Source organism: Streptomyces sp. NPDC001410 (assembly GCF_042895235.1).
Lineage (GTDB): Bacteria > Actinomycetota > Actinomycetes > Streptomycetales > Streptomycetaceae > Streptomyces.
The window spans coordinates 56062-113732 of record NZ_JBIAWE010000025.1; the positions used below are offsets into that span (position 1 = coordinate 56062).

The following is a 57671-nucleotide window of genomic DNA, read 5'->3' on the forward strand; positions in this document are numbered from 1 at the left end:
CCCCGTCACCCGGATGTGTCAGCGTCCGCAGGTAGATTCGTCAGAGGCCGGTGTGCCGCCCGCACGCGGCACCGCCCGGCCGTTCCCGACGATTGCAGGAGTGATTCGCGTGGATCGTGTCGCGCTGCGCGGCCTGAAGGCCCGCGGGCACCACGGTGTGTTCCCCAAGGAGCGCGAGGAGGGCCAGACCTTCATCGTGGACCTCGTCCTTGGCCTGGACACCCGGCCGGCTGCGGCCGACGACGACCTGGCGAAGACCGTCCACTACGGCATCGTGGCCGAAGAGGTCGTGGCCGTGGTCGAGGGCGAACCGGTGAACCTCATCGAGACCCTCGCCGAGCGGATCGCCCAGACCTGCCTGAAGCACGAGGGAGTCCAGGAGGTAGAGGTCTGCGTCCACAAGCCGGACGCCCCGATCACCGTCCCCTTCGACGATGTGACCGTCACCATCACCCGGAGCCGAGTATGACCCGACCTTTCGCCCAGGGTCACAGCGACCCGACCGTCCAGCCGGTGCCCGCCTCGGTCGTCGAGCAGGTGGACGCCGCCGACACGACACTGAGCAACCCGAAATGGGCCGTGATCTCCATCGGCTCCAACCTCGGCAACCGCCTGGAGACCCTCCAGGGAGCCGTCGACGCCCTGGAGGACACCCCCGGCGTCCGCGTGAAGGCCGTGTCGCCGGTCTACGAGACGGAGCCGTGGGGCGTCGAGCCCGGCAGCCAGCCCTCCTACTACAACGCCGTCGTCGCCCTGAAGACCACCCTGCCGCCGTCCTCCCTGCTGGAGCGGGCCCATGCCGTCGAGGAGGCCTTCAACCGGGTCCGCGACGAGCGCTGGGGACCGCGCACCCTGGACGTCGACATCGTCGCCTACGCGAACGTCACCTCCGACGACCCGCAGCTCACCCTTCCGCACCCGCGCGCCCACGAGCGCGCCTTCGTGCTCGCCCCGTGGCACGACATCGACCCGCAGGCGCTGCTGCCCGGCCGGGGTACGGTGGCCGAACTGCTGTCGGCCGTCACCCGCAACGGCGTCGAGGCCCGCAGGGACCTGGAACTCCGACTGCCCGAGTAGTCGTTAAGGTCAAGACGACCACAGTCCGGGACCGGTCCGGGGGAGCTGAAGGGACACCGTGAGAGAGCTGCGCATCAGGTTGCTGGCCGGCGTCTTCGTCGTGGCCGGCGTCCTGTCCTGGGCGGGCGCCCGCCTCTGGAACTCGATCGGGACACTCCCCAGCGTCCCCCTGGCCGCCCCCGTCGTCCTCGCGCTGATCGCGGTGGTCCTGCTGGCCACGGCGCTCTCGCTGCGCGCCCGGCTCAGGGCCCAGCGCGAGCGCCGCCCCGGCGCCAAGGGCGTCGACCCCCTGATGGCCGCCCGAGCGGTCGTCTTCGGCCAGGCCAGCGCCCTGGTGGCCGCCCTGGTCGCCGGCATGTACGGCGGCACGGGTGTCTTCCTGCTGGAGCTCCTCGACATCCCCGCCCGCCGCGACCAGGCCCTCTACGCCGGCCTCTCGGTCCTGGCCGGCATCGGCGTGATAGCGGCGGCCATGTTCCTGGAGCGGGTCTGCAAGCTCCCCGAGGACGAGGACCGCAACCACGCGGGCGCGGAGCCGGCGGCCTGACCACCGGCTCCGGTCGTTCGGCGCAGGCCGGTCAGCGCGCCATGATGAGGCTCATGGCCTCGTTCCGCGTCGTCGCGTCGCGCAGCTGACCGCGCACCGCCGAGGTGATCGTCTTCGCGCCCGGCTTGCGGATGCCGCGCATCGACATGCACATGTGCTCGCACTCGACGACCACGATCACGCCCCGCGGCTCCAGGATCTCCATCAGGGAGTCCGCTATCTGCGTGGTGAGCCGCTCCTGCACCTGCGGGCGCCGGGCGTAGACGTCCACGAGCCGGGCCAGCTTGGACAGACCGGTGATCTTCCCGGTCACGGACGGGATGTAGCCGACGTGGGCGACGCCCCGGAACGGCACCAGATGATGCTCACAGGTGCTGTAGACCTCTATGTCCTTCACGAGCACCATCTCGTCGTGCCCCAGGTCGAACGTCGTCGTCAGGACGTCCTCGGGCTTCTGCCACAAGCCCGCGAAGATCTCCTTGTACGCCCGCGCCACCCGCGCCGGCGTCTCCCTGAGGCCCTCACGATCCGGATCCTCACCGACCGCGATCAGCAGTTCCCGTACGGCGTTCTCGGCGCGCTTCTCGTCGAACTCGCCGATGGTGCCCTCACCGTCCAGGGTCACGGGGTCGGTCATCTGGTTCCTCGTTCCTGTGCTGTCACGCGTGCGTCCACGCGCTCTGTCTGCGGACATGCGAAATGCCGCGCCCCCCAGGCTAGAACCTGGGGGCCGCGGCATTCATTCCGGCCTGGTGGCTGAAAGTGTTCAGCTCTCGGGGCGGTCTTCCGGGGTCTTGTCCGTCACCGGGGCGGACTCCGACGCCGTCGACTTGACCGTGCTGATCGCCGCCGTCGAGCCGTTCGCCCCGTTGGTCAGTGCCAGCTCCTTCGGGGAGAGCACCGGCGGGCGGGTGGACGGGGTGCGGCGGGAGGAGCCGGTCCACGCGGGCCGCGGCGGGCGCTTGTGGATCGGGGCGAAGATCTCGGCGATCTCCTCCTTGCCCAGGGTCTCCTTCTCCAGCAGGTGAAGGACGAGCTGGTCGAGCACGTCGCGGTTCTCGACCAGGATCTCCCAGGCCTCGTTGTGCGCGTTCTCGATGAGCTTCTTGACCTCTTCGTCGACCAGCGCGGCGACCTCTTCCGAGTAGTCGCGCTGGTGAGCCATCTCACGTCCGAGGAAGGGCTCGCTGTTGTCGCCGCCGAACTTGATCGCACCGAGCCGCTCGGTCATGCCGTACTGCGTGACCATCGCGCGGGCCACGTTGGTGGCCTTCTCGATGTCGTTGGCGGCGCCGGTGGTCGGGTCGTGGAAGACCAGTTCCTCGGCCGCGCGGCCGCCCAGCATGTACGCCAGCTGGTCGAGCATCTCGTTGCGGGTGGTCGAGTACTTGTCCTCGTCCGGGAGCACCATCGTGTAGCCGAGGGCGCGGCCGCGGGAGAGGATCGTGATCTTGTGGACCGGGTCGGAGTTCGGCGAGGCCGCCGCGACCAGGGCGTGACCGCCCTCGTGGTACGCGGTGATCTTCTTCTCCTTGTCCGACATGATCCGGGTCCGCTTCTGCGGGCCCGCGACCACGCGGTCGATCGCCTCGTCCAGCGCCTTGTTGTCGATCAGCTTCTGGTCGCTGCGGGCGGTGAGCAGCGCGGCCTCGTTCAGCACGTTGGCGAGGTCGGCGCCGGTCATGCCGGGGGTGCGGCGGGCGACGGCGGCCAGGTCGACGTCGGGCGCGACCGGCTTGCCCTTCTGGTGAACCTTGAGGATCTCCATGCGGCCCTGCAGGTCCGGCGGGTCGACCGCGATCTGGCGGTCGAAGCGGCCGGGGCGCAGCAGCGCCGGGTCGAGGATGTCGGGCCGGTTCGTCGCGGCGATGAGGATCACGCCGCCCTTGACGTCGAAGCCGTCCATCTCGACGAGCAGCTGGTTCAGCGTCTGCTCGCGCTCGTCGTGACCGCCGCCGAGGCCGGCGCCGCGGTGGCGGCCGACCGCGTCGATCTCGTCGACGAAGACGATCGCCGGGGCGTTCGCCTTGGCCTGCTCGAAGAGGTCACGGACTCGGGAGGCACCGACACCGACGAACATCTCGACGAAGTCGGAACCGGAGATCGAGTAGAAGGGCACTCCGGCCTCGCCGGCCACGGCGCGCGCGAGGAGCGTCTTGCCGGTACCGGGACGGCCGTAGAGGAGCACGCCCTTGGGGATCTTGGCGCCGACGGCCTGGAACTTGGCCGGCTCCTGGAGGAACTCCTTGATCTCGTGGAGCTCCTCGACGGCCTCGTCGCAGCCCGCGACGTCGGAGAAGGTCGTCTTCGGGGTGTCCTTGGTGATGAGCTTGGCCTTGGACTTGCCGAAGTTCATGACCCGGGAGCCGCCGCCCTGCATCTGATTCATCAGGAACAGGAAGACGACCACGATCAGGACGAAGGGCAGCAGGGAGAGCAGGACGCCGACGAACGGGTTCTGCTTGGACGGCGAGACCGTGTAGCCGTCCGGGATCTGCTTGTCCTGGTACTTGTTCTGCAGTGTGGCGGCGATGGCCACGCCCTGGTCGCCGATGTAGCTCGCCTGGATCTTCGAGCTGTCCTCGACCTTCTGGCCGTCCTTGAGGGTGACCTTGATGGTCTGTTCGTCACCGGTGGTGAGCTTGGCCGACTCGACCTTGTTCTCGTTGATCGCCGCCACGACCTGGCCGGTGTCCACCGTCTTGTAGCCGCCGGACGAGCCGACGACCTGCATCAACACGACCACGGCAAGGACGGCCAGCACGATCCACATGACCGGCCCACGGAAGTATCGCTTCACGTCCATCCATACGGAGCGGTGCCGCCCCGTCCCTCCTGCCATAGTGAGTTTGATAAGACAGTTCTTCTGACGGTACCCCAGCATTGTTGTCCGAAGCCGCACGGAGTGGCATGGACGGCTGGCATTCCCGTCTCTGCTTCCTCCAACGGCGCGAAACCCGCTGGGGTTCCCGATCGTCTTACAGGGGCTGGCCCGATTGGCTCAGCCGCCGTAGACGTGAGGCGCGAGCGTACCGACGAACGGCAGGTTGCGGTACTTCTCGGCGTAGTCGAGGCCGTAGCCGACGACGAACTCGTTGGGGATGTCGAAGCCGACCCATTCCACGTCGATGGCGACCTTGGCGGCGTCCGGCTTGCGCAGCAGCGTGCACACCTTGAGGGACTCGGGCTCACGGGAGCCGAGGTTGGACAGCAGCCAGGACAGGGTCAGTCCGGAGTCGATGATGTCCTCGACGATCAGGACGTGCTTGCCCTTGATGTCGGTGTCCAGGTCCTTGAGGATCCGCACGACGCCGGAGGACTGGGTGCCCGCGCCGTAGGACGACACGGCCATCCAGTCCATGGTGACGGGGGTGGACAGCGCCCGGGCCAGGTCGGCCATGACCATGACGGCGCCCTTGAGCACGCCGACGATGAGCAGGTCCTTGCCCGCGTACTCCGCGTCGATCTTCGCGGCCAGCTCGGCCAGCTTCGCGTCGATCTCTTCCTTGGTGATGAGTACCTGCTTGAGGTCGGCACCCATGTCTTTCGCGTCCACCCGCATCACTTTCGGTCGTCCCGCACTTACGGCCGCTCTTACGGCCACCGGCTGTCCGGCCCGTCGGAGGGTCGCTCCGGGGGTCGGGAATCAGCCTTGCCGAATCACCAGTCTGCCACCCTGACGCTGGGCGACGACTTTGCCGGGGAGATTGATGGCTTTCTGGCCGCGCCAGCCGGTGATCAGCCGGTCGACTTCCTCGATGTGGCGGGCGAAGAGCGAGCCGGCCGGGGCACCGGCCTCGATGGCGGCGCGGCGCAGGATCCGGCGGCGTACGGCGGGCGGGAGGGCGTAGAGCTTGGCGCACTCCAGGAGGCCCATGGCGTCGCGTACGGAGGCCTCGGCCTGGGAGGCCCAGGTGTCGAGGGCGTCGGCGTCGTCGCGGGAGAGCTGGGCGGTGCGGGCGAGGGCCTCGACGACGCCTTTGCCGAGGGCCTTCTCCAGGGCGGGCAGACCTTCGTGCCGGAGCCGGGAGCGGGTGTAGGCGGGGTCGGCGTTGTGCGGGTCGTCCCAGACGGGCAGGGACTGGACCATGCAGGCCTTGCGGGCGGTCTGCCGGTCGATGTGCAGGAAGGGGCGCCGGTAACGGCCGTCGGCCCCCGAGACCGCGGCCATTCCGGACAGGGAGCGGATGCCGGAGCCGCGGGCGAGGCCGAGCAGGACGGTTTCGGCCTGGTCGTCGCGGGTGTGGCCGAGCAGGACCGCGGCGGCGCCGTGTCGCTGGGCCGCGGCGTCGAGGGCGGCGTAGCGGGCGTCTCGGGCAGCGGCCTCGGGGCCGCCCTCGCGGCCGACGGACACGGCGATGGACTCGGCGGGGTCGAGGCCGAGTTCACGCAGCCTGAGGACGACCTCCGCGGCCCGGAGGTCGGAGCCGTGCTGGAGGCCGTGGTCCACGGTGATGCCGCCGGCGCGGATGCCGAGCTTGGGGGCCTCGAAGGCGAGGGCCGAGGCGAGCGCCATGGAGTCGGCGCCGCCGGAGCACGCGACCAGCACGAGCGGGGAGGGGGTGCGCTCGTTCCGGCCCGGTTCGCGGGCTTCCACGGTGGCAGCCGTCGCGGCTGTCATCGCTGCTTCGGTGGTGCGGCTGTGGTCGGTGAGGAGGTCGTGAAGGACGCGGCGGACCGCCAGGCGTATCGCCGCGACCGCAGGATGGGGACCCATGTCCGGTTCCCTTCATGAAGTTTTCGGGGGGTGAGCCCGAGGTCGGTCACTCAGAGTGTGTAGATGGTGACAGAAGCGGGCCGTTCCCCGAGCATTGCACGCCTACCCATCGCTCACGGTCCCTCGGACGGGTGATTGGAGGGGCATTCGCCTGCCGTAGGCCGGATTCGGTTCACGACTGCCTCACGCGGTTCACGACTCGGCCTTGCGGTGCACCCGTGCGACCCAGTCCGCCGGTTTGGCGATCTCCGCCTTGGTGGGCAGGGTGTTGGGGGATGTCCACACGCGGTTGAAGCCGTCCATGCCGACCTGTTCGACGACCGCGCGCACGAAGCGTTCGCCGTCCCGGTACTGCCTGAGCTTGGCGTCCAGACCGAGCAGCTTGCGCAGGGCGAGGTCGAGGCGGGAGGCGCCCCTGGCGCGGCGCTGCTGGAACTTCTCACGGATCTCGGAGACGGTCGGCACGACGCTCGGGCCCACCCCGTCCATGACGAAGTCGGCGTGGCCCTCCAGCAGGGACATGACCGCGGTGAGGCGGCCGAGGATCTCGCGCTGGACCGGGGTCTGCACCAGCTCCACGAAGGAGCGTCCGCCGTCGTCCTCCTCGCCCTCGGGGCGGCCGCCGGCGAGGGACTGGGCGGCTTCCCGGATGCGCTCCAGGACGGTCATCGGATCGACGTCGGTCTCCGCCAAGAACGACTGGATTTCACCCTCGAGGTGGTCACGGAGCCAGGGCACGGCGGTGAACTGCGTGCGGTGGGTCTCCTCGTGCAGGCACACCCAGAGCCTGAAGTCGTGCGGCTCGACGTCGAGTTCGCGCTCCACGTGGACGATGTTGGGGGCGACGAGGAGGAGGCGGCCGCCACTCGGTGCATCAGGGGGGCCGCCGGCCGGGAGGTCGCGGGAGGCGGGGGCGAAGGTCTCGTACTGGCCGAGGACGCGGGAGGAGAGGAAGGACAGCAGCATGCCGAGTTCGACGCCGGTGACCTTGCCGCCGACGGCGCCGAGGACCACGTTGCCGGGGCTGCTGCCGCGGCGTTCCTGCATCTTCTCCAGGAGGGGCTTGAGGATCTCCCGGAAGCCGGCGACGTTCGCCCGGACCCAGCCCGGGCGGTCGACGACCAGGACGGGGGTGTCGTGGGTTTCCCCGGTGCCCATCCGAGTGAAGCCCCGGACGTGTTCCTCCGAGGCCTTCGCGTGCCGGCGCAGCTCCGCCACGACGGCCCTGGCCTCGTCGCGGCTGACTTCGGGGCCCGGTCGTACGAGCCGTGTCGCGGTCGCCACCGCGAGGTTCCAGTCGACCATCCCGGGAGATGCGGTGCCACCGAAGCTCGTCATGCGTCAACGGTACGTGAGCGCTCCCGCTTGGGGCAGGCCGTGGGCGTCGGGTGAGGTGCGGTTTCTCGTGTGGTGACGGGTGTTGGCGTCCTACCGGCAGCCGCAGTCCGCCAGTGCCGTCGCCGTCTTGTCCAGGGCAGTCTGGGCCTCCTGGGGGTCGGTCGTGTCGGAGGCCAGGAAGGCGAAGGCCAGGAAATGGCCGTCCTGGTCGACGACCGTGCCCGCCAGGGTGTTCACGCCGGTCAGGGTGCCTGTCTTCGCGCGTACGACGCCTGCCGCGCCGTCGGTGTAGCGGTCGGTCAGGGTGCCGGTGAAGCCGGCCACCGGGAGGCCGGTGAGGACCGGGCGGAGGCCGGGGCGGGCCGGGTCGGCGGCCTTGACCAGCAGGGCGGTGAGGAGGTTCGCCGTGAGCCGGTCGTCGCGGTTGAGGCCGCTGCCGTCGTGGAAGGCGGCGCCGGACATGGGCAGGCCGAGCTTGGTCAGCTGGGTGGCGATGGCCTTCGCACCGCCGTCGAAGCTCCCCGCCCGGCCACTGGCCAGGGCGGTCTGGCGGGCCAGGGCCTCGGCGATGTCGTTGTCGCTGTTCGTCAGCATGCGCTCGACCAGGGCGGACAGCGGGGGCGAGGAGACGGTGGCGAGGGTCTGGGCGCGGTTGGTGGCCTTGGAGGGCCCGGGGGGCGTGGCCTTGATGCCGGCCTGATTGAGGTAGTCCGCGAACTTGCGGGCCACGTCGGCCGCCGGGTCGCTCACGCGGGTCGCCGGGCCGCTGGTGGAGGCGTCGGTGCGGCCCTCGTCGGCGGTCAGGGCGCTGACCGGGGCGAGGTTGTCGTTGACGCCGATGGGATGCAGCGCGGGGCCGGAGAAGAGCGTGGTGTCGTAGGAGAGCGTGATCTTGTCGATGCCGCGCTTCTTGAGGGCGGCCGCGGTGTCGGCGGCGAGCGTGCGCAGGCTCGCCCAGCTTTCGGCCTTCGGGTGGGCGGTGAGGGTGGGGTCGCCACCGCCGACCAGCACCAGTTCCTTGGTGTCGGGTTCGAGCGCGGCGCGGGTGGTGAGGCGGTGGTCGGGGCCGAGGGCGGACAGCGCGGCGACGGCGGTGGCGATCTTGGTGGTGGAGGCGGGGGTGAAGGCCTGGTCGGCGGCGGTGCCGTACAACTGCTTGCCGGTGCTGACGTCGACGACGGCCGCCGCATGGCCGCCGCCGAGCGCGGAGGCGTCCAGGAGCGGCCCCAGGACGTCCGCGAGGGCCTTCCGGCCCGGCGGGGCCTTCTTGGTGCTGACGGTGCCCGTGGTGCCGCCCAGGCCCGTCAGGACGGCCGGGGCGCTCGGTGCGGGCCGGGGGCCCCGCGCGCTCGTGCCCAAGGCGCCGTGATCTGCGCCACCTGACCGCTCCAGGGCGGCGGCCCGGTCCCGCTCGGCCGTACGCTGACCATTGGCGTCCCAGGGACCGGCGACGGTCACCACACCGGCGGCCAGCGCCAGCCCGGCGGTGGCGGCGCCCGCGGTGTACTGCCAGGTCCTGAGGGCTCGCGGCCCAGGGAGGTGTGCAAGCCCGGGGCGCACTGCCTTCGTCAGCCGCGCGACCCCTGGTTTCGCGGCCGTCACGGCGCGCGCCAGTCGCGGTCGTACGGCGTTCGCGATCCGCAGCACCTGCGGTCTCGCGGCTCGCCAAGGCCTCAGCTCTGGCACGACCACCAGCCCCTTTCGCGATCACACACCTGCGTGAGGGACACTTAACCACCAGAACTATGTGCTGATCATGGAGGAGCCACCGGTGGAGTTCGACGTCACGATCGAGATCCCGAAGGGTTCGCGGAACAAGTACGAGGTGGACCACGAGACCGGTCGGATCCGCCTGGACCGTCGCCTCTTCACCTCGACCGCCTACCCGACCGACTACGGCTTCGTCGAGAACACCCTCGGCGAGGACGGCGACCCGCTGGACGCGCTGGTCATCCTGGACGAGCCGACCTTCCCGGGCTGCCTGATCAAGTGCCGTGCGATCGGCATGTTCCGGATGACGGACGAGGCGGGCGGCGACGACAAGCTGCTGTGCGTTCCGGCCACCGACCCGCGTGTGGAGCACCTGCGCGACATCCACCACGTGTCGGAGTTCGACCGCCTGGAGATCCAGCACTTCTTCGAGGTGTACAAGGACCTGGAGCCCGGCAAGTCGGTCGAGGGTGCCAACTGGGTGGGCCGCACGGACGCCGAGATCGAGATCGAGCGGTCCTACAAGCGCTTCAAGGAGCAGGGCGGCCACTGAGGCTCTCTGTTGCCACGGGCCGCACGCGCACGCGTGCGGCCCGTTCGCGTACCCATGCGCATACTGAGCCCTACGGAATGTTGCGTTCAGGGAGCGGTGCGAGGTGACGGAGGCGGAGGACCGCAAGCCCCGGTCCGACGAGGCGCGGTACGACCCGGAAATCACGTCCGAGTTCGCCGTTCCCGAGGGCATCGAGGTCCCCGAGGGCGCCGGTGAGCCGGAGACCACCTCCGAGTTCGCCGTGCCGGAGGGGCTGGCGGCGCCGCAGCCGCCCAGTGCCGAGCCGGAGGGGTCGGCGTTCAGCCTGCCGCGCACCTACAGCGCCAAGGACGCCCCGCCCGCGTTCACCCCGGCGACCGGGATGCCGGCGGTCAGCCTGATCAAGGACGCGCCCTGGCAGGACCGGATGCGCACGATGCTGCGCATGCCGGTGGCCGAGCGGCCGGCGCCGGAGCCGGTGCAGAAGGCCGAGGAGGGCGGGCCCGCCGTCCCGCGCGTGCTCGACCTGACGCTGCGTATCGGGGAACTGCTGCTGGCGGGCGGCGAGGGCGCGGAGGACGTGGAGGCCGCGATGTTCGCGGTGTGCCGGTCCTACGGCCTGGACCGCTGCGAGCCGACCGTCACCTTCACGCTGCTGTCGATCTCCCACCAGCCGTCCCTGGTGGAGGACCCGGTCACCGCGTCCCGGACCGTACGCCGGCGGGGCACGGACTACACGCGGCTCGCGGCCGTGTTCCGGCTGGTGGACGACCTGACCGACCCGGAGACCCATGTCTCGCTGGAGGAGGCCTACCGGCGTCTGGCGGAGATCCGCCGCAACCGGCACCCCTACCCCGGCTGGGCCCTGACCCTGGCGAGCGGGCTGCTCGCGGGTGCGGCCTCCGTGCTGGTCGGCGGTGACCTGATCGTCTTCGTCGCGGCGGCGATCGGCGCGATGCTCGGCGACCGGCTGGCGTGGCTGTGCGCGGGGCGGGGACTGCCGGAGTTCTACCAGTTCACGATCGCCGCGATGCCCCCGGCGGCGATCGGTGTGGCGTTCGCGCTGGCGCACGTCGACGTGGCGGCGTCCGCGGTCGTCACCGGTGGGCTGTTCGCGCTGTTGCCCGGGCGGGCGCTGGTGGCGGGCGTGCAGGACGGGCTGACGGGCTTCTACATCACCGCGGCCGCCCGCCTGCTGGAGGTCATGTACTTCTTCGTCGGCATCGTCATCGGTGTGCTGACCGTCCTGTACTTCGGCGTGAAGGTGGGCGGCGAGCTGAATCCGGACGCGGCGATGAACATCTCCGAACGGCCGCTGATCCAGATCGCCGCGTCCATGCTGCTGTCGCTGACGTTCGCCGTACTGCTGCAGCAGGAACGATCCACCGTGCTGGCGGTGACCCTCAACGGCGGTGTGGCGTGGTCGGTGTACGGCGCCATGCACTACGTGGGCGGCATCTCCCCCGTCGCCTCCACGGCGGTGGCCGCGGGGCTGGTGGGGCTGTTCGGGCAGCTGCTGTCGCGGTACCGGTTCGCGTCCGCGCTGCCCTACACGACGGCGGCGATCGGGCCGCTGCTGCCCGGTTCGGCCACGTACTTCGGGCTGCTGTCCATGGCGCAGAACGAGATCGACAAGGGGCTGGTGTCCCTGGCGAAGGCCGCCTCGCTGGCGATGGCGATCGCCATCGGGGTCAACCTGGGCTCGGAGATCTCCAGGCTGACCCTGCGGGTCGGCTCCGCGGGCAAGCGGAGGGCGGCCAAGCGGACCAGGGGGTTCTGAGCCGCCTAGTAGTTCCGGGGGTACCCGTTCTGGTCGTACTGCTGCTGGTCGTACTGCTGCTGCGGGTACTGCTGCTGGTCGTAGTACTGGTTGTCGTACCCCTGGTGGCCCTGGTTGTCATAACCCTGGTGGCCCTGGGGGTCGTAGCCCTGCTGCCCCTGCCCCTGGTTGTCGTAGCCCTGGTTCCAGTACTGCTGGTCCTGCTGCTGCGGCTGGTACGGCTGCTGCTGGTACTGCGGCTGGTAGGGCTCCTCCGGCTCGATGCGGCGGAGCTGGGTGGTGGCGGCGTCCATGGCCGGGGGGCGCTGGTACTGGGGCTGCTGAGGAGGCTGAGGCGTCTCCTGCGGGGCCTTCTTGGCCTTGCCGCGCGCGCGGAGGAACTCGATCGCGATCGGGATCACCGAGACGAGGACGATCAGGATGAGGATCGCCTCGATGTTCTTGTTGACGAAGTCGATGTTGCCGAGCCAGGAGCCGAGCAGGGTGACGCCCGCGCCCCACATGACGCCGCCGATGACGTTGAAGATCAGGAACGAGCGGTACTTCATGCCGCTGACGCCGGCGATGATCGGCGTGAACGTGCGCACGATGGGCACGAAGCGGGCCAGGACCAGGGACTTCGGGCCGTACTTCTCGAAGAACTCGTGCGCCTTGGTGACGTTCTCCTGCTTGAAGAGGCGGGAGTCCGGGCGGTTGAAGAGGGACGGGCCGACCTTCTTGCCGAACATGTAGCCCGCCTGGTCGCCGAGGACCGCGGCGAGGCAGATCAGGGCGATCGCGCCCCACAGCGGGAAGTCCAGCTGGTCGGACGTGATCAGCAGACCGCAGGTGAACAGCAGCGAGTCGCCCGGCAGGAAGAACCCGATGAGCAGACCGGACTCGGCGAAGACGATGAGCAGCAGACCCCAGATGCTGTACGTGTTGAGCAGATAGTCGGGATCGAGCCAGCTCGGGCCGAGGGCGAGTGTCATCACGGGTCCGGGCTCCTGAGGGGGATGAGGGCGGCTGCGGCGGCTGAAGGGCGATGGGCCGCCGCACAAAGCTACCAACGCGATGTGACCGCCCCAGGTTCCACCGGTGACTCCAGGATGCACTGTGGGGCAACCGGGACAAAGCTGTGAGCCATGGGACTCGATGACTACGGCGGCGGCCAGGGGCCCCAGCCGGACGTGCTGGTCGTCACGACCAACGACGTGCCCGGATACCGGGTGCAGCAGGTGCTCGGCGAGGTCTTCGGGCTCACGGTGCGCTCGCGGCACCTGGGCAGCCAGATCGGCGCCGGACTGAAGTCGATGATCGGCGGCGAGCTGAAGGGCCTCACCAAGACGCTCGTACAGACCCGCAACCAAGCCATGGAGCGGCTGGTGGAGCAGGCACGCGCGCGTGGCGCCAACGGGGTGCTGGCGTTCCGCTTCGACGTGACGGAGGCCGCCGACGTGGGCACGGAGGTGTGCGCGTACGGGACCGCGGTGGTCCTGGCCCGGGAGTAGGCCTCCCGGGCCAGGGATCACGCGGTGTGCCGGTCGGCGTTGGCGGTGATCGCCTCGCTCAGGTGATCGGCGAGCCCGGGCCGCATGGCGTCGTAGAACGCCTTGAAACGCTCGTCGGCGACGTACATCGCGCCCAGGCAGCGGTGCATGGGGTGCGGGCACTCGTAGAACCACTTGCTGATGTGCAGGCGGTGCTCCTCGGCCAGGTCCATGGCCGGCTCGCCGGACGGCTGCTCGCCGGCGGTCATCAGGGCGACGTAGCGCCGGGTCCAGTCGTCGACCTCCGCCTGGAGACGCTTCCAGTCCTCCTTGGTGTAGCGGGCGGTGCGGCGCTGTGACTCGGCGTACGCCTCGGTGCCGCCCCAGCGCTGCTCCGCCTCCTCGGCGTACTGCTCGGGGTCCTTGTCCCCGAAGACCTCGAACCGCTCCTCGGGCGTGAGGTTGATGCCCATCGTGCGTGCCTCCATGGCGTGCTCCACGGCCGTGGCCATCTTCTGCAGCTTCTCGATCCGGGCGGTCAGCAGCTCGTGCTGGCGGCGCAGGTGTACGCGCGGGTCCACATCCGGGTCGTCGAGCAGGGCCGCGACCTCGTCGAGCGGGAAGCCGAGCTCCCGGTAGAACAGGATCTGCTGGAGCCGGTCGAGGTCGGCGTCGCCGTAGCGCCGGTGGCCGGCGTGGGTGCGCTCGCTGGGCACGAGCAGGCCGATCTCGTCGTAGTGGTGCAGAGTGCGCACCGTGACCCCGGCGAACCCCGCGACCTGTCCCACGGAATAGCTCACTTTTCCGCTCCTTGTCGTCGGTACGTCGTACACGCTGAGGCCTCACGCCACGTGAGGTGCAAGCCCGTTTCACTTCGGGATGTTTGACCTCTTTTGTCCGCTTATGGTGATCTCGTGGCCCAGGACAGCGCGCAGCAGGCGCCCCCCACCGCTCCCGCGACCCCCGCGCGCGCTCTGTTGCCCTTGATCCTGCCCGCTCTGGTCGTGGGCGTGGTGTGCAGCCTGCTCTTCGTCGGGGTGAGCGTGGCGGCCGAGCAGCTCGAGGACGTGCTGTGGAAGAACCTGCCCGCCGCCCTGGGCATCGGCGGCTACTCCACGCTGTGGATCTTCGTCATGCTCACCGCGACCGGCATCGCGGTCGGTCTGGTGGTGTGGAAGGTGCCGGGGCACGCGGGGCCCGACCCGGCCACCATGGGGCTGAACGCGCCCGCGCTGCCGCCCGTCGTGCTGCCCGGCCTGCTGCTGGCGGCGGCCCTGATGCTCGCGGGCGGCCCGAGCCTCGGCCCCGAGAACCCGATCATCGCCGTCAACGTCGGGCTGGCGGTGTGGCTGGGCCGCCGGTTCCAGCCCAGGCTGCCCGGCCTGCTGTGGATGATGCTGGCGGAGGCGGCGACGATCGGCGCGCTGTTCGGTACCCCGGTGGCCGCCGCCCTGGTCATCTCGGAAGCGCTGGCCGGGCAGCGGATCAAGGGCCTGCTGTGGGACAACCTCTTCGCCCCACTGGCCGCCGCCGCGGCGGGCGCCCTGACGACCGACCTCGTCCACCACGCGAGCTTCGACCTCCATCTGCCCCCGATCGGCCGACCGGGCGCGGGCGACATCCTGGCGGCGATCGTCATCGCGTCGTTCAGCGCGGTACTCGGCATGTGCGCGGTCTATGCCTTCCCGCACCTCCACCGCGGCTTCCAGCGGCTGCGGCACCCGATGCTGATGCTTCCGGTGGGCGGACTCGCCCTAGGGGCGCTGGGGGCCCTGGGCGGCCCGCTGACGCTCTTCAAGGGGCTGGACCAGATCGCGCAGCTGGCGGCCGATCCCGAGGGCTGGTCGGCCGGACAGTTCGCCGCGATGACGGTGGTGAAACTGGCCGCCCTGACGGTCGCCGCGACCTGTGGCTTCCGCGGCGGCCGGATCTTCCCCGGCGTGTTCATCGGCACCGCCCTGGGTCTGTGCGCCCACGCCCTGGTGCCCGCCGTCCCGCCCGCTGTGGGGGTGGCGGCGGGCGTGCTGGGCATGCTCCTGGCCATCACCCGGCAAGGCTGGGTGAGCCTGTTCACCGCTGCTGTCCTGGTCGCCTCGCCCGCCATCCTCGCCCTGCTCTGCATCGCCTCGCTGCCGGCCTGGCTGCTGGTGACGGGGCGGCCGCAGATGCAGCTGAGGGCGGACGGCACACAGATCCGCTGACTCACTCCCCTGTCTGGAGGCACGTACATGGCCCTGCACAAAGGTCCCGAGAAGCAGGACGAGCGGCCGATGTCGGTCAACCCGTTCTTCGGGGAGGCGAACCCGGTTGTCGAAATGACCGAGGCCCCGCCCAAGCACCGGCTCCCCGACGCGCCCCTGCCCCCCACCACGGCGGCGCAGATCGTGCACGACGAGCTGATGCTGGACGGCAACTCCCGGCTGAACCTGGCCACGTTCGTCACCACCTGGATGGAACCGCAGGCCGGGGCGCTGATGGCGGAGTGCCGGGACAAGAACATGATCGACAAGGACGAGTACCCGCGCACGGCCGAGCTGGAGCGGCGCTGCGTGGCGATGCTCGCCGACCTGTGGAACGCGCCGGATCCGTCGGCCGCCGTGGGCTGTTCGACCACGGGATCCAGCGAGGCGTGCATGCTCGCCGGGATGGCGCTGAAGCGGCGCTGGGCGACGCGCAACGCCGACCGCTACCCGGCGGCGCGCCCGAACCTGGTCATGGGCGTCAACGTCCAGGTCTGCTGGGACAAGTTCTGCAACTTCTGGGAGGTGGAGCCCCGGCTGGTCCCGATGGAGGGCGAGCGGTACCACCTGGATCCGCAGGCGGCGGCCGGGTTGTGCGACGAGAACACCATCGGGGTCGTCGGCATCCTCGGCTCCACCTTCGACGGCTCCTACGAGCCGATCGCGGACCTGTGCGCAGCCCTGGACGACCTCCAGGAGCGCACCGGTCTCGACATCCCGGTGCACGTGGACGGCGCGTCCGGGGCCATGGTGGCGCCCTTCCTGGACGAGGACCTGGTGTGGGACTTCCGCCTCCCGCGCGTGGCCTCGATCAACACCTCGGGCCACAAGTACGGCCTGGTCTACCCGGGCGTCGGCTGGGCCCTGTGGCGGGACAAGGAGGCGCTGCCCGAGGAGCTGGTCTTCCGGGTGAACTACCTGGGCGGCGACATGCCGACCTTCGCGCTCAACTTCTCCCGGCCCGGCGCCCAGGTGGTCGCGCAGTACTACACGTTCCTGCGGCTGGGCCGGGAGGGCTACCGGGCGGTGCAGCAGTCGACACGGGACGTGGCGCGCCACGTCGCCGGCAGGATCGAGGCGCTGGACGACTTCCGGCTGCTCACACGCGGCGACGAGCTGCCGGTGTTCGCCTTCACCACCGCTCCGGGGGTGAAGGCGTACGACGTGTTCGACGTCGCCCGGCGGCTGCGCGAGGGCGGCTGGCTGGTGCCCGCGTACACCTTCCCGCCCAACCGGGAGGATCTCTCCGTGATCCGGATCGTGTGCCGCAACGGCTTCTCCCACGACCTCGCCGACCTGTTCGTGGAGGACCTGAACCGCCTGGTGCCGGAACTGCGCCGGCAGCCGCATCCGCTGACCCAGGACAAGGAGGCGGCCACCGGCTTCCACCACTAGCGGCCCAGGCGCGCGAACTTCCGTACCGCCAGCGGGAAGAACACGGCCAGCAGGCCCAGCGGCCAGGCCACGGCCGCCCCCACGTGGCCCGGATCGCCGCCCTGGCCGCCGAGCAGGTCCCGTACCGCCGTCGCCGACTGGGACAGGGGATTCCACTGGACGGCCGTGCCCAGCCAGTCGGGCATGGCGTCCGGTGTGGCGAGGGCGTTGGAGAGGAAGCCGACCGGCCAGACGAGGATCTGCACGGCCTGGACCATCTCGGGCCGGCCGGCGACCAGGGCGAGGTGGATGCCGACCCACAGCATCGCGAAGCGGAGCAGCAGGAGCAGGCCCATGGCGCCCAGGAAGGCTCCGGGGCCGCCGTGGGCCCGCCAGCCGAGCGCGTACGCCACCGCCGTCATCAGGGCGAGCACGACCGCCGACTGGAGCATGTCGGCCGCCGAACGGCCCACCAGGACCGCCCCGTTGGTCATGGGCAGGGAGCGGAAGCGGTCGATGACGCCCTTGTTGAGGTCCTGGGTGACGTTGAGCATCGTGCCCTCCAGGCCGAAGGCCATGGTGAGCGCGAGCATGCCGGGCACCAGGTAGTCGACGTAGTCGCCGGTGACGCCCCGGCCGCCGCCGATCAGGTAGCCGAACATCAGCAGCAGCATCACCGGGAAGACCAGGGCGACCAGCACCTGCCCGGGCTGCCGTGCCCAGTGGGCGAGTTCGCGCCGGGTCATGGTCCAGGAGTCGGTCAGGACATACTGGACGGAAGGGGACACCGCCATCACGCGGCCTCCTTCACTCGGTTCCCGTCACCGGTCAGGTACAGGAACACCTCGTCCAGCGCGGGCCTGCGCAGGGCGACGTCCGCCGCCTCGATGCCCGCCGCCTCCAGGGCGCGCACGACCCCGGACAGCGCGCTCATGCGGTCGGTGACCGGTGCGCTGAGCAGCCTGCGGTCGGTGTCCACCCGGACGCCGGTGACGGGCAGCAGGGCGACGGCCGCGCCGAGCAGGCCCGCGTCGCGCAGCACGACGTCGATGCGGTCGCCGCCGGTGAGGGTCTTCAGCTCGTCGGGGGTGCCGTCGGCGACGACCCTGCCGTGGTCGACGAAGGCGATGCGGTGGGCCAGTTGGTCGGCCTCCTCCAGGTACTGGGTGGTGAGCAGGACGGTCGTGCCGCCGCCGACCAGGGAGCGGACGGCGGCCCAGACCTCGGCGCGGCCGCGCGGGTCGAGGCCGGTCGTCGGCTCGTCCAGGAACAGCACCTCGGGATCGGTGATCAGGGAGGCGGCGAGGTCGAGGCGGCGGCGCATGCCGCCGCTGTAGCGGGCCACCGGGGTGCGGCCGGTGTCACCGAGGTCGAAGCGGTCCAGGAGTTCGGCGGCGCGCACGCGCGCGCGGCGGGCGCCGAGGTGGTGCAGGCGGGCGAACATCTCCAGGTTCTGCCGGCCGTCCAGCTGCTCGTCCAGGGCCGCGTACTGGCCCAGCAGGCCGATGCGCCGCCGCAGCGCGCGGGCCTCGGTGCGGACGTCGTGCCCGGCGACCTCGATGCGGCCGCCGTCCGGCCTGAGCAGGGTGGACAGGATCCGCACCAGAGTGGTCTTGCCCGCCCCGTTGGGGCCGAGCACCGCGTGCACGGTGCCGCGGGTGACGTGCAGATCGAGCCCGTCCAGGGCGTTTCTGGTGCCGTAGGTCTTGCGTGCGTCCTCGACGGTGATCGCCGTGTCGGCCACGTGCCACTCCCTCGCTAGTCAAACTTGACTACTTCTCGAAAGTAACGCGACCTCGCTCATTGGTCAAACTTGATTAGCGGTCGTCCTCCGGATGCCGCTCCCCCGTCGCGTACGGGTTCTCCTGGCCCTCGGTGAGCACGCCCACGAAGCGCTCGCCCTCGCCGGCGAACGTGTAGGCGCCTGCCTCCAGGCGGGCGATCAGCCCCCGGGTCCAGGCCTCGTCGGAGTCGGCCCTGTGGACCCAGAGGTTCATGATCTCGCCGATGTGGCCGAGCTGTTCGGGGCCGTCCTCGGGGATGTAGTGCTCGGTGACGGCGGCCCGCCACTCCCCGATGCGCCGGATCCGCTCCCGGAGCAGGTCCAGCGCCTCGGCCCGCGCCAGCTCGACCAGGAGGCCGATGGCCGCCGACTGGATGTCCATCTTCTGGTCGTAGGCGACCAGGGACTCCCGCAGCAGCCGGAAGAACTCCTCCTCGCCCCGGTCCGTGATCTCGTACTCGGTGCGCGGCGGCCCCCCGGCCGTGGAGGGCGCGATCTCGTGCGCGTGCAGCAGCCCCTGCTTCTCCATCTGCTTCAGGGCGTGGTAGATCGAGCCCGGCTTGGCGTTGGACCACTCGTGCGCGCCCCAGTACTCCAGGTCGTTGCGCACCTGGTAGCCATGGGCCCGCCCGTGCTGGCGCACCGCGCCCAGCACGAGAAGACGGATCGCTGACATGCGGTCCAGGTTATTGCCGTGGAGCTAGCCCGCCTGCTCCAGGGCCACCAGCTCGAACGCGGTTTTCCCGTCCAGGGACTCGCGGATGATGTCGGCGTGGCCGGCGTGCCGGGCCGTCTCGCGGATCAGGTGCAGACACAGCCAGCGCAGGGAGACGCGGCCCTCCGGCGGGAACCACGGGTCGGGCGGCAGCGGGAAGCTGTCGTCCAGGCTGGGCGCGGAGCGGATGAACTTCTCCGTCTCGGCGGCGACCTGCTCCCAGTACGCGAGCTGCGAGGCGACCGTCTCGTCGTCGGCCAGCCGGAAGCACTCGTGCCAGTTCGACTCGTCGCGGTGGATCGCCGGCGGCTCCTGCTTGGCGCGGGCCACCCAGCCCTGCTCGACCTCGGCGACATGCTTGAGCAGTCCGCCGAGCGACAGTTCGCTGGCGCTGGGGCAGGAGCGGGCCTGCTCCTCGGTCAGTCCGAGCAGCGCCCGGCGGATCCCGCCGCGCTGTTCCTCGATGAACGCCAGCAGCGCCCCGCGCTCGTCGCCCTGCATCTCCGCCGCCACGTGAGTGACCATGACCGACCGCCTTTCTTCGGGTCCGTTTCCCTGACACCGACGAAGCTACGGGCCCTTGCGGTCAGGTTCTGTCCGCAAGGGCCCGCGATGCGAAGGAGATCTGGAGGGGATCCCGGTGAAGGCCTAGAACGGGAAGCCACTGCGGCCGTGCTGCACCGAGATCCACTTGATGGTGGTGAAGGCCTCCAGGGTCGTCTCGCCGTTCAGGCGGCCGAGGCCGGAGTGCTTCTCGCCGCCGAAGGGCACGAGCGGCTCGTCGTGCACGGTGCCGTCGTTCACGTGGAACATGCCCGTGTCGATCTGCTTGGCGAACGCCACACCGCGCTCGATGTCACCGGTGTGGACGGCGCCGCTGAGGCCGTACGGGGTGTCGTTGACGATCCGGACCGCCTCCTCCTCGCCGTCGAAGGGGACGAGGAAGACGACCGGACCGAAGACCTCCTGCTGGAGCAGGGCGGAGTCGGCGGGGACGTCGGTGAGCACGCTGGGCTCGACCAGGTTGCCGGTGGTGGTGCCGTGCACCAGGGCGGTGGCGCCCTCGGCGAGTGCCTGCTCGACGGTGCCCGAAACGGCGTTGGCCTGCGCGGAGTTGATCACCGGGCCGATGACGGTCTGCGGGTCGCGCGGGTCGCCGACCTTGAGCGTCCTGACCTTGGCGACGAACTTCTCGGTGAACTCGTCCGCGATCGAGCGGTCCACGAGCACCCGGTTCGCGGCCATGCAGACCTGGCCCTGGTGGACGTAGCGGCTGAAGACCGCCGCGTCGACCGCGTAGTCGATGTCGGCGTCGTCCAGGACCACCAGCGCGCTGTTGCCGCCCAGTTCGAGCACCGAGCGCTTGAAGTGCGAGGCGCAGACGGTGGCGACGTGCCGGCCGACCTTGTCCGAGCCGGTGAAGGAGATGACCTTGGGGATCGGGTGCTCGATGAAGGCGTCGCCGATCTCGGCGATGTCGGTGACGACGACGTTGAGCAGGCCGCCGGGCAGCCCGGCCTCCTCGAAGATCTTCGCGACCAGGGTGCCTCCGGCGATCGGGGTGTTCTGGTGCGGCTTGAGCACCACACCGTTGCCGAGGGCGAGGGCCGGGGCCACCGACTTGATCGACAGCAGGAACGGGAAGTTGAACGGGCTGATCACGCCCACCACACCGACCGGCACCCGGTAGACGCGGTTCTCCTTGCCGTCGGTCGGCGAGGGCAGGATCTTCCCCTCGGGGCGCAGCGCCAGGTGGACCGACTCGCGCAGGAACTCCTTGGCGAGGTGCAGCTCGAAGCCCGCCTTCACGCGCGTGCCGCCGAGTTCCGCGATGATCAGGTCGGCTATCTCCTGCTCGCGGTCCTCTATCAGCCTGAGGGCCCGCTCGAAGACCGCGCGGCGGGTGTACGGGTTGGTCGCGGCCCACTGCTTCTGGGCACGAGCGGCGCTCTTGTAGGCCTGGTCGACCTCGTCGACGGTGGCCACCGTGATGGAGGCCAGCTTCTCGTCGTCGTAGGGGTTGAAGTCTATGACGTCCCAGGAACCGGTGCCCGGGCGCCATTCACCGTCGATGTACTGCTGGGCCAGCTCGCTGAAGTAGGACGACATGTGATCCCTCAATCACTAGCGATGCCAGATCCTCGTCACGGTCTGATCATCCGTCATCGTACTTGTGATTCAAGAGAGTTGAACGTGACCTCTCAAGACAGTTGAAGCAGACCTCGCAACAGGTCCCGGCTCTCGTCCGGCCCCGGGCTGTCCTGCTGCAGCTCCTTCAGCGCCTGCTCGTACTGGGCGACGTCCTCCCGCTTGTCCAGGTAGAGGGCGCTGGTCAGCTGCTCCACGTACACCACGTCGGACAGGTCCGACTCGGGGAAGCTGAGGATGGTGAAGGCGCCGCTCTCACCGGAGTGCCCGCCGAAGCCGAACGGCATGATCTGCAGCCGTACGTTGGGCCGCTGGGAGATCTCGATCAGATGCTGGAGCTGGCCGCGCATCACGTCGCGGTCGCCGTAGGGACGGCGCAGGGCCGCCTCGTCCAGGACGATGTGGAACTCGGGGGCGTTGTCGTCGAGCAGGTGCTTCTGCCGCTCCAGGCGCAGCGCCACCCGCCGCTCCACGTCGGCCGCGCTCGCGCCCTTCATCCCGCGCCGGACCACCGCGCGGGCGTACTCCTCGGTCTGCAGCAGGCCGTGCACGAACTGCACCTCGTACACCCGGACCAGGGAGGCGGCACCCTCCAGACCCACATAGGTGGGGAACCAGCTGGGCAGCACGTCGGTGTAACTGTGCCACCAGCCCGCGACATTGGCCTCCCGGGCGAGGGAGAGCAGCGACTCGCGCTCCGCCTCGTCGGTGATGCCGTACAGCGTCAACAGGTCTTCCACGTCCCTGGTCTTGAAGCTCACCCGGCCCAGCTCCATCCGGCTGATCTTCGACTCGGACGCACGGATCGAGTACCCCGCTGCCTCACGCGTGATCCCCCGCGCTTCACGCAGTCGCCTGAGTTGCGAGCCGAGCAGCATGCGCCGCACCACCGATCCGGGCTCTCCCGCGCTCACGTTCGCCAGCCTCCCCAACCGTCTTTGGGGCCGAAGTCTGCCACTAAAACACTTCGAGCAGTACTCGTCCGGTTACGGAAACGGAAAGAGGTCAGCCGTTTTCCACAGGAAGAGGTCAGGACCTTTGACAGACTCGCGATCCAAGTTGGCGGAAAAAATGGCCAAGAAGCGGTACGGGCAGGTTCAATTCGGTCGCGTGCACGTGCATCTGCCCTTGCATCTGCCCTTCCCATCCGAAACCATGGTGCAGCGCCACCGCTGCATCGCAACGACCGCGAATTCCCGGGAGTGCCTCGCATGGGAACGAATGGATCGACCATGCTCAAGCCGTTACGGCAGGGCCTTCCGCCGCTGGATCCCGCGGCCGTGTCCGATGCCGCCTCCTGCGCCCTGCCCGCCCGCTACGAAGCGGTGCGCGAGGCCCGCCGCTTCGCCCGCGGCACGCTGGACCAGTGGGACGTGGGCGACCGCTTCGACGACATATGTCTCGTCGTCTCCGAACTCGTCACCAACGCCCTGCGCCATGCGCTGCCGGCCGACGCAGCATGCTCCGAGCACGAGCCCTCGGTACGGCTGCACCTGATGCGCTGGACCGAGCGGCTGGTGTGCGCGGTGCGCGACCCCAGCCACGAGACGCCCGTCCCGCGCGACTCGGACGACTTCTCGGCCGAGTCGGGCCGCGGACTGTTCCTGGTCGACTCCTTCGCCGACAGCTGGGGTTGGCACCCGCTCGCGGGCAGCATCGACGGCAAGGTCGTCTGGGCGCTGTTCCGGCTCCGAACGGCCGACTGAAGAAACGCGGCGTCGACCGACGCCGCGTTTCTACGCGCGTACACCCGAACTTCGCCCGACCGTCACCGGCTGTCCCGACCACCCCGGCCGACCGGGCCGGTGAGTCGTTTCAGCCGGCTATCAGATGGTCGAACTCGCCGTCCTTGACGCCGAGGAGCATGGCCTCGATCTCCGCGCGCGTGTAGACGAGCGCGGGCCCGTCCGGGAAGCGCGAGTTGCGTACGGCCACCTCGCCTCCGGGCAGCCGCGCGAACTCCACGCAGGAGCCCTGCGAGTTGCTGTGCCTGCTCTTCTGCCAGGCCACGCCGTCCAGCTGCGTGGCAGCCATGCCGTTGTAAGCCATGCCGTTGTACACGTCGTACCCCCCGTACACGCCGTCAACGTCGCGGTCCACAGGTCGCTCCCCGGTGGTGCACTGGCTGGTGTGGCCATGGATGCTGTAGTCAACTGACCCGGATCATATCCCCGTTCACGTGCAGATGCATGAGCAGATGCACGTGCACAGGGGGTGTTCCCGCGATTACAGCTTTGGCGTCCGCTTTACCGAAATCGTTCCAGCGTCTGCCCCAGAGACGGCAGCACATGCCCCCGCCAGCCCCCGCCCATGATCTTCCGAGTCATCATCTGCGCCGGGTCGTCCGGATCGAATCCCTCGTGCACTAGGAAGAGACGCGTTCCGCGCCCTTCCTGTTCCAGGGTCCAGGTAATGGTCCAGTCCGCGGGATTGGCCGGATCCGCGTCCACCCACCGGAGGGACAGCATCCGCTCGGTGTCGTAGGCCAGTACCCGCACTTCCACGACACCGGAGAAGCGGGCGTTGGGCCGCGGGACCGAGGTCATCCGGTACCGGTGACCGACCTCGAGCCGGAAGTCCTCGGCGCCGGGCATCTGCCAGCGGGCCAGCAGGTCGGGCTCGGTCAGGGCGCGCCAGACCTTTGCGGGCGGGTGCGGGAAGAACTGGTCGACGCGGATCGTGGTGAGGTCGTCGGCGTCGCCGGGTGCGGAGTTCATGGGCGGTCATCGTCCGGCATGCGGTCGAGCAGAGCGCCGAGGCCCTTCAGCTGGTCCCGCCAGAACCGCTCGTACGGGTGGAGCCAGTCCTGCACCTCGGCGAGCGGGGCCGCCTCCAGGCGGTAGATGCGCTGCCGACCGGAGCGCTGCTCGGAGACGAGGCCGGCCTCCCGGAGCACCCTGAGGTGTTCCGAGAGGCTCGGGCGGCGCATGTCGAAGTGGTCGGCCAGGGCCTGCACGGGCTGCGGCCCGCGCTCGCGCAGCAGCCGGAGCACTTCCCTGCGGCTGGCGTTGGCGAGCGCCGCGAAGACGCGGTCCTCGGCGGCCTCCCGGGTTCCGGCTGCGGTCATTGCCGACCTTCCTACTGGTGAGCCTCCGTGAGCAGCATCAGACCGTTGCCGTCCGGGTCACGGAAGGAGGCCATCCGTCCCCAGGGGTACTCGTCGGGGCCCTGCACCTCGGTGCCCGCCTCGGCGAGCCGTGCGCAGTCGGCGTCGACATCGGTCGTCACCAACATGATCCCCCGGGCCGAACCGGGCTCGAAATCCCCCATGCCGGGCCCGGAGAGCGTGCAGACGGTCTGCGCGCCCTTCGGCGCGACCTGGAGCCAGCGCCCCGGCGGCATCTGGAGGTCGGCGGTGACCTCGAAGCCGAGGACGTCCCGGTAGAAGCGCAGGGCGCGGTCCTGGTCGGCGACGGGAAGCGTGACGAATGAGGCATGCGTGATGGTCATGGCCAGAAGCATAGGTAGGCAATCTCCTACGCGTCAACCGTAGGAGATTGCCTACCTATCACCGCTCACCTGCTGGAGCCCGCACCCGCTCAGCCCGGCCGCGCAGTACCGGCTTCACCGCGTCTCCGAGCGACTGCACGCCAAGAACGACCACTAGCAGCGGTGTCTGACCCCGCTCTGGATGACAAGGCAGCGACCTTGGCGGAGGAGGTCCGGACCCAACGGTTCACGTGGGATCGCTTAGCTGATCAGAGACGCTCACAACGGATTCCTGCCCGGCGTCCGGAAGTCCTCCTGGTAACGGCTGGTAGCTTGCTGCGGTCCCTCCGGTCCGGGGGGTGTCGACCGCGACGGGCCGACGGCCCCGGGGCGGCCGGCCCGCCAGAGCTTGGGGAGCTTGACGTGACTACGGCGACTGCAAGGGTGCGGACCGCGGCCGCGGCCGCGGGACTGGTGGGCGCGCTCGCGCTGACCGGGTGCAGCGGGGGCGGCGGGGGCGGCTCCAAGGACGACGCCTCGCCCACCCCGAGCGCGACCCCGACGTCCACGGGTACGGGCGCCGTGACCGGCTCCTCCGGCAAGCTCCAGGGCAGCTGGATCACCACCAGCAAGGGCGCCGTCGTGGCCCTGGTGATCACCGGGAAGCAGGCCGGGCTGTTCGTGACCGGCGGGACCGTGTGCAGCGGTGCCGCGGGCACCGAGGCGGGCATGCAGATGATCCATCTGACCTGCACCGGCGGCGGAAAGGACCGGGTCACCGGCATGGTCGACTCGGTGAGCAAGGACGCGATGAAGGTGACCTGGTCGGGCAAGCTCGGCCAGGAGACCTACACCAAGGCCGAGGGCGGCAAGCTGCCGTCCGGGCTGCCGACGACACCCGTGAAGCAGTGACGGGGCCCCTGAAGCGGTGAATTCGCCCGGGGCGCGTGATCGCGTCCGGGGCGCAGGGGCCATGATGCGGGGAGACCGTCACGACCTCGATGGGACCCGCTCATGCGCGCCATTCCGCTCACCGTCACCGCCCTCGCCGCCGCCCTTGTGCTGACCGCCTGCAATGACGGCGGTGGCGGCAAGAACGGGAAGAGCAGCTCCGCCTGCGAGATCGGCAGAGTCTCCGTGCAGATCGGGTCGGCGAGCGTGGCCCCGGTCGCCGGTGACACGGGCGAGGTGCCCGTCAGCATCACCAACCAGAGCGCGCCCTGCGTCCTGGACAAGTTCCCGGGCGCCCTGCTGAACACGGGCAAGGCCGAGGTCGACGTGCCCGTGCAGCAGGGGGCGAAGGCCCAGAAGCTGAAGCTCGCCAAGGGCGACTCGACGAGCTTCACCATCTCCTACGTGCGCGGCAAGGCGGGCGACAAGAGCAGCGTGGAGGCGAAGACCGTGAAGATCGCCCTGCCCGGCTCCACCACCACCCGGAGCTTCCCGTGGACGTACGGGCCCGTCGCCTCCAAGGGCACCCAGGGCACCCCGGACGCCTCCGTCAGCGCCTTCCAGCAGGTCGGGGACTGACCCTCACGGCAGCCTGGGGCGAGCCCTCACCTGGGCCTCGTCCGCCGCTCGCGCGCCCTCCGTCCAGCCGGCCGCGTCGGTCACGCCGCGCAGCCGGGTCGTGGTGGTCTCGGGGAACATGCGCTCCAGCCGGTCGGTGACGGCCACCTCGCGGGTGGCGAGGACGGGCAGCAGGTCCTGGGTCACCTGGGTCTCGGCCACGGCCGCGAGACGGTCGCCGACGCGGTGGGCGTAGGCCGCGAGGAAGGACTGCCGGAAGGTCTTGGTGCGCTTGCGGCCACCGGCTCGCTGGGCGGCCTCCGCCTTGGTCATCGCGTGCGTGGCCTGCACCAGCAGCGAGGTGTGGAGCAGCTCGACCGCCTCCAGGTCCGCCTCGAAGCCGACGACCGTGGAGAAGCCCAGCGGTTCGTTCCACACCGCGCGGCAGTGGTTGGCGGTGGCGACCGCGTCCAGCAGCATCGCCTTGGCCTGCTCGTAGGGCGGCTCGACGCCGATGCGGCAGGCACCGGGCGCGTCCGGCGCGGGGGCAGCGGCGGCGAGCAGCGCCTCGTCGACGCTGTGCCGGGCCATCAGCTCCTGCGCCTTGGCGCTCAGCGCCTCGGCCTCCTCCGGATACCCGGTCGCCTCGGCCTTGGCGAGCAGGGCGCGGATCCGGGTGAGCATGCGGGACGCGGCGGGCCCGTGCTCGCGGCGGGGCTCTTCGAGGGGCTCCAGGGCGGGCAGCCGCAGCAGCAGGCGGTACAGCTGGAGGACCGCGGTGGCGTGCGAGAAACGGTCGCCGTCGCGCGCGGGGTCCTGCGGCAGCGCCTCCAGCTGGGCTGCCCAGCGGTGCCCGCGCGGGCGGTCCCGCCCGGCCTGCGCCCGGATCAGCCCCGCGGCCAGGCGGACGTGGCCGTCGTCCAGCTCGCGCCGTACGAGCCGTACGACGTCGGCGGGCTGCCAGCCGCGCTGCCAGGCCGTGGCGACGAACTCCTCGCCCCGCCGCACGAGTTCGGCGTCGGCCGCGGGGTCGGCGGCGAGCAGGGAGGCGCCCGTGTCGAGTCCGGCGTCGGTGTCGTCGTACAGGGCGGCCCGGAAGGCCCGCTCGACGGTGCTGGAGGTGCTGGTCACGGTGTCGATCGTGCCATGGGCCGCGGACAACGGGCCGGGGCCGTCCACACCCTGTGGACAGCTTCCGCACGCGGCCGCCGCAGGAGTGGCCTGCACACTGTCAACTACTGGTTGACAGTACCGGGGTGGCAACCTACGGTTGACACATGGCGACCAACCCGAACATCACGGCATCCGTGCGCCTCGACGACCTCATCGAGGCGATCAAGAAGGTCCACCCCGAACCCCTCGACCAGCTCCAGGACGCGGTGATCGCCGCCGATCACCTCGGTGACGTGGCCGACCATCTGATCGGTCACTTCGTCGATCAGGCCCGCCGCTCGGGGGCCTCCTGGACCGACATCGGCAAGAGCATGGGCGTGACCCGGCAGGCGGCGCAGAAGCGGTTCGTGCCGAAGGAGTCCGCCGACCTCGACCCCAGCCAGGGCTTCAGCCGCTACACCCTCCGCGCGCGGAACGTGGTCATGGCCGCGCACAACGAGGCGCTGGCCGCGCGCAACACCGAGGGCCGCCCCGAGCACCTGGTCCTCGGGCTGCTGGTCGAGCCGGAGGGCCTGGCCGCGAAGGCGGTCACCGCGCAGGGCGTCCTGCTGGACTCCGTACGCCAGGCCGCGACCGCCGCGCTCCCGCCGGCCGCCGAGGAGGTCCCCGACCTCGTCCCCTACGGCCCGGAGGCCAAGAAGGTCCTGGAACTCACCTTCCGCGAGGCCCTCCGGCTCGGCCACAACTACATCGGCACCGAGCACCTTCTGCTGGCCCTGCTGGAGCACGAGAACGGCGCGGGCGTCCTCAGCGGGCTCGGCATCACCAAGGCCGGGACCGAGGAGTACGTCGGCAAGGTGCTGGCGCTGCTCCTGGAGCAGAAGAAGGCCGCCTCGGACGCGCAGGAGGCCGCGAGCGACGGACCGGCGGACTGAGAAGGGGCCGGAACAGCGGTCCGGGAGCATCCGGCCCCGAGACGCGAATCCGCAGGTCAAGCCCATTGTCAGTGCCGCCTGCCACACTCGCGGTCATGACCGACCGGTGGGCTCTCGCACCGGCCGAGGACGGTGGCGTGGACGTCGCCCCCCTCGGCCCGGACGGGCTGCCCGCCGGTCCGGTGCGGCGGGAGAGCGATCTCGCCGGGGCGGTGCGGAGCCGCCCGGAGGTGACGCGCTGGGTGTGGCGGTCGACCCCCGAGGTCTATCCGCGTCTGCTCGCCACGGGGGTGCGAGTGGAGCGGTGCTACGACATCGAGGACGCCGAGACACTTCTGCTGGGCCACGAGGGCCGGTACGGCGAGCCGCGCTCGGCCGCCGCCGCCCTGGCCCGCCTCCGCGGCGGCCCCGTACCGCCCGACCCGCCGCTGCGCCCGGCCGAACCGGGCGCCCAGTCCCCGCTGTTCGAGCCGAGCGGCACCCGGCTGCCGCTGGCGGACCTCCTCGCGGTCTACGCCGACCAGCAGCGGCGGCACGGGAAGACCGCCCACCCCGACCGGATGCGGCTGCTGACCGCCGCCGAGTCGGCCGGGATGCTGGTGGCCGCCGAGATGAACCACGCCGGCCTCCCCTGGAGCGCCGGGGTCCACCGCGAGCTGCTGCATGACCTGCTGGGCGAGCGGTACGCGGGCGGTGGCGAGCCGCGCCGACTGGCCGAGCTGGCCGACGAGGTGTCCACCGCCTTCGGCCGCCGGGTCCGGCCCGACCTGCCCGCCGACGTCGTCAAGGCCTTCGCCCAGGCCGGGATCAAGGTGAAGTCCACCCGCCGCTGGGAGATCGAATCCCTCGACCACCCTGCGGTGAAACCGCTGCTGGAGTACAAGAAGCTGTACCGCATCTGGGTCGCGCACGGCTGGTCCTGGCTGCAGGACTGGGTCCGCGACGGCCGCTTCCGGCCCGAGTTCCTCGCCGGCGGCACGGTCACCGGGCGCTGGGTGACCAACGGCGGGGGCGCGCTGCAGATCCCCAAGGTGATCCGGCGGGCCGTGGTCGCCGACCCCGGCTGGCGGCTGGTCGTGGCCGACGCCGACCAGATGGAGCCGCGCGTGCTGGCGGCGATCTCCCGCGACCCCGGCCTGATGGAGGTGGCCGGCCGCGAGAGCGACCTCTACCAGTCCGTCTCCGACCGCGCCTTCTCCGGCGACCGGGACCAGGCCAAGCTCGCCGTGCTCGGCGCGGTCTACGGCCAGACCTCGGGCGACGGCCTGAAGAACCTCGCCGCGCTGCGCCGCCGGTTTCCCAAGGCGGTGGCCTACGTCGACGAAGCCGCGCGGGCCGGTGAGGAGGGCCGGCTCGTGCGCACCTGGCTGGGCCGGACCTGTCCGCCCGCCGCCCGGCAGGGCGAGGACGCGGAGGAGGAGGCGGGCATCCCCATCGGCGAGGACACCCCCGACGGGCAGCCATGGGTCCCCGGATACGCGTCCACCGACTCCCGCGCGCGGGGCCGCTTCGCGCGCAACTTCGTGGTGCAGGGCAGCGCCGCCGACTGGGCCCTGCTGCTGCTCGCCGCGCTGCGCCGGTCCTGCGCGGACCTGGCGGCCGAGCTGGTGTTCTTCCAGCACGACGAGGTGATCGTGCACTGCCCCGCCGAGGAGGCCGACACCGTCGCCCAGGCCATCCGGGACGCGGCCGAACTCGCCGGACGGCTGACCTTCGGCGAGACCCCGGTGCGCTTCCCGTTCACGACGGCGGTGGTGGAGTGCTACGCCGACGCCAAGTGAGGGCCCCTCACGGGGCCGAGGCCTCGGCCAGCAGCTCGCGCAGCTCCTCCAGCACCGCCTGCTCGTCGGTGCCGTCGAGGGCCACGAGGGCCGCGCGCCAGGCGTCATGCGCCTCCGGCCGCCGTCCCTGCTCGCTCAGCAGCAGCCCGTGCTGGTGACGGGCGAGGCCGCCGATGTAGCGGTCGGCGCGGGCGTCGGCCCGGCGCAGCAGTTCGGTGCACTCCTCGGCGGCCCGCTCGGCCTCGCCCAGCCGGCGCAGCGCGCGGACCAGGCCGAGCCGGGTCTGCGACTCGCCGTGCCAGTCGCCGTGTCCGCCGAGGATGCGCAGGCTCTCCTGGAAGTGCCCGGCGGCAGCGGCCGGTTCGCCGAGGGTGAGGTGGGCGTAGCCGATGTTGCAGTGCGCGGAGTGCTGCACGATGACCGCGCCGATCTCGTCCCCGATCGCCAGCGAGCGCCGGTGCTGCTCGATGGCGGCCCGCGGGTCGGTGTGCTCGTAGAGGTTGCCGAGGTGGCTGCGGGTGACGGCCTCGCCGTAGGGGTCGTTCAGCTGCCGGGAGTGGGCGAGGCTCTGCCGCAGCGCCTCGCCGGACTCCTCGAACCGGCCGAGCCCCTCCAGCAGCAGCCCGCGGTTGTTCAGACAGCGCCGGATCCAGGAGACCCTGCCGAGCCGCCGCCAGATCACGAGGGCTTGGTCGGTGAGGGCGAGGGCGACGTTCTGCCGGCCGGTCAGGAAGTGCAGGCCCGCGAGGTCGCCCAGGGCGTACGCCTCGGCCGCCGCGTCCCCGAGCCGCCGCGCCGCACCGAGCGCGGCCCGCCCCAGCACCTCCATCTCGGCGACCCGGCCGCTGCGCTGCACATAGGGGAAGAACAGCCGGACCAGCGTGGAGAGATGGGCGTCCCGGCAGTCGTCGCCCGAGCCGGCGTTGCGCTCCACCAGCGCCACGATGTTCTCCAGCTCCACGTCGCCCCAGGCGAACGCCCGCTCGGCGGACTCGAAGGTGCCCAGGGTCGCCACGTCCGCCGCGTGCTCCGGCGGCTGGGCGGAGGTGGGCCGCAGACGGTCGTCCTGGTCGAGACCGGGCTCCACGATCGCGACGAGGGCGCGCTCGGCGGCGGTCGCGTACCAGCGCAGGGCGGTCAGGTCCGGATCGGCGCCGGAGGCCGTCTCGGTGCTCTGGCCTGCCAGTTCGCGGGCGAAGTCACGGACCAGGGCGTGCGGGGCGTAGCGGCCGTACTCCGTCTCCTCCAGCAGGGCCACGTCGACCAGCCGGTCCAGGGCGGCCTCGGCGCGGCGCGCGTCGGTGCCGGTGAGGCGGGCGACCAGCGGGGCGCTGTAGGTGGGCAGATCGAGCGCGCCGATGCGGCGCAGGGCGAGCGCTGCGTCCCGGTCGGCCTCGCGTTCGGCGGCGGCGAGCGCGTCATGGGCGACGGCCAGGGACCGGCGGACGCTCAGGTCGTCGTACTCCAGGTGGTGCAGGCGGCCTTCCGTGGCGGCCAGTTGACCGGCCAGCACGTCCGGGGTGAGGGCCCGGCGGGCGGCCAGCCGGGCGGCGACGACCCGCAGCGCGAGCGGCAGCCTGCCGGTCAGCTCGACCAGGGCGTGGCTCGCGTCGAGCCCCTCGCGTCCGCTCACCGCGCGCAGCAGTGCCGCGCTGTCCTCGCCGGTCAGCGGGGAGAGCGGGAAGCGCCGGGCGCCGTCCAGGGCGGTCAGCGGGGAGCGGCTGGTGATGATCACGGCGCAGCCGGGCCCGGCCGGCAGCAGGGACCGCACCTGGGCCGCGCTCGCCGCGTCGTCCAGCACCAGCAGGATGCGGGCCGGGGCGAGCAGGGAGCGGAGCAACGCGGCTGCGGCGTCCGGATGTTCGGGGATGTTGCGGGGATCGGCGCCGAGGTCGCGGAGCAGGGCGGTGAGCGCCTGGGACGAGGTGAGCGGGGCCATGCCGGGGGTCGCGCCGTGCAGGTTCACGTACAGCTGACCATCGGGGAAACGTTCCCTCAGTTCATGGGCCACGTGCAGGGCGAGGGCGCTCTTGCCCACGCCGGCCATGCCGCTGATCACGGCGACCTGGCTCCGCCGGTTGGCGAGGGTGTCGTGCAGCGCGTTTACTTCTGCTGCTCGGCCGGTGAAGTTTGCGGGGGGTGCCGGTAGTTGAGCCGGTGCGGGTGCGTGGTGGGGTACCCGGCCTTCGGCCGGGTTTGGGTTCCCACCCGAACCGCCCGTGCCACTTTCGTTGTCGGGTGCGGGTGGCCCCTGTGGGGGGTGCTCGCCGTCGGCGGCTGCGGGGACGTGCGTGCCGTACGTGCGCTGGGCAGGGACCCTGGGAGCGGCTCCCCCGGCCTCCAATGCCGGGGCGCCCCGCAGGACCTCCACATGGGCCTCGCGGACCGATGGGCCCGGTTCGATGCCGAGTTCCTCCACCAGGCGGGCGCGCAGGTCGCGGTGGACGGCCAGGGCCTCGGCCTGGCGACCGGTGCGGTGCAGGGCGAGCATCAGCTGGCGGTGGTAAGCCTCGCGCAGCGGATGCTCGGCGACCAGGGCCGCCAGCTCGGGGACGAGTTCGGCCAACCGGGCTCCGCCGAGCGCGAGTTCGGCGTCGTACCGCCACTCCAGCAGGAGCAGCCGCGCCTCCTCCAGACGCTGTACGAGGGCGTAGCCGCCGAAGTCGGCGGGAAGTCCGCTGAGCGGGGTGCCGCGCCAGAGCGCGAGCGCGGCCGTGCAGGGGCGCACGACACCCGCCCAGTCCCGCCGGGCGTGCGCGGCGCGCGCTTCGGCGACCCGGGCGTCGAAGACGTGCACGTCCAACTCGCCCTCGTCCACACGCAGCAGATAGCCGGGCGCCACGGCCCTGAGCCGCTCGGGGTCGTCCAGGAGCCGGCGCAGCCGGGTGACGTGGTTGTGCAGCGAGGCCTGCGCGGAGACGGGGGGTGCCCCGCCCCACAGGGCGTCCTTCAGCGACTCGACCGAGACGACCCGGCCGGCCTCCAGCAGCAACGCGGCGAGCAGGGCGCGGACCTTGGGGCTGCCGATGGCACGGACGAGGCTGTCGGGAGTGTCGGGGGTGCAGGAGGTGTCGGAAGTGTCGGAAGTACCGGGGGTGCCTGAGGTGCCGGGGACGCCGCCAGAAGCGCCGTACGAAATCTCGTACGGCTGCCGGTCGTACAGGACGGGCGGTCCCAGCAGTCCGAACCGCAGCTCGCACCGCCGCATCCCGCTCCACTGCCTTCCCGCGCGGCCCCGTCCGACCGTGCTGCGCGGCGGGCGTGCGCCCGCCGGTCCCTGGCGGAAATCCGCCCCATTCACAACGATTTCCCGCCAGCCACCACCTGTTGACGGGGGCCGGAATCCGTTAGGGTTCCTGCCTAACAGCCCTGCCGCCCGACTACTTCCGGCCAGCCGAACCGCGACCTGCGGACGAACCGTTGGCCACATGTTAGCGATCCGTTGGTGAGCCCTGATGTGATCCTTTCATCGGATCCGGCCCGACGGCGCGCGCGGCAAGTCGCGTAACTCGGGGGAGTGTCGCCGCAGGCCTGATCCGGGGACGCAAGGGCCCCCGGTCGTCGGAGGTGAACGACCGGGGCCCTGTCCCGTCCCTTTCCCGCCCTTCGGGCCTTCGCGCCTTCGCTGCCCCTCGCCGCCCTTCGCTCAGATGACGGGCGGGCGCCCGAGCCGGGTGAGCCGCCACACCGTCCGCCAGCGCATCGGCCGCCGCTCGCCGGGCGACTCCCGCAACCCCTCCGCGAACCCGCCGAACCAGGCCCGCAGCCCGGCCGGGGAGCGGATGCGGGCGAGGGTGAGCAGCAGCCACGCCCCCAGGTGCACCGGGATGAGCGGCAGCGGCAGCCGGCGCCGGACGAGCCAGACCCGGTTGCGGGCGTTGACGCGGTAGTAGATGGCGTGCCGGGCCGGCGAGGTCTTGGGGTGCTGCAGCAGCAGCTCGGGGGCGTAGAGGATCTTCCAGCCGGCGTCGGCGGCCCGCCAGGCGAGGTCGGTCTCCTCGTGCGCGAAGAAGAACTCGGCGGGCCAGTCACCGGTCTCGGCCAGCATCGCCATGCGGAGGGCGTGCCCGCCGCCGAGGAAGCCGGTGACGTAACCACCGCGCAGGGGATCGGACTTGCCCACCCGGGGCACGTGCCGCTGCTGCGTCTCGCCGCGCTCGTCGGCGATGCGGAATCCGATGACGCCGAGGCGCGGGTCGGCCGCGTACAGCTCGCGCACCCGGCGCAGCACGTCGGGGTCGACGAGCAGTCCGTCGTCGTCCAGTTCCACCACGGCGTCGACGTCGCCGTACTCCCGCAGCCGGGCCAGGGCGACGTTGCGGCCGCCCGGGCAGCCGAGGTTCTCCTCGACGTCGATGGTGGTGACCTCGCCCGGCAGGGACAGCCGCTCGGCGAACTCGGGCAGCCGGCAGCCGTTGCCGACGATCACGATGCGGGCGGGCGCGACGTCCTGTTTGGCCACGGACTCCAGCAGGGCGTCGACTTCGGCGGGCCGGTTGCCCATGGTCACCACGGCGACGGCGATCCTCGGCTCCACCACGTCCCTCACCCCATCCGGCCGACGGCGGCACCGGCGTCCTGACCGCGGGGTGCTCGCCGTTCACCAAGATGTTGCCTCAGGTGCGCCGGTTCACCTGACGCCGATTCACTTTGCAGCCCCTTTGCTCCGGTTTTGTGTGCACCTTTCCATGCGCCGCGGGAACTTCAGCGGCGACTCCCTCCCCCGGCTCGCCACGACTCCGCACTCTCGACAACTCCCGACGGCCGTGTGGTGCCGAGGACGTCAGCGTCGTGGGCTGCGACGACATCCGCGAAGCCGCACCCCTGCTGGAACTCATCGTGCGCCGGAGCACGGGCCCGGCTGCCCGGTAGGGGGTCTCCCGGCGCGGTTGAAACCGCGCTGAAACCGCGCTGAACCGCCTCGGCCGCAAGCTCTGCGGCATGACGACGACAGACCACGAACTCGCCATCGCAGCCACCGGGTTGCGCAAGTCCTACGGCGACAAGACCGTCCTGGACGGCATCGACATCCAGGTGCCGGCCGGCACGATCTTCTCGCTGCTCGGCCCGAACGGCGCGGGCAAGACCACCGCCGTCAAGATCCTCTCCACCCTGATCTCCGCCGACGGCGGTCAGGCGCGGATCGCCGGGCACGACCTCACCGCCCAGGCCCAGACGGTACGGGCCGCGATCGGGGTCACCGGCCAGTTCTCCGCCGTGGACGGCCTGATCACCGGTGAGGAGAACATGCTCCTGATGGCCGACCTGCACCACCTCTCCAAGCGTGAGGGACGGCAGGTCACCGCCGAACTGCTGGAACGATTCGACCTCACCGAGGCCGCGAAGAAGCCCGCCTCCACCTACTCCGGCGGCATGAAGCGCCGCCTCGACATCGCGATGACCCTGGTCGGCAACCCGCGGATCATCTTCCTCGACGAGCCGACCACCGGCCTCGACCCACGCTCCCGCCACACCATGTGGCAGATCATCCGCGAGTTGGTCTCCGACGGCGTCACCGTCTTCCTCACCACCCAGTACCTGGACGAGGCCGACGAACTCGCCGACCGCATCGCGGTGCTCAACGGCGGCAGGATCGTCGCCGAGGGCAGCGCCGAGGAACTCAAGCGGCTCGTCCCCGGCGGACACGTCCGGCTGCGCTTCACCGACCCGGCCGCGTACGAACGGGCCGCGACCGCGTTGCGCGAGGCCTCCCGGGACGACGAGTCCCTCGCCCTGCAGATCCCCAGCGACGGCAGCCAGCGCGAACTGCGCGCCATCCTCGACTGGCTCGACGCCGCCGACATCGAGGCGGACGAACTGTCCGTGCACACCCCGGACCTGGACGACGTGTTCTTCGCGCTGACCGGCACTTCCGACCCCGCCCCCGCCACCGCCGCCAGCACCGCCGACAAGGAGACCGCCCGATGAGCGCCCCCGCCCACGCCTTCCGCGACAACCTCACGATGCTGCGCCGCAACCTCCTGCACGCCCGGCGCTACCCGTCGCTCACCCTGAACCTGCTGCTCACCCCGATCATGCTGTTGCTGCTCTTCGTCTATGTCTTCGGCGACGTGATGAGCGCGGGCATGGCCGGCGGCCACGCGGACCGCTCCGAGTACATCGCCTACATCGTCCCCGGCATCCTCCTGATGACCGTGGGCATGACCTCGCTCGGCACCGCCGTGTCCGTGGCCACCGACATGACCGAGGGCATCATCGCCCGGTTCCGCACCATGGCGATCTCCCGCGCCTCGGTGCTGACCGGCCACGTGATCGGCACCGTGATCCAGACGATGCTGGCCCTGGCGCTGATCCTCGGCATCGGGGTGGCCATGGGCTTCCGGCCCGACGCCACGCCGCTGGAGTGGCTCGCGGCGGCCGGCCTGATGGCCCTGGTCAGCCTCGCCCTGACCTGGATCGCGGTCGGCATCGGCCTGGTGAGCCCGAACGCCGAGGGGGCCAGCAACCTCGGCATGCCGCTGACGATGCTGCCGCTGCTGTCCAGCGCGTTCGTGCCGGTGGACGCCATGCCGGGCGGGTTCCGCTGGTTCGCCGAGTACCAGCCCTTCTCGCCGGCCATCGAGACCCTGCGCGGGCTGCTGCTGGGCAGCGAGATCGGCACGAAGAACGCGGTGCTGGCGGTCGGCTGGTGTCTGGCGCTGACCGTGCTGGGCTACCTGTGGTCCAGGGCGCAGTTCAACCGCGAGCCGCGGAGTTGAGTTCGCGTCACTCGCGAGCCGCAGCGGTGAGTTCGCGCAGTGCCGCAGCCCGCAACTCCTCCTGGCCCAGGGTGGTGTACGCCGATCTCGCCTCGGCGTAGGCCGCCCTGTCGGCGTTCTCTGCCGCATGCCGGGACCGCGCCGAGGACAGGGTGGGCAGGTCCCGCATCACCGGCATCCGCTCCGCCAGCGCCATCAGCCGTACCGCCGCCGTGTCGCCACGGGCCAGCCCGGTGAAGCCGAGCGCCAGCAGCACCGTGCCGTACACCGGCAGTTCCGGCAGGTCCCCGGCCCCGGGGGAGCCGGACAGCATCCCGAGCAGCCGTACCCGCAGGTGCTCGGCCAGGTGGGTCACCGGCTCCAGCCGGCCGTGCTGCGCGTGCGCCGCGAGCGCGGCCGCCTGCACCTGAAGCACCCACGAATCCAGGAAGGGATCACCGGCCACCAGCAGGCTGCTCTCCCGCAGCCCCTGCGCGGCCTGTCGCCACAGGCCGAGGCCGACCTCGGTCAGTCCCCGGGCCAGTGCGATCTCCGCCCGGGCCTGCAGCCCTTCGGGAGTCAAGGCCTGGGCGTGCTCCGGCTGCCGGTCCGGGGCGGCGAGGCCCAGCCAGTACTCCGCCTCGTCGACCTCCCCGCGCTGCAGACAGGCGGACACCAGCCCGTAGCGGACGCCGATCGCGTCGGACCAGTCCCCCACCTCACCGAGCGCCTCCGCGGCCCGCAGATGGTCGTACGCCTCCGCGCCCCGCTCCGTCTTGAGGCACAACTCGCTGATCCGACCGTGACTGAGCAGCATCATGAACGGATTGCCGAGCGGCTCCACCGCGGTGAGCATCCGGCGGGCGCAGTCGAGCGCGCGCTCCGTCTCGTACGTGGATTCCCACACGTAGCTGGCGACGCCCGCCGCGATGCCCGCCAGCATGGGCTCGTCGGCGTCGCACAGTTCCTGGAGCCGCGCGAACTGAGGCGGGTGTATGTCCGGGACGGCACCCAGCACGACGGCCAGTGCCCGCGGCACGGTGTCCGGCCGGGCGGGCGGCAGGCGGCGCAAGGTGACGAGCTGGCGCACGGCGTGCGGGCCGTGGCCCATGAAGAGGCCGGCCGCGCACACCACCGCCGCGCTTCGGGCCGCCTCCAGGTCCTCGGGATCCTCCGGCCCCGGGCGGAAATGGGACAGCGGCCCGCCGGTCTCGGCGGCGAGGCCGGTGAGCCGGGCGTAGTTGTTGCCGGCGGACCACGCGCAGGCCAGTGCGGCGGTGACCGCGGCGACGGCCGGCGCGTCGGCGCGGGCCAGGGCGTGCCGCAGCGCCAGGACGAGGTTGTCCTGCTCGGCACGGACGCGGCCGAAGGCGGCCAGCGCCTCGGCGCCGAACAGCTCGTCGTGGTGCGCCCGGCCGAAGTCCCGGGCCCAGCAAAGGAACCGGCCGGTCACCGCCTCCCCCTCGCCCGCCTCCTCCCGCCGGGCCGCGCTGAACTCCCGCAGCGTCTCCAGCATGTGAAAGCGCACCCCGGAAGGGCTGTCACCCACCTTGATCAGGGACTGCCCGGCCAGCTGCTCCAGCAGATCCAGCGCGCCCCCGCTCTCACCGAGCACGTACTCCGCCGCGTCCACGGTGAAGCCCCCAGGGAAGATCGACAGCGCGCGCAGCGCGGCCCGGCCGTCGCTCTCCAGCAGGTTCCAGCTCCACTCGACCACGGCCCGCAGCGTGCGATGCCGTTCGGGTGCGTCCCGGGCACCGCCGCGCAGCAGCGCGAAACGGTCCTGCAGGCGGCGCGCGATGTCGGCCACGGAGAGCACCCGCACCCGGGCCGCGGCGAGTTCCACGGCCAGCGGCAGCCCGTCCAGGTGGCGGCAGATCTCGGCCACGGGGTCGGCGGGCAGCTCGACGCCGGGCCGGGCCGCCCGCGCCCGTTGCACGAACAGTTCCACGGAGGTCGCCGGGGACAACTCGGGCAGCGCGTACACGGACTCCGAGGTCAGCCCCAGCGGCGCCCGGCTGGTCGCCAGCACCCGCAGCTCCTTCGACCGCGACACCAGCGCCTGGACGAGACCGGCCGCACCGGCGAGTACGTGCTCGCAGTTGTCCAGCACCAGCAGGGCGGGGCCGGGCCCCAGCGCGGCGACGATGCCGCTCACCGTGTCCCCGCCGCCGGCGAACTGCCGGACGTCCCCGGTGCCGACCGCCGAGGCCACCTCGTCGGCCACGTCCTCGTCGGCGGTGACACCGGCCAGGGCGACGAAGTGCACCAAGGGCTGCGCGGCCGCCCGGCTCACCGCGTACGAGAGCCGCGTCTTGCCCAGCCCACCGGGGCCCACGACGGTGACCACCCGCGCGTCGCGCAGCAGCCCGGCGACGGCGGCGACGTCGGCCTCCCGCCCCAGCAGGGGGTTCGGCTCATGCGGCACGCCGTGGCGGACGGGTGGGGTGTCCGCGCGCAGCAACTCCTGGTACACGGACCTGAGCCGGGGCCCCGGATCCGTGCCCAGCTCGTCGCGCAGCCCGCGCCGGTAGGCGTCGTACCGGGTCAGCGCCGCGGCCCGGCCCGCCGTGGCCGCCTCGCAGCGCAGCAGCTCCGCCAGCACCTCCTCGTCGCGCGGCAGTTCGCGGACCAGTTCGGCCAGCGGCGCCGCGGCCTCCGCCCTGCGCCCCAGCCGGGCCAGCGCAAGCGCCCGGTACCGGACCAGCGCACGGAACGCCCGGACCCGGTCGGCACGCAGCGCCGTCACCGGATCGTGCCGTTCCTCGTCCGCCCCGGCGCCCAGGCTGCCGTCCCACAGCGCCAACCCCTGCTCGGCCCGCGCCAGGGCGCCCTCGTGGTCCCCCGCCCGCGTGCACTCGGCGCTCGCGGCCTCGTACGACAGCAGCGCCGAGCTGTCGACCTGCGCCTCGTCCAGCGCGAGCCGGTACCCGGTCGGTGTGCTCACGATCAGCTCGGCACCGAACTGTGCCCGGAGCCGCGACACCAGTACCTGCACCGCCTTGCCCGGCCGCTCGGGCAGCTCCTCCGCCCACAGCCCCTCGACCAGCCGCCCCGTACTGCACCCGGTACGCAGCTCGTCGGCGAGCAACGCCACCAGTCCACGCAGCCGAGGCGCCGTGATCTCCTGTCCGCGACAGGAGACTCGGGGCAGCAGGGTCAACTCGGTCGTCACGCCTGAAGACTAGCCAGCGGGACGCCGAACACACTCCCGATTCCGCCGCCCTCACAGCCCACGCCACCGCAACAGAAAAACCCCAAGCCAGAAGCATCTGACCTGGGGTTCCAATGGAGCCGCCTTCGGGATTCGAACCCGAGACCTACGCATTACGAGTGCGTTGCTCTGGCCATCTGAGCTAAGGCGGCACGCCGTCCGCACTATGGTGCGATCAGCAACGTCGGTAAGTCTACACAGTTTCCGGGGGTGCTCCGTACCAACCCCCGGAGCACCCCCGACCGACCCGGCGATCAGGTCTATGAGCAGCGCTTTCCCGTCGCCGGAGGCGTCCCGTGGAGGAGGTAGGTGTCGATCGCCGAGTCGATGCAGGAGCTGCCGCGGCCGTAGGCGGTGTGGCCATCGCCGACGTAGGTCAGCAGGCGGCCCGAGGAGAGCTGGTGGGCGAGGGACTGGGCCCAGGGGTAGGGGGTGGCCGGGTCGCGGGTGGTGCCGACCACGACGATGGGGGCCGCGCCCTTCGCCTCGACGCGGTGCGGCTCGCCCGTCGCCCGCACCGGCCAGTACGCGCAGTTCAGGGAGGCCCAGGCCAGGCTCTCGCCGAAGACCGGGGACGCCTTCTCGAACTGCGGGGCGGCCTTCTCCACCTGCTCGGGGCCGGTGAAGGCGGGTGGCAGGTCGAGGCAGTTCACGGCGGCGTTGGCCATCATCAGGTTGCTGTAGTGGCCGTTCGCGTCGCGTTCGTAGTAGCTGTCGGAGAGGGCGAGCAGGCCGGCGCCGTCGTTCTTCTGCATCGCCGAGGTCAGCGCGTCGCGCAGCTGCTCCCAGGTTCCCTCGTCGTACATCGCCGCGATCACCCCGGTGGTGGCCAGCGGCTCGCCGAGCGTGCGGTGGTGCACGTCGTCCGCCGGGATGGGGTGGGCGTCCAGCTTGCGGAAGAAGGCCTGAAGATGGTCGCCGACCTTGGCGGGTGTCGTGCCGCTGCCGCCGAGCGGGCAGTCGGGCCGGCGTACGCAGTCCTTGGCGAACGCCTGGAACGCCGTCTCGAAGCCGGCCGTCTGGTCCAGGTTGAGCTTCCGGGCGTCCAGGGAGGGGTCCATCGCCCCGTCCAGCACCAGACGGCCCACCCGGTCCGGGAACAGCCCGGCGTACGTCGCCCCGAGGAAGGTGCCGTACGACGCCCCCACGTAGTTCAGCCTGGGGTCGCCGAGCACCGCCCGCAGGATGTCCATGTCCCGCGCCGCCTCAATGGTGGACACGTGCCGCAGCAGCTTCGCCGAGTGCGCCCCGCAGCTGTCGGCGAACGTCCGGTACTCGCTGACCAGCGCGTTCCTCTCCCGCTGGTCGTCGGGCGTGTTGTCCGTCTGCGTGTAGGCGTCCATCCGGCGCCCGTCGAGGCATTCGACGGGCTCGCTGCGGGCGACGCCCCGCGGGTCCATCGCGACCATGTCGTAGCGGGCGCGGATCTCGGCGGGGTAGCCGATGCCCGCGTACTGCTGGAGGTAGTCGATCGCGGAGCCGCCCGGGCCGCCCGGGTTGACCAGCAGCGAGCCGAGCGGCCGGTCCTTGCCGGTGGCCTTCTTGCGGGCGACGGCGAGCCGGATGTCACCCGAGCCGGGCTTGGCATAGTCCAGCGGCGCCACCATCGTGGCGCACTGGAAGCCGGCGGCACCGCAGCTGCGCCACTGCAGGTGCTGGGTGTAGTACGACGACAGCGCCGCCGGGGTGGACCGCGGCAGCGCGGCCAGCGCCACCTCAGCCGCACCGCCGGACGACGTGGTCGAGCCGCCGACGGAACAGGCGGACACGAGCAGCGCGGCGGCCGCGAGGAGGCTGCCCGAGACGCGCGCGGTCCCCCGGCGGGTCCGGTTTCGGGTCCGGGTGGCGTACTTCCGGCGGGGGGAGGGCCAGGTGTGCATCGGACGAGCGTAACGCTGAGCAACAGGGTGGGTGCGGTGCGTTCGGACTGTGGCCTCGTACGGGGGACGCGGTCCGTCAACCACCGTACGCCCGGCTCACCCCGCCCGCAGGGCCATCGTCATCGCCTCCACCGCCAGCAGCGGAGCCACGTTGCGGTCCAGGGCCTCGCGGCAGGCGGCGATCGCCTCGATGCGGCGCAGCGTGGCTTCCGGGCTGCTGCCGCGGGCCAGCCGGTCCAGGGCGTCCTCGGTGTCGCCGTTGGCGATGGCGACCCGTGAGCCGAGCTGGAGGGCGAGGACGTCGCGGTAGAAGCCGGTGAGGTCGCCGAGAGCCACGTCCAGGCTGTCGCGCTGGGTGCGGGTTCTACGGCGCTTCTGCATGTCCTCGAGGTCCTTCATCACGCCCGCCGTACCGCGCGGCAGCCGGCCGCCCTGGGCCGCGCCGAGCGCCGCCTTCAGCTCCTCGGTCTCCTTGCCGTCCATCTCCTCGGCGAGCTGCTTGGCGTCCTCGGCGGCCGCGTCGACCAGCTCCTGGGCCGCCTTGAGACAGGCGCCCACCTCGTCCAGCCGCAGCGGGAGCCTGAGCACGGCGGCGCGGCGCTCACGGGCCGCCGGGTCGGTGGCCAGCCGGCGGGCCCGGTCGACATGGCCCTGGGTGGCGCGGGCGGCGGCCGCGGCGACCTGGGGTTCGATGCCGTCACGGCGGACGAGCATGTCGGCGACCGCGTCGACCGAGGGCGTCCGCAGGGTCAGGTGGCGGCAGCGGGAGCGGATCGTGGGCAGGACGTCTTCGATCGAGGGGGCGCACAGCAGCCAGACCGTCCGCGGGGCGGGCTCCTCGACGGCCTTGAGGACGGCGTTGGCCGACTTCTCGTTCAGCCGCTCGGCGTCCTCGACCAGGATGATCTGCCAGCGGCCGTTCGCGGGGGAGGTGAACGACTTGCGGACCGTGTCCCGCATGTCCCTCACCAGGATCTCCGAGCCCACGGCGGCGATGGTGGTGACGTCCGCGTGGGTGCCGAGCAGCGCGGTGTGGCAGCCGTCGCAGAAACCGCAGCCGGGTGAGCCGCCGAGGGCGCGGTCGGGGCTCACGCACTGCAGGGCCGCCGCGAAGGCCCGCGCCGTCTGGTTCCGGCCCGCTCCGGGCGGGCCCGTGAACAGCCAGGCGTGGGTCATCTTCGACGCCTCCGGCGGCGGCTGGTCCGCCGCCGCGGCCGTGACCAGGGCGTCGGCGTCCCGGGCGGCGGCGTCGAGCACCGCGCTCACCTTCTCCTGCCCGACGAGGTCGTCCCACACCGTCATGGGTCACGCCGCCCTTCCGTCACACTCCGCGTTCCGTCATCCATTGTGCGGGTGCGCACTGACAACGACGGCGGCGCCCGTCGGTGCGCCTGAACGCTCCGACGGGCGCCGCCCGATGTCCTCGCTCAGCCGCGGCGGCCGCGACCCCGGCCCCGGCGGGGCTGGTCCTCGCCCGGCTCCCCGTACTCCTGCTCGTCGTACGACCCCAGCAGCTCGTCAGCCAGGGACGGCAGGTCGTCCAGCGGGGTCTCCTCGGCCCAGTCCGGGCGCGGTCGGCGGCGCGGTGTGCCGTCGGCGTCGACCTGCGGCATCTCGCGCGTACGGTCCTCGGAGCCGTCGGGGCCCGCGCCCGGCCGCTCGTCCCGGAAGAAGCCGGGCGGCATCCGGTCCGCCGGGGCGTCGCCCCGCACGGGCGGCAGCACGGCGGTCTCGTCCGCTGCGCCAGGGGGCACCGGCGGGAGTACGGCCGTCTCGTCTGCGGAGGCGGGCGGCGCTGCGGCCTTCCTGTCCGCGGACACGGGCGGCAGCACGGCCGTCTCGTCCGCCGCACCCGCAGGCACCGGTGGCAGCACCGCGGTCTCGTCGGCGGCCGAAGACGCAACCGGCGGCTGCGGCAGCTCGGCCGTCACCTCGGCGTCGGCCCCGCCCTTCCGGGCTTCTTCGGCCCGCTCCTCGCGCACCGGCCGCAGCACCGTCGTCTCGTCCGCGCCCGGCGAGACCACCGGCGTCGGCACGGTCGCCGCGTCCGGGGTCATGCCCGGCACCGTCGGCTGCGGGGTGCCGGGCTTGCGGGCCGCCACGTCGGCCGCAGCCGCGGCCTCGGCCGCCTGACGGCGGGCCTCCTCCGCGCGCAGCAGGGCCTCCTCGGCCTTGCGCTGCTTCTCCAGGCGGCGCGCTTCCTCCTCGGCACGCAGCCGGGCCTGCCGGGCCTCTTCCTCGGCGCGCAGCCGGGCCTCCTCCTCGGCCTGCTTGCGGCGCCGCTCCTCCTCGGCCCTGCGGCGGGCCTCCTCCTCGGCGCGGGCCTTCTCCTCGGCGAGGAGCCGCTGTCGCTCCTCCTCCGCCCGGCGCCGTGCCTCCTCGGCCCGCTGCCGGGCCTCCTCCGCCTGCCGTTCGGCCTCGCGGCGCTGCGCCTCCTCCAGCTCGCGGCGCTTGCGTTCCTCCTCTTCGGCGCGCAGCTTGGCGAGCTGCTCCTCGCGCTCGCGCTCCAGGCGCTCCTCCTCGGCCTTGCGCGCGGCCTCTTCCTCGGCCTTGCGGCGCGCCTCCTCCTCGGCCTTCTTCCGCGCCTCCTCCTGGGCCTTGATCTCGGCCTCGGAAAGCGGCAGCACGGTGTCGAGCCGGTGCCGGATCACGGTGGTGACGGCCTCGGGCTCCTGCGCGGCGTCCACGACCAGGTAGCGGCCCGGGTCGGAGGCGGCGAGGGTGAGAAATCCGGCCCGCACGCGCGCGTGGAACTCGGCGGGCTCCGACTCCAGCCGGTCGGGCGCCTCGGTGAACCGCTCGCGGGCGGCCTCCGGCGCGACGTCCAGCAGGACGGTGAGGTGCGGGACGAGCCCGTCGGTCGCCCAGCGGTTGATGCGGGCGATCTCGGTCGGGGACAGGTCGCGGCCCGCGCCCTGGTAGGCCACGGACGAGTCGATGTACCGGTCCGAGATGACGACGGCGCCGCGCTCCAGGGCTGGCCGTACGACGGTGTCGACGTGCTCGGCCCGGTCGGCGGCATACAGCAGCGCCTCCGCGCGGTGCGACAGGCCCGCCGAGGACACGTCCAGCAGGATCGAGCGCAGCCGCTTGCCCACGGGGGTGGCGCCCGGCTCGCGGGTGAGGACGACCTCGTGGCCCTTGGCGCGGATCCACTCCGCGAGCGCCTCGGCCTGGGTGGACTTGCCGGCGCCGTCGCCGCCCTCCAGGGCGATGAAGAAGCCGTTCGCCGCCGGAGCCTGGACGGGGTCGTCGCCGCCGAGCAGCGCGTCCTTCAGGTCCTGGCGCAGCGGGACGCCGGAGCGGTCGTCGACCTTGGCGAGCACCAGCGCGGCCACCGGCAGCAGCAGCGCGCCGACCAGCATCAGCGTGAAGGCGGCACCGCCGTGTGCGAAGACGAACCTGCCGTTCTCCAGCCGGTGCGGGCCGATCAGCGCCGCTACCAGGGGTGCGATCAGGGCGCCGAGCGCTATGAAGACCCGTACGACCGCGTGCAGGTGCTCGGTGGTGCGGGCCCTGCGGTACTCCTCGGTCTCCTGGTCGAGCAGCGCGTGCCCGGTGTTCGCGGCCACGCCCGCGGCGACACCGGCCAGCGTGACGATCAGCAGCACGGTGGTGACGTCCGGGACGAGCCCGGCGGCCAGCAGGGCGATGCCGGTGAAGGCGATCGCGAGGGCCAGGAGCCGGCGGCGCGAGAGCGAGGGCAGCACCGAGGGCGCCGTCCGGATGCCGACGGCGACACCGCCGGTCAGGCCCAGCACCAGCAGGCCGTACAGGACCGGGCCGCCGCCCAGGTCCTTGGCGTGCAGCACGCACACCGCGACCGCGGCGGCGATGGCTCCGGCCACGGCGGCGCAGGCCGGGACGAGCAGCGGGATGGCGCCCGTACGGCCCTTGTCGACGCCCGTGCCGGTGCGCGGACGGCGCAGGCCCTCCAGCGGGGAGCGCGGGCGCGGGGTGCGCGTGTCCGGCAGCTCCAGGAAGGCGACCACGGACAGGGACGCGGCGAACAGTCCCGCCGCCACGTACGACCCGAGGGCCGCCTGGTGCTGATCGAACCACGCCACCACGGTGCCGAGCAGGTTGTTCAGCAGGGCGGCGACGACCAGGGCGGCGGCGGCCAGCGGGACGGCCAGGAAGCTGGTGCGCAGCGCGAGGCGGCGCAGCGCGTCCAGGTGGTCCGGCAGCGGCCGTACCGTCGCCCCCTCCGGGGGCGGGGCGGGCAGCAGGGCGGGGGCCGCGCTCTCCCGGCACACCGTCCACAGCCGCTCGGCGACGCCGGTGACGAAGGCGGTGACCAGCAGGACCGCGAGTGCGTTGTCCGGGGTCCAGTCGATCCACAGGGGGGCGACGATCAGCAGCGCGGCCCGCACGCCGTCGGCGCCGGCCATCGTCCAGCGGCGGTCGAGCGGGCCGTCCTGGGAGGTGAGCGTGGTCAGCGGGCCGAGCAGTACCGCGCCGAAGAGCAGCGCGGCGAGGATGCGCGCCGCGAAGACGGTCGCCACTGCGAACGCCACGCCTCGGTAGCCGCCGCCGAAGGAGCCCTCGACGATGGCCGCCTGGAGGACGAGAAGGACCAGCACCAGCAGCGCGAGGGTGTCGCCGACACCGCTCACGAGCTGTGCACTCCACAGGCGCCGAAGCTCCGGTCGGCGCAGCAGGGAGCGGACGGCGCGCTCGCGGGAGTCCGCGACGAGTGCGTCGTCCGGTTCGGTGGTGGGGGCCGTTGGCTGCTCGGCTCGCGTCATGCGTTCAGCCTATCGGCAGCCACCGACAGCACACCCAGGCCGTCCGGGCATGCGCGCGCCCCGACACCAAAGTGATGCCGGGGCGTTCGTTTCGCGAAGCCGGAACGGCGCACCGGGCGCCGCTCCGACGCAGCGTCAGTCCTCCGCGCCGGAGGCGGTCGCCTTCGAAGCCGTCGCCTTCTTGGCCGTCGTCTTCTTGGCCGTCGTCTTCTTCGCGGCCGCGGTCGTCTTCTTCGCCGCCGTCTTCTTGGCGGCGGTCTTCTTCGCCGGAGCGGCCTTCTTGGCCGTGGCCTTCTTCGCCGTCTTCTTGGCGGGCCCCTTCGCCCGCTTCTCGGCGAGCAGCTCGAAGCCGCGCTCCGGGGTGATCGTTTCCACACTGTCGCCGGAGCGCAGGGTCGCGTTGGTCTCGCCGTCGGTGACGTACGGACCGAAGCGGCCGTCCTTGACCACGACCGGCTTGCCCGAGACCGGGTCCTCGCCCAGCTCCTTCAGTGGCGGCTTGGCGGCCGCGCGGCCCCGCTGCTTCGGCTGGGCGTAGATCGCCTGCGCCTCCTCCAGCGTGATCGCGAAGATCTGGTCCTCGGACTGCAGCGAGCGCGAGTCCGTGCCCTTCTTCAGGTACGGGCCGTAGCGGCCGTTCTGCGCGGTGATCTCCACGCCGTCGGCGTCGGTGCCGACGATGCGCGGCAGCGACATCAGCATCAGCGCCTCTTCAAGGGTCACCGTGTCCGGCGCCATGGACTTGAAGAGGGAGGCGGTGCGCGGCTTGACCGCGTTCTTGCCCGTCTTCGGGGTGCCCTCGGGAAGGATCTCGGTGACGTACGGGCCGTAGCGGCCGTCCTTGGCGACGATCATGTTGCCGGTCTCCGGGTGGGCGCCCAGCTCGAAGTCGCCGCTCGGCTTGGCCAGCAGTTCCTCGGCCAGCTCGACGCTCAGCTCGTCCGGCGCCAGGTCGTCCGGGATGTCGGCACGCTGGTGCTGCTCGGTGTCCTTCTCGCCGCGCTCGATGTACGGGCCGTAGCGGCCGACGCGCAGCACGATGTCGTTGCCCACCGGGAACGAGGAGACCTCGCGCGCGTCGATCGCGCCCAGGTCGGTCACCAGCTCCTTGAGGCCGCCGAGGTGGTCCCCGTCGCCGTTGCCGGCGTCGGCGGCGCCGCCGACGCCGACGCCGGTCTCCTCGCCGAAGTAGAAGCGCTTCAGCCACGGCACGGCCTGGGCCTCGCCGCGGGCGATGCGGTCGAGGTCGTCCTCCATCTTGGCGGTGAAGTCGTAGTCGACGAGCCGCCCGAAGTGCTTCTCCAGGAGGTTGACCACGGCGAAGGACAGGAAGGACGGCACCAGGGCCGTGCCCTTCTTGAACACGTAGCCGCGGTCGAGGATCGTGCCGATGATCGACGCGTACGTCGACGGGCGGCCGATCTCGCGCTCTTCCAGCTCCTTGACCAGGGAGGCCTCGGTGTAGCGGGCCGGGGCCTTGGTGGCGTGGCCGTCGACCGTGATCTCCTCGGCGGACAGCCCGTCGCCCTCGGCGACCTGCGGCAGGCGGCGCTCGCGGTCGTCCAGCTCGGCGTTCGGGTCGTCGGCGCCCTCGACGTAGGCCTTCAGGAAGCCGTGGAAGGTGATCGTCTTGCCGGAGGCGCTGAACTCGACGTCCCGGCCGTCGGCGGCGGTGCCGCCGATCTTCACGGTCACGCTGTTCCCGGTCGCGTCCTTCATCTGGGAGGCGACGGTCCGCTTCCAGATCAGCTCATAGAGCTTGAACTGGTCGCCGGTCAGGCCGGTCTCCGCCGGGGTGCGGAAACGATCACCCGAGGGGCGGATCGCCTCGTGCGCCTCCTGGGCGTTCTTGACCTTGGCGGCGTAGGTGCGCGGCTGCGGGGGCAGGTAGTCGGCGCCGTACAGCTGCGTGACCTGGGCGCGGGCGGCCGAGACCGCGGTGTCGCTCAGCGTCGTGGAGTCCGTACGCATGTACGTGATGTAGCCGTTCTCGTACAGCTTCTGCGCGACCTGCATCGTGGCCTTCGCGCCGAAGCCGAGCTTGCGGCTGGCCTCCTGCTGCAGCGTCGTCGTACGGAACGGGGCGTACGGCGAGCGGCGGTACGGCTTGGACTCGACCGAGCGCACGGAGAAACGGGTGTTCTCCAGGGCGGCGGCGAGGGCGCGGGCGTTCGCCTCGTCGAGGTGGAGGGTGTTCGCGCTCTTGAGCTGTCCCAGGGAGTCGAAGTCGCGGCCCTGCGCGACGCGCCTGCCGTCGACGGTCTGCAAGCGGGCGAGCAGCGACGACGGGTCCGACGGATCCCCCGCGCGGCCGGTCGCGAAGGTGCCCGTCAGGTCCCAGTACTCGGCCGAACGGAACGCGATGCGCTCGCGTTCGCGCTCCACCACGAGCCGGGTCGCGACCGACTGGACACGGCCGGCCGACAGACGCGGCATGACCTTCTTCCACAGGACCGGCGAGACCTCGTAGCCGTAGAGGCGGTCGAGGATGCGGCGGGTCTCCTGGGCGTCGACCATGCGCTGGTTGAGGTCGCGCGGGTTGGCGACGGCCTCGCGGATCGCGTCCTTGGTGATCTCGTGGAACACCATGCGCTTGACCGGGACCTTGGGCTTCAGGACCTCCATGAGGTGCCACGCGATGGCCTCGCCCTCGCGGTCCTCATCGGTGGCGAGGAAGAGCTCGTCGGAGTCCTTCAGCAGGTCCTTGAGCTTCTTGACCTGGGCCTTCTTGTCGGCGTTGACGACATAGATCGGCTCGAAGTCGTGCTCGACGTCCACCCCGAGGCGGCGGACCTCGCCGGTGTACTTCTCGGGCACCTCCGCGGCGCCGTTGGGGAGGTCACGGATGTGCCCGACGCTCGCTTCGACTACGTAGCCGGGGCCGAGGTAGCCCTTGATCGTCTTCGCCTTGGCAGGCGACTCGACGATGACGAGTCGGCGGCCGCCCTGTGCGGTCTCGCTGGTCGGGGACAACTTCGCTCTTCTCTCCGGTCGACGCTGTGGCCTCCCCAGGCCTTGGTCCCGGGGTCGCGGCGTGCTTCTGGCTCGTGTGACGCTGCGGAGTGTGACGCTACATCCCGCCCCCGTGTCAAACGGGAAAAGCCCACAACGGCCACTCGAACGGTAACCCGACTACCGGCATTCCTGCCGCCCGGAGTGTCCGGTGACGTCTGGTCCCCTGTCCGGAGCGTGACGCTCCCATTACTCGTACGACAGTACGGTCACCGACGTCAGAGGCGGGTGAGGCAGTACGCGGCGAGGCCCAGCGCGATGACTCCGGCGGCGCCGGCGAGGGTGGCCGATGCGACCTGACTCACACCCTGGGCGACTGGTTCACCACGCCGCACCCGAGTCCCGGTCCACACCAGCAGAGCGCCCCCGAACAGGGCGAACACCACTCCCGCGAAGATCGCCGGCCCGCTCTCCATGACCCGCCCGCCCCTTTCGTGCCGTCCACCCCTACCCAGCGCGGGGAGGGTGCCACGCGCGGGAGACGGGCGGGCGACATCGGGGTGAACGGAAGGCCGACGTGACGTCGAACACACACTCGAACGAGGTCGGCCCGGCCAGGCACCCGTAATTTTCCGGCCGTTTTACCGGCACCGGCGCGCCCCCGCCCGTGCCACCGGCATACGACCCCGATCCGGACGCGAGTACGACGGCTCGGGTAGCCGGGCTACGGCATTTTTCGGCCCGGCCGCCGTACCCCGCCCCGCCTCACACCACCGGTTCCAGGAAGCCCTGCTCCACCAGCAGCCGGATCTGCGCGGGCGTGCGGTCGCGCAGCAGCACCGAGTCCTCGCCGACGAGCTGGGCGATGGCGTCCAGGATGCGGCCGGCGCTCAGCGTGCCGTCGCACACGCCCGCGAAGCCCGCGCCGATCGTGTCCACCTTCGTGGCGCGGCGCATCCCGCGGTGCTGGCGCAGCACCACGTGCTCCGGGTCCTCGGCGCCGGGCAGCCCGACCTGCTCCTGGACCACTTCGGCGACCAGCCTGAAGTGACCTTCGAGCAGGGCCGCGTCGTCGTACTCCCGGAGGAAGTCGAGGCGGTCGAAGTGCGCCCGGATCGCCTCCCCGAGCGGCTGTTCGACCGGGTGCGGCCATTCCTCCACGGTGACCGAGGGCTCGGCGGCCCCGGTCCTGCGCAGGGTGATCCAGCCGAAGCCGATCGCCTTGACCTTGCGCGCCTCGAACTCGTCGAGCCAGGCGTCGTACCGCGCCTGGTACTCCGCGGGGTCGCCGCGGTGGTCGCCGGCGTCCCTGAGCCACAGCTCGGCGTACTGCGTGATGTCCTGCACCTCGCGCTGCACGATCCAGGCATCGCACCCGCGCGGCACCCATGACCTGAGTCTGTCCTGCCAGTCCTCCCCCGCGACGTGCTGCCAGTTGGCGAGGAACTGCGCGAACCCGCCCTCGTTCAGCCGTTCCCCCGCCTGCTGAACGAGCGAGCGGCACAGATCGTCCCCGCCCATCCCGCCGTCGCGGTACGTCAGTCGGGCACCCGGCGAGATCACGAACGGCGGGTTGGACACGATCAGATCGAACGTCTCGTCGTTGCGAACCGGCTCGAACAGCGAGCCCTCGCGCAGGTCGGCGGCGGGCGCGCCGGAGAGCGCGAGCGTGAGCGCGGTGATGTGCAGCGCGCGCGGGTTGACGTCGGTGGCCGTCACGCGCGTGGCGTGCTGGGAGGCGTGCAGCGCCTGGATGCCGGAGCCGGTGCCGAGGTCGAGCGCGGAGGCGACGGGCGTGCGGACGGTGATGCCGGCGAGGGTCATGGAGGCACCGCCGACACCGAGGACGACGGCCTCGTCGCGCCGGCCGATGCCGCCCGCGCCGCCGACCGCACAGCCCAGGTCGGACACGATGAACCAGTCCTCGCCGCCGGGACCGCCGTAGGGCCGTACGTCCACGGTCGCGGCCACCTCGTCGCCGCCCACGCGCAGGAGCCACCCGCCCTCCAGGGCCTCCTCGACCGGCAGAACGGCCGCCACGCGCGCGTGGGGCGCCGGTTGCTGGAGCAGGAAGAGCCGTACGAGCGTCTCCAGCGGCGTGTCGCCGCGGGTGGCCCGCAGGGCGGGCACGGTCTCGCTGCGGGCCAGCGCCGCGTAGGCGGGGGCGCCGAGCAGATCGAGCAGCCCGTCGGCGGTGAAGGAGGCGGCGAGCAGGGCGTCGCGCAGGCGCGCGGCTACCTCGGGCCGGTCGGTGGCGGGCAGGGGGGCGAGGCCGGAGTCAGTCACGCCCCCCATTGTGGCCCGCGCGGGCGGCCGGGGGCCGCCTCAGCACGGGCCGTGGGCCGATGTCAGCCGGTCGTCGCCGGAGCCGACGCCGACGCCGACGCGGCGACCTGGCAGCTGGGCTGCTTGGCGATGGCCGCCTGGACGTCGCCCTGCTCCAGCCGCTTCAGCGCCTCCGTGCCGCTGTTGCTCTGCTTGCCGATCTGCTTCGTCTGGTCGGCGACCTCGTGCAGCCCCTGGGCGAACTTGCCCTGATCCTTGGTGTCGAGATCGTCGACCTGCTTCTTCAGGTCGGCGTACGAGGAGGACAGACCGCTCAGGTTCTTGGCGGCGTCCTGCTGCCGCTTGGCGCCGCCGTCGACGCCGGGGGGCGCTCCGGCGCTGTTGATGGCCGCGGCGAGCGCCTTGTAGCCGTCGGCCATGTCCTGGAAGGCCTGCGAGTACGTCGCCTTGGCCGTCTTCGGCGGCAGGTTGCTGTCCGTGGCGATCTTGGCTATCGACGCGTTCGCCGCCCTGATCTTCGCGTCCTGCGCGGGCACCGCGTCGCACACCGTCTTGGCCCAGGCCACCAGCTTGGGGTCGGGTCCGCTGTCCTTGTTGCTGCTGCATCCCGACAACGCCACTACCAGTACCGCACCGCTGGACAGTGCGGCCGCGAGCTTCTTGTTCACCGGATTGGTCCCTTCCATGGCTCTCGGCCCCCGGAATCTACACGCGGACCGACGTCCTCCACATGCCGAACGCCCCATTAGTCAGCTTTTGTGACTCTTTACGCCATGGGAGAGAAGGCTCACGACGTGGGCGAGCCCACACACGAAGGCGGGCGGGCGGCGCGTCAGCACGCGCCACCCGCCCGCCCGTTGTGCAGGCCCGGTTCGGACGGCCTACGAAACCACCGCCGGATCAGCCGAGTTGGAGACCCGCTCGGCGCCGTCGTCGTCGCCGACCGCGATGCCGCGCCGCTTGGAGACGTACACCGACACGACGATCACCACGAGCGCCAGGACCGCGATCGCGATGCGTACACCGATGTTCTTGTCGCTGCCGTAGGAGAACTTGATCACCGCGGGCGCGATGAGCAGCGAGACCAGGTTCATGACCTTCAGCAGCGGGTTGATCGCCGGCCCGGCGGTGTCCTTGAAGGGGTCGCCGACCGTGTCGCCGATCACCGTGGCCGCGTGGGCTTCACTGCCCTTGCCGCCGTGATGACCGTCCTCCACCAGCTTCTTGGCGTTGTCCCAGGCGCCACCGGAGTTGGCGAGGAACACCGCCATCAGCGTGCCCGCGCCGATCGCTCCCGCGAGGTACGAACCGAGCGCGCCGACACCGAGGGTGAACCCGATGAAGATCGGCGCCATCACGGCGAGCAGACCGGGCGTGGCCAGCTCGCGCAGGGCGTCCTTGGTGCAGATGTCGACGACGCGCCCGTACTCGGGCTTCTCCGTGTAGTCCATGATCCCGGGGTGCTCGCGGAACTGCCGCCGCACCTCGAACACCACCGAACCCGCCGAGCGCGACACGGCGTTGATGGCGAGTCCGGAGAAGAGGAAGACGACCGCGGCACCCGCGATGAGGCCGACCAGGTTGTTGGGCTGCGAGATGTCCAGCGACAGGCTCATCGGCGCACCCGGCCCGGTGAGCTTCGCCCCGACGTCCTGCACGCTGGTCGTGATCGCGTCCCGGTACGACCCGAAGAGCGCCGAGGCCGCGAGGACGGCGGTGGCGATGGCGATGCCCTTGGTGATGGCCTTGGTGGTGTTGCCGACCGCGTCCAGGTTGGTGAGCACCTGCGCGCCCGCGCCCGTGACGTCGCCGGACATCTCGGCGATGCCCTGCGCGTTGTCGGAGACCGGACCGAAGGTGTCCATGGCGACGATCACGCCGACCGTGGTGAGCAGGCCGGTACCGGCCAGGGCGACCGCGAACAGCGCCAGCATGATCGACGTACCGCCGAGCAGGAACGCCCCGTACACGCTGAGGCCGATGAGCAGGGCGGTGTAGACGGCCGATTCCAGACCCAGCGAGATGCCGGAGAGGATGACGGTGGCCGGGCCCGTGAGGGAGGTCTTGCCGATGTCCCTGACCGGGCGGCGGTTCGTCTCGGTGAAGTAGCCGGTCAGCTGCTGGATCACGGCGGCGAGCAGGATGCCGATGGCGACCGCGACCAGCGCGAGGATCCGCGGGTCGCCTTCCTTGCCCCGGATCGCCGCGTCGGTGACGCCGGCGAGGTCGGAGTACTTCGCGGGCAGGTAGACGAAGACCGCGATCGCGACCAGGACGAGGGAGATCGCCGCGGAGATGAAGAAGCCGCGGTTGATCGCCGTCATGCCGCTGCGGTCGGTGCGCCGCGGGGCGACCGCGAAGATGCCGATCATGGCGGTGACCACGCCGATGGCAGGCACGAGCAGCGGGAAGGCGAGCCCGGAGTCACCGAAGGCGACCTTGCCGAGGATCAGTGCGGCCACCAGGGTGACGGCGTACGACTCGAACAGGTCGGCCGCCATGCCGGCGCAGTCGCCGACGTTGTCGCCCACGTTGTCGGCGATGGTCGCGGCATTGCGCGGATCGTCCTCCGGAATGCCCTGCTCGACCTTGCCGACCAGGTCGGCGCCGACGTCGGCGGCCTTGGTGAAGATGCCGCCGCCCACACGCATGAACATGGCGATCAGGGCGGCACCGAGGCCGAAGCCCTCGAGCACCTTCGGCGCGTCGGCCGCGTACACCAGCACCACACAGGAGGCGCCCAGCAGGCCGAGGCCCACCGTGAACATGCCGACGACGCCGCCCGTGCGAAATGCGATCTTCATCGCGGTGTGCGAAACGGTGGTGAGATCCTTTTGCGGTTCACCCGGGCCCGGGGTCGCTTCCCGGGCCGCCGCGGCGACCCGCACATTGCTGCGCACGGCCAGCCACATGCCGATATAGCCGGTGGCCGCCGAGAACGCCGCGCCGATCAGGAAGAACACCGACCGGCCGGCGCGCTGATTCCAGTCGTCCGCGGGCAGCAGCATGAGCAGGAAGAAGACGACGACGGCGAATACGCCGAGCGTGCGCAGCTGCCGGGCGAGATACGCCTTGGCGCCCTCCTGGACCGCCTCGGCGATCTTTTTCATGCTGTCGGTGCCCTCGCCCGCTGCCAGCACCTGGCGCACCAGGACACCCGCGACCACGAGCGCGGCCAGGGCGACGGCCGCGATCACCGCCACGATGATCCGGTTGTCGTCGGTCAGGACCGCTGCTGCGAAGGTTGTGGGTTGGCCCAACTGATGAGGGGTAGAAAGCCCCGCCATTCGTCCTCCTTGACGCTTGGGCTGAGCTCAAGATGTGGACGGATTGTAGGTACCCGATCGCGATCTAAACAGGGCACGGTAAGCGGAATTGGCCTTCTTGTGCTCTTCAGCAAATGATCGAGATCACGCCAGGGAACCCGAAAGCGGTAATGCCTCAAAGGCATTGACGACCAGATTGATGCTTGATCGAATTATCAGGCTATCGATCGTGAATTCCTTCACGAATTCCAGGGTCGCCGGAAACGATGCTGGAAGCAACACGAAGGGCCCTGCTGAGCAGGGCCCTTCGATGCGCTGTGCGCGGGGGTCGTTCAGGCGAGTGCCGCGGCCGGCGGGGCAGTGGGCCAGCTCATCCGGATCAGCCCACCGTTCTCGCCCGTGGTGACCTCCACGTCGTCCACGAGGCCGCTGATGACGGCGAGGCCCATCTCGTCCTCCTCCGCCTCCACGTCCGCGTCCGCGGCGGCACCGCCGGCCACCCGCTCGGTGGGGGCGGCATGCGGGGCCTCGTCGCCGACCTCGATGGAGAACTGTTTCTCCTCCTCGATCAGCGCGACCTTCACGGGTGCCGTGATGGCGTTGCTCTGGTGCAGTCCGACAGCACGCGAGCAGGCCTCACCGACGGCGAGCCGGACCTCGTCCAGGACGGCCTCGTCCACTCCGGCCCTGCGCGCCACCGCAGCCGCCACCAGCCGGGCGGTACGGACGTGCTCGGGCAGCGCGCTGAAGCGGAGTTCGACGGTGGCCATGCATCCCCCTCGCGACTACGGGCGTGCGATCCGGGGGCGGGGCGCCGAGAGCCCACACCCCCTGATGAACTTCTGGGCCCCGGACACACCGGCCCGGGGCGGGACCGACCGGCGTCCGGACCGACGAGCGGTCCGGACCCGGCGATCGGCCCGGTGTCAGTCGGTGGCCGCCACCGCTTCCTCGACCGAGGTGTGGATCGGGAACACCTTGGTGAGGCCGGTGATGCGGAAGATCTTCAAAATGCGCTCCTGGTTGCAGACCAGGCGCAGCGAGCCCTCGTGGGCACGCACCCGCTTCAGGCCGCCGACCAGCACGCCGAGCCCGGTGGAGTCGAGGAAGTCCACGCCCTCCATGTCGACGACGAGGTGGAAATTCCCGTCGTTCACCAGCTCGACCAGCTGCTCGCGCAGCTTGGGCGCGGTGTATACATCGATTTCGCCACCGACCTCGACGACCGTACGATCGCCGACGGTACGGGTCGACAGGGACAGGTCCACGGATCCTCCAGCACCTTGCTATCGAGCGGTCGCCCCTCGGGCACCTCGGCTTGCGGCCCCCGGGACGCATCGCCAGCCGCGATGGCATTCAATCACTTACCGCAGGCGTGCACGACGCCTTGGCTCCATTGTCCGCTACGCCAGTGACACACTCGGTGCCGATGGCCAAGAATCACCGATCCGATCGACCCCCGGCGAACCCGGCGTCCCGCCCGTCTCCGGGCGCCGTCCTGGACCGGCTCGCCTCCGGGCCGAGCCGCTCCGCGCGCATCACTCATACGGAGCACTTGCCCCCGCGCGCGGGTCGGCATGCCGTCTGGCCTGATCGAATTCGCCCGGAAGTGATCGCGGCCGTGCAGGCGGGCGGCATCGAGCACCCCTGGGCCCACCAGGCGCTGGCCGCCGAGCACGCCCTGGACGGCGACTCGGTGGTCGTCGCCACCGGCACCGCCTCGGGCAAGTCCCTCGCCTACCTCGTGCCCGTCCTGTCCGCCCTCCTGGACGGCTCCGAGGCCCCCAACGGCCGTGGTGCCACCGCCCTCTACCTCGCGCCCACCAAGGCGCTCGCGGCGGACCAGTGCCGGTCGGTGAAGGAACTTTCACAACCGCTGGGCACCTCGGTACGCCCGGCCGTGTACGACGGCGACACGCCGTTCGAGGAACGCGAGTGGGTCCGCCAGTACGCCAACTACGTCCTGACCAACCCCGACATGCTGCACCGGGGCATATTGCCGTCCCACCCCCGCTGGTCCTCCTTCCTGAAGTCGCTCAAGTACGTCGTCATCGACGAGTGCCACACCTACCGGGGCGTCTTCGGCTCGCACGTCGCCCAGGTGCTGCGCCGGCTGCGCCGCCTGTGCGCCCGCTACGGCGCCTCGCCCGTCTTCCTGCTGGCCTCCGCGACCGCCGCCGAGCCCGCCGTCGCAGCCCGCCGGCTGACCGGCCTGCCGGTGGTCGAGGTCGCCGACGACGCCTCCCCGCGCGGGGAACTCGTCTTCGCCCTCTGGGAGCCCCCGCTCACCGAACTGCACGGCGAGAAAGGTGCACCCGTCCGGCGTACCGCCACCGCCGAGACCGCCGACCTGCTGACCGACCTCACCGTGCAGGGCGTGCGCTCGGTCGCCTTCGTGCGCTCCCGGCGCGGCGCCGAGCTGATCTCGGT

At 71.5% G+C, this 57671-nt stretch carries 48 protein-coding genes and 1 tRNA gene (1 of these 49 running past the window's edge); 16 read left to right on the forward strand and 33 right to left on the reverse strand.

Annotation, left to right across the window (positions count from 1 at the left end; genetic code table 11):
* Positions 1-109 precede the first annotated feature (109 nt).
* The 3 genes from folB to ACFY3C_RS40185 are packed head-to-tail and all read left to right on the forward strand — an operon-like array spanning position 110 to position 1624.
* Positions 110-469: a dihydroneopterin aldolase gene (gene folB, locus ACFY3C_RS40175; RefSeq protein WP_356299925.1), complete on the forward strand. Its 360-nt coding sequence runs from the start codon at positions 110-112 to the stop codon at positions 467-469.
* Positions 466-1077, forward strand: coding sequence for a 2-amino-4-hydroxy-6-hydroxymethyldihydropteridine diphosphokinase (gene folK, locus ACFY3C_RS40180; protein WP_386579534.1), 612 nt, complete (start codon positions 466-468; stop codon positions 1075-1077). Before folB ends, folK begins: the two co-directional genes overlap by 4 nt.
* Before the next feature lie 58 nt (positions 1078-1135).
* The gene (locus ACFY3C_RS40185; protein WP_386579532.1) at positions 1136-1624 is read left to right on the forward strand and encodes a DUF3180 domain-containing protein; all 489 of its coding nucleotides are present in this window, start codon (positions 1136-1138) and stop codon (positions 1622-1624) included.
* Positions 1625-1655: 31 nt separating this feature from the next.
* On the opposite strand, the gene folE is transcribed toward ACFY3C_RS40185, so the two are convergent.
* From folE to dacB, 6 genes are all read right to left on the reverse strand, one after another.
* Positions 1656-2261 (reverse strand): GTP cyclohydrolase I FolE, encoded by a 606-nt coding sequence (folE, locus tag ACFY3C_RS40190; RefSeq protein WP_389188591.1) that lies wholly within the window; start codon positions 2259-2261, stop codon positions 1656-1658.
* Between the two features lie 129 nt (positions 2262-2390).
* Positions 2391-4430, reverse strand: a complete 2040-nt coding sequence (gene ftsH / locus ACFY3C_RS40195) for an ATP-dependent zinc metalloprotease FtsH (RefSeq protein ID WP_386579529.1) — start codon at positions 4428-4430, stop codon at positions 2391-2393.
* Between the two features lie 195 nt (positions 4431-4625).
* Entirely contained in the window at positions 4626-5186 is a 561-nt protein-coding gene (gene hpt / locus ACFY3C_RS40200) for a hypoxanthine phosphoribosyltransferase (RefSeq protein WP_067028163.1), read from the reverse strand.
* An 84-nt stretch (positions 5187-5270) separates the two neighbouring features.
* The gene (gene tilS, locus ACFY3C_RS40205) at positions 5271-6341 is read right to left on the reverse strand and encodes a tRNA lysidine(34) synthetase TilS (RefSeq protein ID WP_386579527.1); all 1071 of its coding nucleotides are present in this window, start codon (positions 6339-6341) and stop codon (positions 5271-5273) included.
* A gap of 192 nt (positions 6342-6533) precedes the next feature.
* Positions 6534-7679, reverse strand: a complete 1146-nt coding sequence (locus ACFY3C_RS40210; RefSeq protein ID WP_389188603.1) for a zinc-dependent metalloprotease — start codon at positions 7677-7679, stop codon at positions 6534-6536.
* 90 nt (positions 7680-7769) lie between these two features.
* Complete coding sequence (dacB, locus tag ACFY3C_RS40215; protein WP_390774362.1) at positions 7770-9371, reverse strand: D-alanyl-D-alanine carboxypeptidase/D-alanyl-D-alanine-endopeptidase; 1602 nt, start codon at positions 9369-9371, stop codon at positions 7770-7772.
* Positions 9372-9450: 79 nt separating this feature from the next.
* Here dacB and ACFY3C_RS40220 point away from each other — a divergent pair, with 79 nt between their 5' ends.
* Together ACFY3C_RS40220 and ACFY3C_RS40225 are read left to right on the forward strand one after the other, a co-directional pair.
* Complete coding sequence (locus tag ACFY3C_RS40220; RefSeq protein ID WP_010044289.1) at positions 9451-9942, forward strand: inorganic diphosphatase; 492 nt, start codon at positions 9451-9453, stop codon at positions 9940-9942.
* Between the two features lie 103 nt (positions 9943-10045).
* Positions 10046-11701, forward strand: coding sequence for a threonine/serine exporter ThrE family protein (locus ACFY3C_RS40225; RefSeq protein WP_386579521.1), 1656 nt, complete (start codon positions 10046-10048; stop codon positions 11699-11701).
* A gap of 5 nt (positions 11702-11706) precedes the next feature.
* Here ACFY3C_RS40225 and ACFY3C_RS40230 read toward each other — a convergent pair whose 3' ends face one another.
* Entirely contained in the window at positions 11707-12675 is a 969-nt protein-coding gene (locus ACFY3C_RS40230) for a DedA family protein (RefSeq protein ID WP_390774363.1), read from the reverse strand.
* Between the two features lie 150 nt (positions 12676-12825).
* On the opposite strand from ACFY3C_RS40230, the gene ACFY3C_RS40235 reads away from it, so the two are divergent.
* The gene (locus ACFY3C_RS40235; RefSeq protein ID WP_145885814.1) at positions 12826-13191 is read left to right on the forward strand and encodes a YbjQ family protein; all 366 of its coding nucleotides are present in this window, start codon (positions 12826-12828) and stop codon (positions 13189-13191) included.
* Positions 13192-13208: 17 nt separating this feature from the next.
* On the opposite strand, the gene ACFY3C_RS40240 is transcribed toward ACFY3C_RS40235, so the two are convergent.
* Positions 13209-13970 carry a MerR family transcriptional regulator gene (locus ACFY3C_RS40240; protein ID WP_390774364.1) on the reverse strand — a complete coding sequence of 254 codons (762 nt, stop codon included), beginning with the start codon at positions 13968-13970 and terminating at the stop codon, positions 13209-13211.
* Between the two features lie 114 nt (positions 13971-14084).
* On the opposite strand from ACFY3C_RS40240, the gene ACFY3C_RS40245 reads away from it, so the two are divergent.
* Together ACFY3C_RS40245 and ACFY3C_RS40250 are read left to right on the forward strand one after the other, a co-directional pair.
* Positions 14085-15371: an ion channel protein gene (locus ACFY3C_RS40245; protein ID WP_390774365.1), complete on the forward strand. Its 1287-nt coding sequence runs from the start codon at positions 14085-14087 to the stop codon at positions 15369-15371.
* A gap of 27 nt (positions 15372-15398) precedes the next feature.
* Positions 15399-16805: a glutamate decarboxylase gene (locus ACFY3C_RS40250; protein WP_390774366.1), complete on the forward strand. Its 1407-nt coding sequence runs from the start codon at positions 15399-15401 to the stop codon at positions 16803-16805.
* Here ACFY3C_RS40250 and ACFY3C_RS40255 read toward each other — a convergent pair.
* The 6 genes from ACFY3C_RS40255 to ACFY3C_RS40280 all read right to left on the reverse strand — a co-directional run bounded on the left by ACFY3C_RS40255 (position 16802) and on the right by ACFY3C_RS40280 (position 22308).
* On the reverse strand, positions 16802-17578 hold the full coding sequence (locus tag ACFY3C_RS40255) for an ABC transporter permease (RefSeq protein WP_386579513.1): 777 nt from the start codon (positions 17576-17578) through the stop codon (positions 16802-16804). The genes ACFY3C_RS40250 and ACFY3C_RS40255 overlap by 4 nt on opposite strands.
* Positions 17578-18528 carry an ATP-binding cassette domain-containing protein gene (locus tag ACFY3C_RS40260; RefSeq protein WP_386579511.1) on the reverse strand — a complete coding sequence of 317 codons (951 nt, stop codon included), beginning with the start codon at positions 18526-18528 and terminating at the stop codon, positions 17578-17580. The genes ACFY3C_RS40255 and ACFY3C_RS40260 overlap by 1 nt, the downstream gene beginning before the upstream one ends.
* A gap of 73 nt (positions 18529-18601) precedes the next feature.
* Positions 18602-19243 carry a PadR family transcriptional regulator gene (locus tag ACFY3C_RS40265; protein ID WP_390774367.1) on the reverse strand — a complete coding sequence of 214 codons (642 nt, stop codon included), beginning with the start codon at positions 19241-19243 and terminating at the stop codon, positions 18602-18604.
* Between the two features lie 24 nt (positions 19244-19267).
* Positions 19268-19807, reverse strand: coding sequence for a DinB family protein (locus tag ACFY3C_RS40270; protein WP_390774368.1), 540 nt, complete (start codon positions 19805-19807; stop codon positions 19268-19270).
* 123 nt (positions 19808-19930) lie between these two features.
* Positions 19931-21391 (reverse strand): aldehyde dehydrogenase family protein, encoded by a 1461-nt coding sequence (locus tag ACFY3C_RS40275; RefSeq protein ID WP_390774369.1) that lies wholly within the window; start codon positions 21389-21391, stop codon positions 19931-19933.
* Between the two features lie 92 nt (positions 21392-21483).
* Entirely contained in the window at positions 21484-22308 is an 825-nt protein-coding gene (locus ACFY3C_RS40280; RefSeq protein ID WP_386579630.1) for a helix-turn-helix domain-containing protein, read from the reverse strand.
* Between the two features lie 354 nt (positions 22309-22662).
* On the opposite strand from ACFY3C_RS40280, the gene ACFY3C_RS40285 reads away from it, so the two are divergent.
* Positions 22663-23136 (forward strand): ATP-binding protein, encoded by a 474-nt coding sequence (locus tag ACFY3C_RS40285; protein WP_386579504.1) that lies wholly within the window; start codon positions 22663-22665, stop codon positions 23134-23136.
* A gap of 109 nt (positions 23137-23245) precedes the next feature.
* Here the strand turns inward: ACFY3C_RS40285 and ACFY3C_RS40290 are convergent, their stop codons facing one another.
* From ACFY3C_RS40290 to ACFY3C_RS40305, 4 genes are all read right to left on the reverse strand, one after another.
* Positions 23246-23479, reverse strand: coding sequence for a DUF397 domain-containing protein (locus ACFY3C_RS40290; protein ID WP_386579628.1), 234 nt, complete (start codon positions 23477-23479; stop codon positions 23246-23248).
* A 197-nt stretch (positions 23480-23676) separates the two neighbouring features.
* Positions 23677-24147: an SRPBCC domain-containing protein gene (locus tag ACFY3C_RS40295; protein ID WP_390774370.1), complete on the reverse strand. Its 471-nt coding sequence runs from the start codon at positions 24145-24147 to the stop codon at positions 23677-23679.
* A complete protein-coding gene (locus ACFY3C_RS40300; protein ID WP_390774371.1) occupies positions 24144-24497 on the reverse strand; it encodes an ArsR/SmtB family transcription factor in 354 nt (117 codons plus the stop codon). The genes ACFY3C_RS40295 and ACFY3C_RS40300 overlap by 4 nt, the downstream gene beginning before the upstream one ends.
* Before the next feature lie 11 nt (positions 24498-24508).
* Positions 24509-24880 (reverse strand): VOC family protein, encoded by a 372-nt coding sequence (locus ACFY3C_RS40305; protein WP_390774372.1) that lies wholly within the window; start codon positions 24878-24880, stop codon positions 24509-24511.
* Positions 24881-25282: 402 nt separating this feature from the next.
* On the opposite strand from ACFY3C_RS40305, the gene ACFY3C_RS40310 reads away from it, so the two are divergent.
* Both ACFY3C_RS40310 and ACFY3C_RS40315 read left to right on the forward strand, forming a co-directional pair.
* The gene (locus ACFY3C_RS40310; protein ID WP_390774373.1) at positions 25283-25771 is read left to right on the forward strand and encodes a hypothetical protein; all 489 of its coding nucleotides are present in this window, start codon (positions 25283-25285) and stop codon (positions 25769-25771) included.
* 102 nt (positions 25772-25873) lie between these two features.
* On the forward strand, positions 25874-26389 hold the full coding sequence (locus ACFY3C_RS40315; RefSeq protein ID WP_390774374.1) for a DUF4232 domain-containing protein: 516 nt from the start codon (positions 25874-25876) through the stop codon (positions 26387-26389).
* Between the two features lie 3 nt (positions 26390-26392).
* On the opposite strand, the gene ACFY3C_RS40320 is transcribed toward ACFY3C_RS40315, so the two are convergent.
* Positions 26393-27499: a DUF2786 domain-containing protein gene (locus ACFY3C_RS40320; protein ID WP_390774375.1), complete on the reverse strand. Its 1107-nt coding sequence runs from the start codon at positions 27497-27499 to the stop codon at positions 26393-26395.
* Positions 27500-27645: 146 nt separating this feature from the next.
* Between ACFY3C_RS40320 and ACFY3C_RS40325 the strand changes: the two genes are divergently transcribed.
* Both ACFY3C_RS40325 and ACFY3C_RS40330 read left to right on the forward strand, forming a co-directional pair.
* The gene (locus ACFY3C_RS40325; protein ID WP_390774376.1) at positions 27646-28416 is read left to right on the forward strand and encodes a Clp protease N-terminal domain-containing protein; all 771 of its coding nucleotides are present in this window, start codon (positions 27646-27648) and stop codon (positions 28414-28416) included.
* 95 nt (positions 28417-28511) lie between these two features.
* Positions 28512-30197 carry a bifunctional 3'-5' exonuclease/DNA polymerase gene (locus tag ACFY3C_RS40330; protein ID WP_390774377.1) on the forward strand — a complete coding sequence of 562 codons (1686 nt, stop codon included), beginning with the start codon at positions 28512-28514 and terminating at the stop codon, positions 30195-30197.
* A gap of 7 nt (positions 30198-30204) precedes the next feature.
* Here the strand turns inward: ACFY3C_RS40330 and ACFY3C_RS40335 are convergent, their stop codons facing one another.
* Positions 30205-33405 (reverse strand): BTAD domain-containing putative transcriptional regulator, encoded by a 3201-nt coding sequence (locus ACFY3C_RS40335; protein ID WP_390774378.1) that lies wholly within the window; start codon positions 33403-33405, stop codon positions 30205-30207.
* A 438-nt stretch (positions 33406-33843) separates the two neighbouring features.
* Entirely contained in the window at positions 33844-34737 is an 894-nt protein-coding gene (locus ACFY3C_RS40340) for a glycosyltransferase family 2 protein (RefSeq protein ID WP_390774379.1), read from the reverse strand.
* Between the two features lie 401 nt (positions 34738-35138).
* Here ACFY3C_RS40340 and ACFY3C_RS40345 point away from each other — a divergent pair, with 401 nt between their 5' ends.
* Both ACFY3C_RS40345 and ACFY3C_RS40350 read left to right on the forward strand, forming a co-directional pair.
* Complete coding sequence (locus ACFY3C_RS40345) at positions 35139-36125, forward strand: ATP-binding cassette domain-containing protein (RefSeq protein ID WP_390774380.1); 987 nt, start codon at positions 35139-35141, stop codon at positions 36123-36125.
* Positions 36122-36916, forward strand: coding sequence for an ABC transporter permease (locus ACFY3C_RS40350; RefSeq protein WP_386579483.1), 795 nt, complete (start codon positions 36122-36124; stop codon positions 36914-36916). Before ACFY3C_RS40345 ends, ACFY3C_RS40350 begins: the two co-directional genes overlap by 4 nt.
* A 7-nt stretch (positions 36917-36923) precedes the next feature.
* On the opposite strand, the gene ACFY3C_RS40355 is transcribed toward ACFY3C_RS40350, so the two are convergent.
* From ACFY3C_RS40355 to bldG, 12 genes are all read right to left on the reverse strand, one after another.
* Positions 36924-40070 carry an ATP-binding protein gene (locus tag ACFY3C_RS40355; RefSeq protein ID WP_390774381.1) on the reverse strand — a complete coding sequence of 1049 codons (3147 nt, stop codon included), beginning with the start codon at positions 40068-40070 and terminating at the stop codon, positions 36924-36926.
* 114 nt (positions 40071-40184) lie between these two features.
* A tRNA-Thr gene (locus ACFY3C_RS40360) sits at positions 40185-40261 on the reverse strand.
* Positions 40262-40369: 108 nt separating this feature from the next.
* Entirely contained in the window at positions 40370-41989 is a 1620-nt protein-coding gene (locus tag ACFY3C_RS40365; RefSeq protein ID WP_390774382.1) for an alpha/beta hydrolase, read from the reverse strand.
* 96 nt (positions 41990-42085) lie between these two features.
* Complete coding sequence (locus ACFY3C_RS40370) at positions 42086-43291, reverse strand: DNA polymerase III subunit delta' (RefSeq protein WP_390774383.1); 1206 nt, start codon at positions 43289-43291, stop codon at positions 42086-42088.
* A 125-nt stretch (positions 43292-43416) separates the two neighbouring features.
* A complete protein-coding gene (gene tmk, locus ACFY3C_RS40375; protein ID WP_390774384.1) occupies positions 43417-46737 on the reverse strand; it encodes a dTMP kinase in 3321 nt (1106 codons plus the stop codon).
* 135 nt (positions 46738-46872) lie between these two features.
* Positions 46873-49710 carry a type I DNA topoisomerase gene (gene topA / locus ACFY3C_RS40380; protein ID WP_390774385.1) on the reverse strand — a complete coding sequence of 946 codons (2838 nt, stop codon included), beginning with the start codon at positions 49708-49710 and terminating at the stop codon, positions 46873-46875.
* A gap of 257 nt (positions 49711-49967) precedes the next feature.
* Positions 49968-50165, reverse strand: coding sequence for a hypothetical protein (locus ACFY3C_RS40385; protein WP_386579473.1), 198 nt, complete (start codon positions 50163-50165; stop codon positions 49968-49970).
* A 289-nt stretch (positions 50166-50454) separates the two neighbouring features.
* Positions 50455-51984 (reverse strand): methyltransferase, encoded by a 1530-nt coding sequence (locus ACFY3C_RS40390; protein ID WP_390774386.1) that lies wholly within the window; start codon positions 51982-51984, stop codon positions 50455-50457.
* Between the two features lie 53 nt (positions 51985-52037).
* Positions 52038-52643, reverse strand: coding sequence for a small secreted protein (locus tag ACFY3C_RS40395; protein WP_386579470.1), 606 nt, complete (start codon positions 52641-52643; stop codon positions 52038-52040).
* 213 nt (positions 52644-52856) lie between these two features.
* On the reverse strand, positions 52857-55262 hold the full coding sequence (locus ACFY3C_RS40400; protein WP_390774387.1) for a sodium-translocating pyrophosphatase: 2406 nt from the start codon (positions 55260-55262) through the stop codon (positions 52857-52859).
* 311 nt (positions 55263-55573) lie between these two features.
* Positions 55574-56011, reverse strand: a complete 438-nt coding sequence (locus ACFY3C_RS40405) for an ATP-binding protein (protein ID WP_386579466.1) — start codon at positions 56009-56011, stop codon at positions 55574-55576.
* Between the two features lie 156 nt (positions 56012-56167).
* A complete protein-coding gene (gene bldG / locus ACFY3C_RS40410; RefSeq protein WP_010986038.1) occupies positions 56168-56509 on the reverse strand; it encodes an anti-sigma factor antagonist BldG in 342 nt (113 codons plus the stop codon).
* A 161-nt stretch (positions 56510-56670) separates the two neighbouring features.
* Between bldG and ACFY3C_RS40415 the strand changes: the two genes are divergently transcribed.
* Positions 56671-57671, forward strand: partial view of a DEAD/DEAH box helicase gene (locus ACFY3C_RS40415; protein ID WP_390774388.1) — the start only. Its footprint extends 1387 nt past the window's final position; only the first 1001 of its 2388 coding nucleotides appear in the window; the start codon lies at positions 56671-56673; its stop codon lies off the right edge, out of view.

Excerpts from the sequence above, each read along its gene's own strand:
- folK (WP_386579534.1), top strand. The coding sequence starts at position 466 with ATGACCCGACCTTTCGCCCAGGGTCACAGCGACCCGACCGTCCAGCCG.
- folE (WP_389188591.1), bottom strand. The coding sequence starts at position 2,261 with ATGACCGACCCCGTGACCCTGGACGGTGAGGGCACCATCGGCGAGTTC.
- ftsH (WP_386579529.1), bottom strand. The coding sequence starts at position 4,430 with ATGGACGTGAAGCGATACTTCCGTGGGCCGGTCATGTGGATCGTGCTG.
- hpt (WP_067028163.1), bottom strand. The coding sequence starts at position 5,186 with ATGCGGGTGGACGCGAAAGACATGGGTGCCGACCTCAAGCAGGTACTC.
- tilS (WP_386579527.1), bottom strand. The coding sequence starts at position 6,341 with ATGGGTCCCCATCCTGCGGTCGCGGCGATACGCCTGGCGGTCCGCCGC.
- ACFY3C_RS40210 (WP_389188603.1), bottom strand. The coding sequence starts at position 7,679 with ATGACGAGCTTCGGTGGCACCGCATCTCCCGGGATGGTCGACTGGAAC.
- ACFY3C_RS40235 (WP_145885814.1), top strand. The coding sequence starts at position 12,826 with ATGGGACTCGATGACTACGGCGGCGGCCAGGGGCCCCAGCCGGACGTG.
- ACFY3C_RS40250 (WP_390774366.1), top strand. The coding sequence starts at position 15,399 with ATGGCCCTGCACAAAGGTCCCGAGAAGCAGGACGAGCGGCCGATGTCG.
- ACFY3C_RS40255 (WP_386579513.1), bottom strand. The coding sequence starts at position 17,578 with ATGGCGGTGTCCCCTTCCGTCCAGTATGTCCTGACCGACTCCTGGACC.
- ACFY3C_RS40265 (WP_390774367.1), bottom strand. The coding sequence starts at position 19,243 with ATGTCAGCGATCCGTCTTCTCGTGCTGGGCGCGGTGCGCCAGCACGGG.
- ACFY3C_RS40270 (WP_390774368.1), bottom strand. The coding sequence starts at position 19,807 with ATGGTCACTCACGTGGCGGCGGAGATGCAGGGCGACGAGCGCGGGGCG.
- ACFY3C_RS40275 (WP_390774369.1), bottom strand. The coding sequence starts at position 21,391 with ATGTCGTCCTACTTCAGCGAGCTGGCCCAGCAGTACATCGACGGTGAA.
- ACFY3C_RS40280 (WP_386579630.1), bottom strand. The coding sequence starts at position 22,308 with ATGCTGCTCGGCTCGCAACTCAGGCGACTGCGTGAAGCGCGGGGGATC.
- ACFY3C_RS40285 (WP_386579504.1), top strand. The coding sequence starts at position 22,663 with ATGCTCAAGCCGTTACGGCAGGGCCTTCCGCCGCTGGATCCCGCGGCC.
- ACFY3C_RS40290 (WP_386579628.1), bottom strand. The coding sequence starts at position 23,479 with ATGGCTTACAACGGCATGGCTGCCACGCAGCTGGACGGCGTGGCCTGG.
- ACFY3C_RS40295 (WP_390774370.1), bottom strand. The coding sequence starts at position 24,147 with ATGAACTCCGCACCCGGCGACGCCGACGACCTCACCACGATCCGCGTC.
- ACFY3C_RS40300 (WP_390774371.1), bottom strand. The coding sequence starts at position 24,497 with ATGACCGCAGCCGGAACCCGGGAGGCCGCCGAGGACCGCGTCTTCGCG.
- ACFY3C_RS40305 (WP_390774372.1), bottom strand. The coding sequence starts at position 24,880 with ATGACCATCACGCATGCCTCATTCGTCACGCTTCCCGTCGCCGACCAG.
- ACFY3C_RS40315 (WP_390774374.1), top strand. The coding sequence starts at position 25,874 with ATGCGCGCCATTCCGCTCACCGTCACCGCCCTCGCCGCCGCCCTTGTG.
- ACFY3C_RS40325 (WP_390774376.1), top strand. The coding sequence starts at position 27,646 with ATGGCGACCAACCCGAACATCACGGCATCCGTGCGCCTCGACGACCTC.
- ACFY3C_RS40330 (WP_390774377.1), top strand. The coding sequence starts at position 28,512 with ATGACCGACCGGTGGGCTCTCGCACCGGCCGAGGACGGTGGCGTGGAC.
- ACFY3C_RS40335 (WP_390774378.1), bottom strand. The coding sequence starts at position 33,405 with ATGCGGCGGTGCGAGCTGCGGTTCGGACTGCTGGGACCGCCCGTCCTG.
- ACFY3C_RS40345 (WP_390774380.1), top strand. The coding sequence starts at position 35,139 with ATGACGACGACAGACCACGAACTCGCCATCGCAGCCACCGGGTTGCGC.
- ACFY3C_RS40350 (WP_386579483.1), top strand. The coding sequence starts at position 36,122 with ATGAGCGCCCCCGCCCACGCCTTCCGCGACAACCTCACGATGCTGCGC.
- ACFY3C_RS40365 (WP_390774382.1), bottom strand. The coding sequence starts at position 41,989 with ATGCACACCTGGCCCTCCCCCCGCCGGAAGTACGCCACCCGGACCCGA.
- ACFY3C_RS40370 (WP_390774383.1), bottom strand. The coding sequence starts at position 43,291 with ATGACGGTGTGGGACGACCTCGTCGGGCAGGAGAAGGTGAGCGCGGTG.
- tmk (WP_390774384.1), bottom strand. The coding sequence starts at position 46,737 with ATGACGCGAGCCGAGCAGCCAACGGCCCCCACCACCGAACCGGACGAC.
- ACFY3C_RS40385 (WP_386579473.1), bottom strand. The coding sequence starts at position 50,165 with ATGGAGAGCGGGCCGGCGATCTTCGCGGGAGTGGTGTTCGCCCTGTTC.
- ACFY3C_RS40390 (WP_390774386.1), bottom strand. The coding sequence starts at position 51,984 with ATGGGGGGCGTGACTGACTCCGGCCTCGCCCCCCTGCCCGCCACCGAC.
- ACFY3C_RS40400 (WP_390774387.1), bottom strand. The coding sequence starts at position 55,262 with ATGGCGGGGCTTTCTACCCCTCATCAGTTGGGCCAACCCACAACCTTC.
- ACFY3C_RS40405 (WP_386579466.1), bottom strand. The coding sequence starts at position 56,011 with ATGGCCACCGTCGAACTCCGCTTCAGCGCGCTGCCCGAGCACGTCCGT.